The sequence below is a fragment of the Haliscomenobacter sp. genome, assembly GCF_965225875.1.
Classification (GTDB): Bacteria; Bacteroidota; Bacteroidia; order Chitinophagales; family Saprospiraceae; genus Haliscomenobacter.
On sequence record NZ_CBDDBS010000003.1, the window covers coordinates 1,557,134 to 1,614,804 of the forward strand.

Consider the following 57,671-nt stretch of genomic DNA (forward strand, 5'->3'; position numbering starts at 1 on the left):
TTTCGAATGACGAAGGACGAATTGGCTGGCACTTCGGCTCCGCTCAGTGACCAGCCAATTCGTCCTTCGTCATTCGAAAAATTCGTCACTTGTTTAGTTTTCGCACGCAATTTTAGTGATCAACCACTTCCCATTTTCCTTTTTCAATTCAAAGTTCTGGGTTCTTTCGCTGCCGCCTTCATCTCCCGATAGGGTTGCGCTTACCCGATTATTGCCCAGGCCTACAGGATCTACCGGAGCTGTAGTCCAAAATTTAATGTCCCAGTCTTGAGCACAGAAAAAGCGGTCGTAATCCCAGCCTGGCACTGGTCCATCTTCATAGGTTTCTTTGGCCCAGACTGTTGTTTCCAAATTTTTCAAATATGCTTTTTCAGCATCAACATATTCCTTACTGATGAAACCCGTTTTGAGGAACTGATCAAAATAGGTGTCCAATTTGGCCTTGTTTAAAGTCAGGTGTTTGCCACCAAAATTAATGTATTCGATCTTTTGAAGGCTATTGATGGAATCGCCATACCACTTGTAAAAATTGTGAATTGCATCGGTGATGGGCACCAGCTCAGTGTCACCTTCTGGTCCGTCTGAATCGGTGAGTTCTTCGGTAGTTTCCGCCGTTTTATTGGCTGAGTTTTGGCAAGCTGTAAAGCTGAATACTGCCAGAGAGAAGAGCAATAGGTATTTCATACTGAAAGGTTTAAAAGGTTATTGTTATTTCGATTTTAAAAGTAAAAATTAAGCTTTATACGAGCAGTAAAATCAAAGTTAAAATAATTCCACCCAAAGTAAAATACAAGCCCCGCTTAAATATAGTGGTTTTGGGCATGAACATCCAAAATGCGGAAATCACAAAAAACAGCAAGGAAAGCCCAAAAAAGATGTTGAAGTAATACAAAGGGTCTTCGGTTTTTGCCTTGTGCAAATGGGTCATTTTTTCCAGAATGGTCGGCAGTTGTTTTACTTTAAATTCAGCTTTTCCAGTGCTTTTGTTGTAGGTTCCATCCCGGAAATAAAGCAGATCGCCTTCGGTTTTATCCACTTTGAATTGCCGCATTTTCAGCATTTCCCCAATCTCCTTCTCGCTGGCATTGGGCTTGATCATTTGAACAATCTGCTTCTCTCTTTTTAAAAAGTCGGTATCGCGAAAAATGAGGACCATCCCACTTAAGGCATATACAGCCATGATACCAGCGAGGAAAAAGCCTAAATAGCGGTGAATCACCCGCATGTTGTTGCTAAAGGAATTTGAGGTAGACATAACAAGCTACTTTGGTTGAATAAATGGATTTTGCTCAGGGTATGAGCGATTAATTGAGGCAAGAAGGTTGCAAACCCTTGCTTTGGAGTAACAATATAGGAGAATTTAGAATAAGGTCACCTTATTTCTAAATTTCTGGCAAATAAATTTGGCCGCACATATCCGCCCAAACAAGTCCCAATTCTGCACAGAATTTCCCGCCCTTTAATTTGTAGCCTAGCGGAACAAAGCAGACATTTGCAGAGCCAAGCTAATTTGTTTAGCTTGGAATCTTTTTCAACCTATTTTACCGAAATGAACACAAATAAAACCTTAAAAGAAGAAGCGCTACATTACCACGCCAAAGGACGCCCGGGAAAAATCGAAGTGATTCCCACCAAGGAAACCGCTACCCAGCGTGACTTGACCCTGGCCTATTCCCCAGGGGTAGCCGAACCTTGCCTGGAAATTGAGGCCGACCCCGAAGCCGTTTACAAATACACCGCCAAAGGCAACCTGGTCGCCGTGATTTCCAATGGAACAGCAGTTCTGGGTCTGGGCGACATTGGCCCGGCAGCAGGCAAACCTGTAATGGAAGGCAAGGGCTTGTTGTTTAAAATTTACGCCGACATCGATGTATTCGACCTGGAGTTGAACACCAAGGATGTCGACGAATTTGTACGGACGGTGAAGATTCTTGAGCCCACTTTTGGTGGCGTAAACCTGGAAGATATCTCCGCTCCCGAGTGTTTTGAAATCGAAGAGCGCCTTAAAGCCGAGTTGAATATCCCAGTGATGCACGACGACCAGCACGGCACTGCCATCATCAGCGCAGCAGCCTTGTTGAATGCATTGGAAATTGTGGGAAAAGACATTGACAAAGTCAAAATCGTGGTCAATGGCGCGGGGGCTTCGGCCATTTCCTGCTCCAAACTCTACCATAGCCTGGGTGCCAAAAAAGCGAACATGTTCATGTTTGACTCTAAAGGTTTGATCCACCCCAGCCGCACCAATCTGGATGGCAAAAAAAGTGAATTTGCCAACGACCACGCTCCTGCCGAAACAACGCTGGCTGATGCCCTCGTAGGTGCTGACGTATTCATCGGCCTTTCCAAAGGCAATGTATTGAACCAGGAAATGGTTAAGGTTATGGCCAAAGACTGCATCGTTTTTGCAATGGCCAACCCCACCCCTGAAATCAGTTACGAGGAAGCCACTGCTGCCCGGGAAGACATCATCATCGCCACTGGCCGCAGCGATTATCCCAATCAGGTCAACAACGTATTGGGTTTTCCCTACATCTTCCGTGGAGCCTTGGACGTTCGTTCCAAAGAAATCAACGAGGAAATGAAGCTTGCCGCAGTTCGCGCACTGGCAGCACTGGCCAAAAAGCCCGTTCCCGATATCGTCAACATGGCTTACGGTAAGGAAAATATGGCTTTTGGCCGCGAGTACATCATCCCCAAACCCACCGACCCCCGTTTGCTCACTGCAGTGGCACCAGCAGTGGCCAAAGCAGCGATGGATTCGGGCGTAGCCAAATTCCCAATCAAAGACTGGGACGCCTACGAAACCCAATTGTCCAAACGCCTGGGGCTGGACAATACCCTCACCAAAGCCATCATCAGTCAGGCCAAGCGCAACCCCAAACGGGTGGTGCTGGCCGATGCCGAAAACCTGGCCGTACTCAAAGCCGCCCAACAAGTCAAGGACGATCGGATCGCCACGCCAATTTTGCTGGGCAACGTTCAAAAAATCCAGGCGCTGATTCAGGAAAACCAACTGAATTTGCAAGATGTCAGCATCATCGACCCAATGCGGCCACAAAACGAGGCGGAACAAGCCAGGGTCCAGAAATATGGTGACCTGTTTTTTGAAAAACGTAAACGCAAAGGTTTTAATAAATCCGAAGCCCACGATATCCTGCGTCGACGCAATTATTTTGGCGCAATGATGGTAGAAATTGGCGAAGCGGATGCGCTGATTGGAGGGATGACCCGCAATTACCCCGATACCGTGCGACCTTCCTTACAAATTATTGGTCGCCAGCCAGGAGTTAAAAAAGTGGCGGGTATGTATATTTTGATGAGTCGTTTCGGCCCACTTTTCTTGGCTGATACCACCGTCAACTTCAATCCAAGTGCGGAAGAGATTGTAGAAATCGCCGAATTGGCCGCCAAAGAAATTGAAAAATTCAACATCAAACCTCGCATTGCTCTACTAACCTATTCCAATTTTGGCAGTGCCGATGGTGAAGACGCGGTCAAAATGCGTTTGGCCACCGAGTTGTTGAAAGCCAAACACCCTGAGATGGTTGTAGATGGTGAAATGCAAGCACACTTGCCATTTGATCAAGAATTGCTGCGTGAAAATCACCCCTTCTGCGACCTGGTCGGTGGGGGTGCGAACCTGCTGATTTTCCCCAATCTTTCGGCCTCAAATATTGCCTATAACCTGGTCAAGGAAGTGGCCGACATTGAGAAGATTGGTCCGGTTTTGCTGGGGCTCAAAAAACCAGCACACGTCCTGCAATTGGGCAGTACGACGCGGGAAATTGTGAACATGATCGCCATTGCGGTGGTGGATGCACAAACCATCAAATAATTGAGCGGAAAGATGACGCTGCACCATCCCTCCTCAGGGGCCACTGAGCTGCGGCCACGCAGCGTCATCATCCTGCTTGGTAGTTTGAATGGCTTGATGCCTTTCACTACCGACTTGTACTTGCCTGCTTTTCCGGCCATAGCCCGGCATTTCCAAACCGACATCGGATCGGTCACTCTTTCCATGAGTAGTTTTTTTATTGGTTCCTGTGTTGGGCAAATCATCAATGGGCCCGTATTGGATCGTTTTGGGCGCAAACATCCAATGTTGCTGGGTTTGAGTTTGTTTTTGCTGGCCTCCCTTGGCTGTGCCTTGGCTCCCAGTATTGAATTGTTGATCAGTTTGCGTTTTTTTCAAGCCCTGGGCATCAGCATGTGTGCGGTGGGCAGCCGGGCAGTAGTTCGCGATATTTTCCCAGTCGACCAAACGGCCAGTATTTTCTCTACTTTGGCCCTGATTATGGGTGTTGCCCCTATCATTGCGCCTAGTGTGGGTTCCTGGGTCTTGTATTATTTTGACTGGCGCAGTATCTTTTTCCTTTTGGCCATCATGGCTGCGGTGTTGTTTTTTGCCTTGTACCGGTGGTTGCCCCATGTTAAACGTTCGGATGCCAATTATTCGTTACACCCCAAAGCGGTGTTGAGTAATTATTGGTCGGTTTTGCGTACGCCCAATTTCTTGGCCTATAGCCTTGTGGCGGCCATGGCGAGTGCGGCTTTGTTCGCCTGGATTTCCAGCTCTTCTTTCATTTTTATCCGGCTACTGGGTTTGAGCGAACAACAATTTGGCTGGGTATTCGCTACTACTGCTTCATGCCTCATTTTAAGCAATCAGTTGAACCGGGTATTGTTGAAAAAATTCCGGAGTGAGCAGATTGCACTGGCGGCGGCAATTGTACAGTTGTTGGTATGCGGGGGGCTTTTTCTGATTGTGCAATACGCTTTTTCGGTGCCTGCTTTACTCCCGGGTTTATGCGCATTCATGTTGTGTTTGGGTTTGATCACCCCTAATGGCATGGCACTGGCGCTGCGGCCTTTCACTCAGAACGTGGGTAGTGCCACCGCCATGATGGGCAGCATTCAAATGGCTTGCAGTGCTTTGACTACCGCAGGATTGAGTAATTTCCAAAACGATTCTGCCTTACCAATGGTCGTCGCCATGATGGGTATCATTAGCGTGAGCATTGGAGTGCAATTCTGGGTGAGGAGCAAAAATAAAGCGCTGGAAAGCTAAAGGCAGGTAAGTTCAGGTAGGTAAATAGGTAGAATAATGCAATTTTAGGGTTTTAATACAATCAGATCAAACAACAAGTCGATGAAAAAAATCCTGATTCAAACTGCCTGCCTGCTTGGTTTGGTTTTTCACAGTGGTTTCATTTCCAGCCAAAACATTGCGCCTGCCATTTTACAAAAGAACTGGTCCGCTTCCTGGATTGCGGTTCCTGGTGCGCCACCCAATGGTTATGGCGTGTATTTGTTTCGAAAAACAATTGAACTGGCTAGTCAACCCGCCACCTTTGTCATCCATGTCTCTGCCGACAATCGCTATAAATTGTTTGTCAATGAAAAAATGGTCTCCTTGGGCCCGGTTCGGGGCGACCTGCAACACTGGCACTACGAAACCCTTGACATAGCGCCTTATCTAAAATCTGGCAAAAATGTCATTGCCGCTCAAGTTTGGAACGAAGCCGAATGGCGGCCCGAAGCCCAAATCAGCCTACAAACTGCCTTCATAGTACAAGGTGCGACCGAGGCATTGAACCTCATCAACACCAATAGCAGCTGGAAATGCCAGCGCGACAGCAGTTATACGCCCATCAGGGTCTCTCTGGCAACCTATTATGTAACCGGCCCCGGCGAATTGGTGCAGTTGTCTAAACAAGCCAAAAATTGGCAAAGTCTCGATTATGCGGATGCGGACTGGAAAAGTGCCAAAACGATTTTCGCAGGTAACCCCAAAAACATCCAGGGGCAATACGGCACACCCAGTGGTTGGATGTTGATCCCTTCCACCCTACCACAGATGGAGTTCAAGGCTGAACGATTTGCCAAAGTCGCTAAAGTACAAGGAATTGAAATCCCTGATGGATTCCCTTCCAACAAAATGGATTTGAACATTCCCGCCAATACCAAAGCCACCATCTTGCTGGATCAAGGCCACTTGACCAATGCCTACCCTGCCCTGCAATTCAGTGGAGGCAAAGGAGGAAGTATTTCATTACAATATGCCGAGGCTTTGTTCAGCAAAAACCCGAACAAAGGCAATCGGAATGAGGTCGAAGGCAAACAGATGCTGGGTAGAAAGGACAGTTTACTCACCGATGGCAGTGTCAATCAAACTTTCACCACCCTCAATTTCAGGACTTACCGCTACGTGCAAGTACGCATCATCACCAAGGACGAAGCGCTAATTCTGCACGACATTTCTGGCCATTTCACCGGATATCCCTTCCAATTGAATTCAAGCCTGAATACCGATAATGCCGAAATACAAAAAATGCTGGAGATCGGTTGGCGTACCGCCCGGCTTTGTGCGGTGGAAACGTACATGGATTGCCCTTATTATGAACAGTTGCAGTACATCGGAGATGCCCGCATTCAAGCCATGGTGTCCTTGTACAACAGTGGGGACGAGCGGCTGTTGCGCCAGGCCCTCGATCAGATGGACCAGTCCCGGCAACCGGAAGGAGTTACCCTGAGTCGGCATCCTTCCTATACGCCGCAGTACATCCCCACCTTTTCGCTCTGGTACATTGGCATGTTGCACGACTACAGCCGCTATGGCAAAGACATTGCTTTTGTCAAAAACAAGTTGCCCGGGATGCGCCAGATTTTAGACTACTTCCGGGGCTTCCAGGCCGCGGACGGTTCCCTGCACGATGTTCCTTACTGGATGTTTACCGATTGGGTAACGGCCAAAGAGTGGGTTGCAGGTCGGGGGCCACTGAGCAAGGATGGCAGCTCGGCTATGCTGGATTTGCAATTGTTGTGGGCCTATCAATTGGCCGGTGATTTAGAAAACAAACTGGGCATCAAAGAATCCGCCGGGATTTACCAGGCGCGGGCTGCTCAACTCAAAAAAACCATTCAAAGCAAATATTGGGATACCAGCAAAGGCATGTATGCGGATCGAATGGAAAAAGACCTGTTTTCTCAACATACCAATTCACTGGCCATCCTGACCGGGACAGTTCCACCTGAACAGCTTGTGGCTCTGGGGAAAAAGCTGCTGAGTGACAACAACCTGGCACCAGCTTCCATTTATTTCAAATACTACTTGCATCAGGCTTTGGTTAAAGCCGGAATGGGCAATGATTACCTGAAATGGTTGGACAAATGGCGGGAAAACATCCAGATGGGACTGAGTACCTGGGCGGAAACTTCGGAAGTGAATACCTCTCGTTCCGATTGCCACGCCTGGGGCTCGAGTCCAAACGTTGAGTTTTTTCGCACCCTTTTGGGCATTGAAAGTGATGGTTTGAATTTTTCCAGGGTAAAAATCCAGCCTCATCTTGGTGAGATCAAAAAAATCAGTGGCAGCATTCCCCATCCCAATGGAATGCTTGCCGTGAGTTATGAATGGGTGCAAAACAAGTGGAACATTCAGGTTGATTTGCCGGGGAAGACCACGGGGAATTTGCTGTGGAAGGGGCAGGTTTTGGTGTTGAAAAGTGGGGTAAATAAGTTTGTACTGTAAACCTGCTTTAGTGATTTCTTGAGTGCCTTAGGTTTCTTAGGTGGTGAAGAAAAAAGCCTGCGGAGCAGGCAGCGTATTTTTCACCACCTAAGAAACCTAAGGCACCATAGATTCACCTCAGGGTTAATTACTTCGCAGGCTTCGCGAAAATCTGCTCATCCACTGGCCCATTGATCACCGTTTTATTCGTGATCATGGTAAATGCACCCATCGGACTAGTAATATCAATGGTATTCGCCATTTTGATGCCATCAATTACCTCATAACTTGAAAAAACCAATTCTCCTTCCTGACCACCAACGTTACTGGTTACTTTGTAAACGAGGTAAGTACTGGCATCCAGGTACTCATCCATAACTACTCCATTGGAGGTGATTTTAAAATGGAACATGTCTTTTTTATCCACTTTTTCTTTCCCTACCAACTCTACTTTATTGCCTTTTTCCTGGTAGTTATACAATGCCCCAAATGGATCGAGTTGTCCGAGCAGTGGCCTGATTTCCTCAGCAGTCATGTCTTCTGGTTCGCCCGTTCCACCCATCATGGCAGGCATGATTTTCCAACCTTTTTCTCCTTGTACCACTTGCACCATTGAGCTACCCATTACGCTCGATTCTGAACGCATGGATTTTCCGACCACAATGACACTTTTGCTGGGGATTTCCATACCCTGCACCGCGATGACTCTTTCAGTCGATATGGTGTTTACTGTTTTTAACTTCTCGGCTCCACCCATTGCTTCCAAGTGTTTGGCTACAATTTCATCTACCGTTTGGCCATTAATGGAAGCAAGTGATAAAGTGGCGATAGCCAGCATACACAACAGTTTGATTTTCATGATTGCTCTTGATTTTTGAGTTAAAAAAGAAGAAAGTTGAGTTATTGTCGATTTTGTTGTCCTCCTCCAGGCACGCTCCCGCCAGTACTTTGGCCATCGGTTTTAATGTCGTCGTTGTTCACCGATTTGCCCTTTTTTCGAGGCATTTCCATGGCGCTCATTTTGCCAATTTTGTAGGTAAAGGTTAGTCGGAAGCCACGATTGTATAGGAAAACGTCGCTAACCTGGCTGAATTGAGGCGAATTAAGCACAGTGTGGATGTTGAAGCGATTGCCCAGGAAGTTTTCCGCAGCCAATCCCAAACTCGCTTTTTTGTCTTTGAAGTCCTTTTTGACACCCAAAGTATACCAGGTAAAACCACCTTGGCGACCTTGCAACTGCACTTGTGAGCCCTGCAAGAATCCAAAGGCCTGTACCCCCCAGCCCTTTTTAAACTGAGCCTGGCCAAACATCCCTCCACTGACGTTGAAGCCGGAGTTATTGTTGGTTTCCAATACCCCTCCAGCATTGGCGATCTGCCCTTCCAAATTGGAATACAGCACATTCAGGAATATCCCGATGTTGATTTTGGAAGTCAGTGCCACATTGGAAAAAATATTGGAGCCATAGGTTTGTTGGTGTCCGATGTTTTCGTAGGTCGTGATCACCGCGCCAGCTAGCGTATCCGAAGGTTTGGTCACCTGCAGAATGGCGTTGTTGGTGGTACGGGCAAAAAACGAACTGGTTACAAAGGTCTTTTTGATGGTTTTGCTCAGGGTCAATTCATAGTTATTGGTCAATTCGGGCCGCAATGAAGGGTTACCTACGGTGATGTTTTGCTGATTGGCGCTGTTGAAGTTCGGGTTTAGCTGTTGCAAACCTGGGCGTTGAATTCGGCGGTTGTAGGCCAGTTTCACTGTAGTCCCTTTGAAAGTTTTGGAAGCATTGAAACTGGGCACCAGAACTCCGTAATCCCCAATCCCGATCACTCCACCTTCGCGGGTGCTCGCATCGATCATGGTGTGTTCGTAGCGCAAGCCACCTTTAAAAGTGTAGCGCTTTTTAGTGGTATAGGTGTAAGAAGTATAGCCAGCTGCGATGTTTTGGTGGTAAGTCAAGGCACCCGCAGGTTGGTTAAAATCCGTGTTGTATTCACCAGAAGGGTTGGCGATCAAAAAGCGGTAATCGCTGTCAACCTGGCGAAAAATCCCTTTGCCCCCAAATTCTAACATTTGATTGCGTTTGATTGGGGTCTGGTAATCGGTTTGTACCGTAAATTCCTGGTTCAGGTTGTCGTTGTCGTTGCGCTGGCGGCTAAGCAGGGAGCCATTGTTGTCCAGCAGATCGGCATCGAAGTTGTTGGTCAGGTCATTGCGGCTGTAGAGCGTGGAGATGCTCCATTCTTTCTGCGGTTTGTAAGTGTGGACGTAATCCAGGTTTACGTCTAAAGTACCCGAAAGATTTTTGCTGTCTACATTCCGACCAGAAGCCCCCGTCTCCAGGCCATTGCTGAACAATTTGGTGAGGAAATCCTGCTGAAAGCTCATGTTGCGTACCCCGTATCTGGCCCCGGCAGTGATGCTTTGGTTTTTGGCCAAATCATAATCAAAGCCCAGGTTGTATTGGCCAAAAAGACCCTGGCTGTAGCCGTCGCCAGTTTGCCGCACGGTGGTGGTCAGGCCTTGAGCGGTACTACTTTGCTCCAAACTGGATTTGGTAACTGTATTGTAATTGGCCCGGCCAAAACCGCCCAAGGTGAAACCAGCCTTGCCTTTGCGGTAATTGCCATTGAGGGAGAGGATGGAGCCCCGGTTGCCTATGCCACCGTCGACATTGAGGTTCACCCCTTGCAAGCTGTTCTTTTTGGTGATGATGTTGATGATGCCCGCCGAACCTTCCGCGTCGTACTTGGCCGATGGGCTGGTGATGACTTCAACCGTTTTGATTTGATCTGCTGGAATTTGTTTCATGGCATCTGCGACACTGCTGGCCATGATGGTGCTGGGCTTGTTGTTGATCAGCACCTTGACGTTTTGGCTACCGCGCAGGCTGACGTTGCCGTCCAAGTCTACAGTAAGCATGGGCACTTTGCGCAGTACATCGGTGGCATCGCCGCCTTTGGCCGCGATGTCTTTTTCAGCGTTGTACACCAGGCGATCCACCTTTTCTTCAATCAAGTCGGTCGTGCCGGTGATGGTGACCTCGTCCAGGTTTTTCACCACGGGGTTGAGTTTGATGGTCCCCAGATCAAATTCCTGGCCCTTGGTCCAATTCAGCTTATCGATGGTTTTTGTTTGGTAGCCCAGGAAAGAAATCAGCAATTTGTACTCCCCAGCTTCTATTTTGCTGAAGCTGAATTTGCCTTTTTCATCCGAAACAGTTCCATCTACTGCTTGACCGTTGGACAATTTATAAAGGGCAATGCTGGCGTATTCCACTGCTTTGAGCGAGCTGGAATCCATGAGGGTACCAGTAATTTTTACATTCCCTTTTGGGCCTTGGATGGCTGTGGTCGGAATACCCATCGGAAATTGTGCAAATGCTGGTGTGAGGGTGAGAAAAAAGAGGGTGATTAAAAAAACAGTCGGGTAAATTTTCTTCATGGCTTAAGTTTGATGGCTCAAAGTTGCCATCTAAGCCCTCAGCTTCAAAAAAAAGTAGATGAACACGAATATCGATGAGATGGAGATAGGGAAAATGAGCGATGGAGGGTAGTTTTCCTCTTTGCGACAATCACATCCTAATTTTGTTTATTTTGCCAGATCATTCACTAACACCAAAAGATGTCTTCATGGCATCTCCAAACCCTGTTCCGCCTCATGAAAGCATTTTTTTACCTTGCCGTTTTTTTGATGATTGCCTTTGAAATCGCCAATGTGTATTTCATCATGCCCATGCCCGGCAGTCAACAGATTAATAGCATTGATCTGGCTTATTTTTTGTATTCCTGGCGTTGGTTCATTCGCATTGGATTGGGATTACTAACCCTTTATAGCTTCTGGCGGGCCCGCTTCAAACGGGTATGGATTCCCCTACTCGCCCTACTGCCCTGGGCTTTCGTGGCCTACCAGTTCAACTACAAAATGACCGCTGAACGGATGTTTATCCAGCCCAAATTGGTGATGAACAGTAGTCAGTACAACACCGTTTCGCTCAATCGGGTAGTCCTTGGGGTAACAGTAAACGGGGAAGCCAGCGCTTACCCCATTCAGTACCTGGCCTACCACCATCAAGTGCGCGATGTGGTAGGTGGTCAACCCATTATGGTCACTTACTGCAATGTGTGCCGCACGGGCAGGGTGTTCGATCCAAAGGTGGAAGATCAAAGTGAAACTTTCCGACTGGTGGGGATGGATCATTTCAATGCCATGTTTGAGGATTCCCGCACCCATTCCTGGTGGCGACAAGAAAATGGAGAAGCCATCGCTGGACCCCTCAAGGGTAAGTTTTTGCCTGAATTGCCTAGCTCCCAAATGGCCTTGAAACAATGGCTAAAATTCCATCCCAACAGCAAGGTTATGCAACCTGATTCAGCCTACACCAAAGAATACGCCCATCAAAAAAACTATGAAAATGGCAATAAAAAAGGCAAACTCACCCGTACCGATAGTTTGTCCTGGAAAGATAAATCCTGGGTAGTCGGCGTCAAGGTAGGGCAATACAGCAAAGCTTTTGACTGGAACGAGTTGAAAGAAAAACGAATTCTCAATGGGACGGTAGGGAATACCCCCATTGCGATTGTTCTGGCAAAGGACAACAAAAGTTTTGTGGCCTTTGAACGCCCCAATCTGGAAAAAATCAGCCTGAAGGGCGACACCTTGTATAGCCAGATTTTTCGTTACAATTGGTACGGAGTGGCGCTGGATACAGGTATGACCAATTTGAAAAAGATCAATGCTTATCAGGAGTTTTGGCACAGTTGGCGGACATTTCATGGAGATGCGCGGTAAGATTTTTAGCCGATTTTGTAGTTTAGCCTGGCATTTTATCACCAATCTGACTGTATATGAAAAATCTATTCTTCCTGCTCTTGCTTTTGGGCGGCTTGCAAAGCCTGTACGCCCAAAACAACTTACCCCAAAAAAGTGCCAAAGCCAGTGTGTCCTATCGACTGGGGCTCACCGACATCAACATTCAATACTTTTCTCCTGGCGTGCGTGGGCGTCAAATCTGGGGAGGCATCGTGCCTTTCGACAAAATCTGGCGCGCCGGGGCCAACAATGCCACCACCATCAGCTTCAGCACACCCGTTAAAATGGAAGGCAAAATCCTGCCAGCGGGTACTTACGCTTTTTTCCTCATCCCGCGTCAAAATCAAGGCTGGACTGCGATTTTTAATACCGATTCAAAACAATGGGGCGCATTTATTTACAATGAGACCAAAGATGCCTTACGAGTGGGTGCACGAACTGAAACCTTGGAGAGGCCATTAGAGCGCCTGGCTTACCAGATTGAAGAACTCAGTCTGGAAGAAGGGCTAATCAGCTTGTTGTGGGACAACAAAAAAGTCAATGTCCGCTTTAAAGTTGATTTTATCCCCGCCGCAATTGCCCAATACGATAGCCTGATCGCCAAAGCCGATGCTGCGCAAAAATGGTACCTGCAAGCCGAAGCTGCTGATTTGCTCACCGAAGCTGGCAAACTCAATGAAGCACAAAAATACCTCGATGAAAGCCTGAAAGCTGGTGAACACGTTTGGAACCTCTGGAAAAAAGCCCTTTGGCAAGCACAAAAAGAGGATTACAAAGGCGCTTTTGCCAGCACTGAAAAAATTCGGGCGATAGCCAAAGGGGGCAACAAAGAAGAAAAAGGTGTTTTCGGAGCCCTCGAAATGGATGTGATTGAAACCGAAAAACGCTGGAAAAACAAACAAGCAGAAGCCCTGGCCGCCAAAAATGCCCTGCGCGACATCAACCGCGACATCTGGACGCCCTTCTCCGAAGCATATGCCAGCAATGACGTGGCCAAATACATCAGCTTGCATTCCAAGGAATTTGTGCGAGCCAGTGGGGGCGACAAAAGCAGTCTAGACTTAGCTGGCTACGCCGCTCAATCTGAACGGAGTTTCGCCTGGGCCCTTAACAACGGTAATCGTACCAGCATCGAGTTTCGTTTTTTTGAACGAATTGCCTCCGCCACAACCGCCTCCGAACGGGGTTATTTCAAATACACCAGTTATCCCAAAGAGGGCGCACCCTGGATTGGCTATGGGAAATTCCATGTTTTCCTGCGCAAAGAAAATGGAGTTTGGAAAATCCTGACCGATTACGACTCGGATGAAGGTGGAAAAGTGGGCGAAGCAGATTACAAAGCAGCCGCAGCAGTGGATGATTTTTCCAAGTTCTAACCTCTGATTTAAGCATGTATCAACTTTAGGTCTATTTTTGCGAAAAAAACATGGCGTTCAAAATATACACCAAAACGGGTGACAAAGGGGAAACCGGGCTTTTTGGCGGCAAACGTTTGCCCAAATACCACCTACGAATTGAAGCCTACGGCACCGTGGATGAACTAAACGCACACCTGGGTCTAGTGCGCGATAGTTTGGTTGATGAGGCCACCCGTGATGTTCTGAAGGAAATCCAGGATCGCCTGTTCACCATTGGCGCCAACCTGGCCAGTGACCCGGATAAGTCCATGAGCACCCCCGACTTGCTCGACTCGGATATCGAGGCACTGGAGCAACAAATGGATCAGATGGATGCGCATTTGCCGCCGTTGAAAAACTTCATTTTGCCGGGTGGGCATCCTAGCGTTTCTTTTTGCCACATCGCGCGTACGGTTTGCCGCAGGGCGGAGCGTCAGGTGGTGGCTTTGGCGGCGAATGAGCCGGTGGAGGAGATTCTGTTGCGTTACCTCAATCGCTTGTCGGACTATCTGTTTGTGTTGTCGCGGAAAATGGCGCAGGATTTGGGGGTGGAGGAAGTGAGTTGGTTTGCGCGGAAATAAAATTTCTAAGTCGACATTTTTATTTTCACCACCGAAGGAACCTAAGGCACCAAATGGACACCTAAGAGATGACGCTTATTTTCCTCAGGTGCCCCTTTGGTGCCTTAGGTTCCTTTGGTGGTGAAAAAACAAGCGGCATAGCCGCACAAAAAAATCTCTTTTTTCACCAATCTGGCTTTCAATTCTTCTCCACCACCAAATGCGCGGTAGCTCCATTCGTCTGCTCCACCAAAACCTTCCGCGTACTGCGCAACTGGCCTAACAATTCAGGAGTAGCGTGCCGAATGTTGATCAACTCCAAGCCACTTACAACTTCAGTTCCCAAGGTTTCCTGAATGCGTTCAGCCAGTTGAGCCACTTTTTCACCCTGATTGAACACCGAGATGTACAGCGTCAGCGGTGTATTTTGGATAAAAGTCACCTGCATGCGCAAATCCGAAATGGCCGCAAAGATTTCGCTAAAATGCTGTTCGGTCACAAAGGAAAAATCCTTGTTGGTGATTTTTAACAAGGCTTGATTGACCTCTACGGCCAACAGTGGCGGATACGCAGTCACTTCCTTTTCAGAAATCAAGGTGCCGCTGGTTTCTGGTTCCAGAAAAGAGCGGACGTGCAGCGGGATGTGTTTACGTTTGAGCGGCCCTACCGTTTTTAAGTGGATGATTTTAGCCCCGTAATAAGTCATCGCAATCGCCTCATCGTAAGACATTTCGCTCAGCATTTTCGCTTCCGCAAAAAATCTTGGGTCGGCACTGAACACCCCTTGGGCATCCTTCCAGATGGTCATACTTTCGGCATTCGCGCAAAACGAAAAGATAGCCGCCGAATAATCCGATCCGTCCCTGCCCAAAGTGGTGGTGAAGTTTTCCTGAGTGGCCCCAATGAAGCCTTGGGTAACCACAAAACCACCTTTATCCAGCAGTGGCTGCGCATTTTTCAAAAAACGTTCTTCCGTTTCCTGCCACTGCACCCAGGCTTCGCGGTACAATTCATTGGTTTGCACTACATCCCGGGCATCCAGCCATTGGGTCGGCAATCCAACTTTATTCAGGTAAGCACACAATATTTTGGTGGACAACAACTCCCCTACCGATACGATTTGATCGTACATGTAATCGTAATTGTCGTGGGGTTCGTCGTCCAAGACCCATTCAATTTCTACAAAGGTATCGTTCACCAGGGCGTAGACTTCATCGTTTGACTCAAACAACTCGGCCATGATGCGGTAGTGCTGGAGTTTGAGGTCTTCCAGCAATTCCAGGGCTTTCCCGTCTTGTTGGGAATGGGACTCGACTATCTTTTCCAGGGCGTTGGTTGTTTTACCCATTGCCGACACGACAATCATGAGTGTCTCTTGTCGATATTTTTGCAGGATATCGGCTACGTTTCTGATCGCTTCGGCATCTTTTACGGATGCACCCCCAAACTTGAACACTTTGCTGCGTTGATTCATTGTATGTTTGTTAGGGAACGATTTTAAAAGCCAGTGATTTTTCAATCGTTCCTAATTCTTCGGGAGCATCCCCGAAATAAAGCTGCAAATATATGGATAGGATGAAAAAAACATTCAGACTCTTTTTACTCTTGGGCATCATTTTTGTCCTGGGCGCCTTTACCGGGCGTTTTTTTAGCGATAAAATCAGCAGTGAAGACGTGGTTGGGGCAGCAAAAATTGCCGGACTTGAACTGACGCAAAGTGAAATTGATTCCTTGTTGCCCGGTTTAGAAGATGCGCGCAACAGCTATGTAGCCAACCGAAAAAGCAACTTGCCCAATGATTTAGGGCCCGCCATCTGGTTCAACCCTTTGCTTCCCGGCATGAAAATCCCTAGCGGGCCGGATAAAGTCAATTTTGGAAAAGCGCCACTGGTGCGTTTGCCCCAAAACCGCGATGAACTGGCCTGGTATACCGTCCGGGAATTGGCCGAATTGTTGCGCAGCCGTCAAATCAGCTCCGAAGAGCTCACCCGTTTTTTCCTGGATCGCCTCAAAAAATACGATCCTCAGTTGCATTGTGTGATCACGCTGACCGAAGAATTGGCCATTGCCCAAGCCAAGCGGGCCGATGCCGAAATCAAAGCGGGCAAGTACCGCGGTCTGCTGCACGGCATTCCCTACGGTGCCAAAGACCTGCTGGCTGCCCGCAACTACAAAACCACCTGGGGTTCGGTGCCTTATCAGGATCAGGTGCTGGATTACGATGCTACGGTGATCAAAAAATTGGAGGCTGCCGGGGCGGTGCTTTGTGCCAAACTCACCATGGGCGAATTGGCCTGGGGCGACGTATGGTTTGGCGAAATGACGCGTAACCCCTGGGATACCAAAGCGGGGTCGAGTGGTTCTTCGGCGGGGTCGGCATCTTCGGTTTCGGCGGGTTTGTTGCCTTTTGCAATTGGGACGGAAACCTTGGGGTCCATTGTTTCACCCTCTACCGTTTGTGGTACTTCGGGACTACGGCCCACGTATGGGCGGGTAAGCCGCCATGGGGCGATGGCCTTGAGTTGGTCGATGGATAAAATTGGCCCGATTTGTCGCTCCGTAGAAGATTGTGCGATTGTGTTCAACGCCATCCAGGGGCCAGACCCGCAGGATGTATCACTCATTCCGGCCGCTTTCCATTACGATGCCAGCGCTGATCCACGGCAATTGAAGATTGGATACTTGAAAAAAGACTTTGACCGGCGTTATGCCTTTCACGATCAGGATAGTGTGGCCTTGGAAAAACTGAAGGCAATGGGCTTCAAATTGATCCCCATCGAATTGCCGGAATCACCCGATTTGAGCATCATTCTTTCTGCGGAAGCCGCTGCTGCCTTTGATGAATTGACGCTGAGTGGTCGGGATGATTTGATGCGCCGCCAAATCAAAAATGCCTGGCCCAACTCTTTCCGGGAGTCGCGCTTCATTCCGGCAGTGGAGTACATCAAGGCCAATCGTTTGCGCACCAAACTGATGCAGGACATGCAAAAGGTGTTCGAGCAGGTGGACGTGTACGTGCATCCTTCCTGGGGTGGCCGCAGTTTGAACATCACCAACCATACGGGGCATCCTTGTGTGGTGATTCCGAATGGTTTCCGGAATGGGCGGCCTACGAGTTTGAGTTTTACGGGGAACTTGTTTGAGGAAGGGAAAATATTGAATTTGGCGAAGGTGTACCAGGAGGCGACGACGCATCATAAGCAGCATCCGGTGTTGTAGGGATGGGTGCGTGAAATAACGTGTGCTCGCGAAGGGCTTGTACAGCTTTGGATGCAAATTCGTCATCCTTATGGGTGCACTATTCATACCAAAGCGACAACAATAGCAACGCGGATTTTGCTTTGCCTGCGGCAAAGTTTTTTGACACAAAGGCACAAAGACACAAAGGCACAAAGTCCTTCAAATCGAAAATGGGTTCTGGTATGGCTTTGTGCCTTTGTGCCTTTGTGCCTTTGTGGCTATTTTGATTTCATCACGCCGAAGGCGGGACCAAAATCCGCGTAGATCCACGTAGATCCGTGGCATCGTACGTTGCTATTATTGTCGCTTTGGTGTGGAGATGGATGGGAGGTATAAACCCCACTTCTCACTATCATTAAGCTGACTTGTTGAAAACCAGCTGATTTTTTACCCGTTTGTATTCCACCGCCCGTTTTTTTGTTCATCCAACCTCTCTTTCAATCTTTCAAAGCGAAGCTTACGAAATTCCTCGTCTGCTTGTTTTCGTTCTTCAGCCGTCATCGTACTTCTGAAAACAAAACTTTCGACAATTTCTTCATCGGATAATTCCTTTCGCAAATCCTCGTATGTTGGTTCCTTTGTTTTAGTCATCGCCAAGATATTTGTTGATTAAGGTTTGTGAAAAAGGGCTTTCAATAGCTAGATACCTTCCATGTCTAGGCATTGGCACTAACGACATTTAACATTTTGTAACCGCCCGTTTCAACGGGTGGATCCAGGCACCACCACTCATCACATCTAACATCCTTCCAGAGGCTTGCATCATGAAAATGTGACAAATGCGGGCCTCTGGAAGGATGTTAGATGTGATGAGTGGGCGGGCTGGAGCCCCCGACTAAAGGCGGGGGTTACAGGATGATAGATGGGTTGGGGGGTAAATCCCCAAACTCAGGCTTCTTTTTTTCATTACTTTATTTTATTACTTTGCTCGTATTTAAACTTCAACTGGCTTTCGTATCCAAGAATGTAATCACACAAAGCGCCAATTTTGTCATACTTTGGAGAACCTCGACCAACTAATTTGTAGATCTTTTTATTACACTTTTTTGCTTCAGGTCTATTGCCCTCTAAAATATATGCATATCCATCCAACACATCCTTGCTTGTCTTAAAATCCTCTTCTGTCCAAAAGTTGAATTCATAAATCATTCTCTCCAATTCATTCCATTCTTCTTTGTCTATCCTGATTGCATATTCTTTACAATCAGGGTACAATTCTTCTTTAGTTATGCATTTTACAGCGATTGAATATACACCATTTTTATTCACAAATTTCACCGATTTTCCATATCCAAACGAAGAATAAAATTGCAGGTGATATGCTCCGTAATTGATTCCTTTTACTGATTTTTCGCCAAATTTTTCAAGCAGGTATTTTTGAAAATCGAATGCTTCTTTTGCCAATGAAGTATCTGAAACTTCTTGGTATATTTCGTTTTCGAACTTTGAACAATCTTTATTTTTTTGGACATTCCCCTGGCATCTAAACAGAATTATTGAAATAAAAACCAGACAAAAGCATTTTAATTTCATATTCATTTTTTTCTTCATTTCAAATGATTTATGCATGCCGCATTACAATTATTTCAAATGACAATATAACAAATTACAACTTATCCAACAACAAACAACCTTTTGAATCTTCCAATCAATTGAACTTTAGATCAAATTCCCGGCATAATATCTGTTTCTCAGCCCCCCAAAAAAATCCCCCTCAAAAAATTCCCCCCTACACCTTAACTTTGGCCAACTCATTTTTCCACCCTCAACCAAAACAACCATGACCCGATTGATTCTCTTCCTCCTGCTCATGAGCTCCTTGAGTGCAAGCCTATTCGCCCAAGATGAGCCCCAAGACCTGCTCCCCGCCGACTTCCACCTCGGTCGTCGCGAAGCCTTGCGCAAATTGTTGCCGCCCAAAGGTGTTGCCGTATTTTTCGCCAACCCGGTGCGCAACCGTTCCAACGATGTAGACTATCTCTACCACCAGGATCCCGATTTTTACTACCTCACTGGGTATCAGGAGCCCAATGCCATGCTGATCCTATTTGCCGACGAACAAACCGATGACAAAGGCAACAAGTACACCGAGTTGTTTTTTGCCCAAAGCCGCGACCCACTCCGCGAGCGTTGGGATGGCAAACGCCTCGGACCGGAGGGTGTCAAATCAAAATTGGGCATCGCCAATACCTTCGACCACAAAGAATTTAAGGATAAAAAAATCGATTTTGCCGCCTTTGACAAAGTGCTCTTTTTTGACTTCAAAAACGATGTACGCGACGCTGGCGGAGAGGCCGATTTGTACGACTTGATCCAGCAATTCCGGGACAAAGCGGGCATCCCTAGCAATTACAATGGGGCCAGAGAGACCATGTACGCCCAATTGCGCGAAGTTACCGAGGAGAATTACAAGCAGGTGGCGGAAAGTGTCTTTGCCCGCTACGGCCGCAACCCGGGCATGCGCAATGACGAACACCTGCAAGCCTTCATCAAAGCGGGTTCGGGTAAAGAAGCCAAAAAGATTGTCGCCAAAATCCCGGCACTGCCCAAAAACCTGGATGCCAGTTCCTTGGGTGGCAAAATGGGGCAATTGCGCATGGTCAAATCCGATGCCGAGCTAAAGTTGCTGCGCAAAGCCGTAGATGTATCCTGCCAAGGGCAGGTGGAAGTGATGAAAGCCATGCACCCTGCTATGTCTGAAATGGAAATCCGAGGCATTCACGAGTTTGTTTTCCGCCGGTACGGTTCGGAATATGAGGGCTACCCTTCGATCGTAGGTTCGGGGCACAACTCCTGCGTGTTGCACTACGTGGAAAACAACCGCCAAAGGGTCTCCACCGATTTGGTGCTCATGGACCTGGGCGCGGAATACCACGGCTACACCGCCGACATTACCCGCACCATTCCCGCAGATGGCACTTTTTCGGAGGAACAAAAGGCCATTTACAACATTGTCCTGGAAGCACAAGAGGCTGCTTTTAAAGTGTGCAAACCAGGCACAGCCATGCGTGAAACCACCCGCATTTGCCGGGAAATTGCCGACAAACGTTTGGCGGAACTAGGTTTAATCAAACCCGGTGCCCAGCATGAGTATTTCCCTCACGGGGTTTCCCACCACATTGGCCTGGATGTACACGACCGCAGCACAGGCGCGCCGATGGCGGAAGGCATGGTCATCACTGTGGAGCCGGGCATTTACATTCCGCCAAATAGCCCTTGTGATCCCAAGTGGTGGGGCATTGGGGTACGCATTGAGGATGATGTGCTGATTACCAAGGATGGGTATGAGTTGCTGTCAAAATCTGCGCCACGGACAGTGGAGGAGATTGAAAAAATGATGGCGCAGCCGAGTCCGCTGGATGCGTTTTTGTTGCCGAATTTGGACAAGAAGAATTAATAATAAACTTGGATCGCTCTGTATCTTTGAGAAAAGGACCAAAGCGGCATTTTTTAGCACAAAGGACACAATGGCAGCACAAAGGACACAAAGTTAGACGTTGACGAAGTCTACTGCCCAAAACGAGGTAAACAGAAATACAAGCTCAAGAATAAGGCATTGTCAACGTCATATCTTTGTGTCCTTTGTGCTGCCATTGTGTCCTTTGTGTTCATTGATTATTTGTGATACTTATCTGATACTTTCACCCAAATTTGTCCTCGTATGAGAAATCTACTCAGTTTACTTTTTCTACTCGGTGTCTACTTGTTGAATGCCCAAAATGTACCCGTGGACTACTACCCTCCCACCCCGGTACCCGATCGCATCATCACCAGTTGGAAAACCGATCCCAGTACTTCCTTTTCCGTCAATTGGCGTACATCGGTAAGTGTCAGCAAGGGAGCAGGGCAGATTGCCTTAGCCAGCCCCAGCCCCGATTTTGACAGCATCAAAGTGACCGAGGCAGTGAGTGAAATGCTGGTCAGTGATATGAGTGCAGCACATTACCACTCGCTCAATTTCACCGGCTTAAAACCCAATACGCTGTATGCCTACCGCGTTGGCGATGGTATGAACATATGGAGTGAATGGGTACATTTTCGCACCGCAGAAGCCAAAGAAGCCCCATTTTCCTTCATTTATTTTGGCGATGCCCAAAATGACCTGAAATCAAAATGGTCGCGCACCATTCGCCAAGCCTATAGCAATTTGCCCAAAGCCGATTTTATGCTGCACGCCGGGGATTTGATCAATGTGGCCCAACGCGATCAGGAATGGGGGGAATGGTTTTATGCCGGAGGTTGGATTTATCAAAACATCCCCAGTATCGTTACTCCTGGCAACCACGAGTATCCACGCATCAATAACCAAACCGCACTGAGCAAACATTGGCGGCCTTCCTTCACTTTGCCAGAAAATGGCCCGGCTGGATTGGAAGAAAGTGCTTATTACGTCGACTATCAAGGGACCAGAGTGATTTCACTTAACTCTACCGCCTACCTCTATTTTGATAAAGACAGCGTCAGTCAGATGATATGGTTGGATCAGGTGCTGAAAAACAACCCCAACAAATGGACCGTCGTGACCATGCACCACCCGGTGTTTTCGCCGGCTGGTGACCGAGACTCTCCGGCTTTGCGCAGCGGCTTCAAAACCTTGTTTGACAAATACAATGTGGATGTGGTGCTCCAGGGACACGACCATACTTATGCGCGGGGTGGCAACAACTTGCCCAGCGGTGCAACGGTGATTGACTCTACCGGGCCAGTTTATGCCGTATCGGTAAGTGGGCCGAAGATGTACTTGTCCAACTTGTTGACCTGGATTGATCGGGCGGCGGTGGAAACACAATTGTACCAATTGGTGCATGTCAACAAAGACACCATGACCTATGAGGCCTACACCACAGTCGGCGAGTTATACGATAAATTTCAATTGATCAAAACGGGGAATGGGCGGAAGAAATTCATCGATATGACGCCTCCTGGGGTGAAAGAAAGGATTGAATTGACGACGGCTCGTTTGGAAAAACTCAATGCAACGGAACGGGCCAAATGGACGGAGCGCTTCAATGCTTACAAGGCTCGAAAGCTGGCGCACGAGGAGGCGATAAAGGCGCAGGCAGCGAAAACTAAACAACCAAGCAAACCAAAAAAGAAAAAATAACTACTGAGGTGTCCTTAGGTGCCTTAGGTGGTGAGAAAAAACATACTCTTCGCGCTTGCGCGCAAGGGTTTTTAATTGAACCACCTAAGACATCTAAGGGCACCTCAGTTGTTATTACTTGGTCAAGTCCTTGATACGGATGTTCCGGAATTTAAGGATCGAGCCATGGCCCAAAAAGCCAATATGTCCCGAGTTACGGTTCAATCCCGGGTGATCCTTGTGATCCAGGGTGCCATTTTTAGAAGCTTCCTTCATGTCACCTTCCACAATCACGGTACCATTCAAGGTTACCCGAATAAAGTTGCCTTTGACGTATACTTCTTCCTGGTTCCACTCCCCTACTGGCTTGAGGAAATCACGCTTGGCGGGCATTACACCGTAAACCGAACCATGGTACTGGTACTGTTCCAATTTGGCGTAAATCGGAGCGGTATTGTCCAGAATCTGGATTTCCTTGCCCACGTAGGCAGCATCCCCTTCCAGTGGCGCGTGAATACCCAGACCATTGTTGGCACCAGGAGTCAATTGGAACTCAAAGCGGAAAATGAAGTCTGAATATTCCTTTGCCGTGTACAGATTGCCCCGGTTCTGGGTAGCAGTTGGGTAAATGGCCAGGGTGTAATTGTCCACCACGTAATCCGTTTTGTTGCCTACCCAGTTGTTCAGGTCTTTCCCGTTGAATAAGATGTCAAAATTCTCCTTCTTTTCATCTGCTGTCAGTTCATAAGCTTGGTTGGTTTCGGTACCAGAGGCCGGCAAAGTGGCCAGATAAGTATCGATATCGATTAGTTCGTATTGGCTATCGGGGCCATCCAAAACCTTGCGGGCACGCTCCAGCGCGCTGCGCACGGAAGGGCCAGTGAGGCCAGGTTTGGCATCGGCGGTAGGCAGGGCGATCTGCATGACCGAGCGACTAGCCGTAGCGGCCAAATCGGCATCGTCAAAATACCGGCTAGCCGACATCAAAGCAGCCAATCCACGCAAGCGACCAATCGCACGAATAATGTTAAGCTTGTCGTTTTTGGTCTCCACTACCAACATACTTTCGTGCAGAATCGACAACTTTTGCTCATCCGACCAGTCGGAGCGGTTGAGTTGATTGATCATGGCATTAAAAGCCCGGCTGTGGTAGCTGCTCAAGGCTGGAGTTTGGCGAATTTTCAACAAGCTGCGAATGGCATCGCTGTTGTTCCAGTTGCACAAGGCTGTAAAGGCCGCTTCTTTTTCCGCCGCAGTGCCTTGTTCAAAACTGGCATTGACTTTTTCCAGCGCAGGTTTATCCGCTACGTAAGCCAAAAGTGGAATGGCTTTACTTTTGTTGCTGGTGTAGGCTTCATTAACCGCAGCCGTGCCGCTGGCATCCAAAGCTGGAACAATGGCCGCTTGTACTGCCTTGACTTGTGATTCTTTATTGGTTTTTTCCAGCAGTCCCAACAAACTTTTCAGGTTGGCAGGAGTGGCCAAACGCGCCAAAGCCTGATACGCTCCATTTTGCACCATCGTGTCCGCAGCCTGAGTAAGCGCTACAACATTGTCAAAGTAAGCACTAGCGCGGCGTTCAGCAATGATTTGCACCAAAGCCACCTGGGCAGCGGGCGAAGCGGCACCTAGTTTATCCACCAGGAGTTTGCAATTGTCCTTGTCTAACACTTGCAGCAGAGCTTGTTGCGCAGGCATTACTTCCTCTTTGGAGGTGGCCTTCAACAAATAATCCAGCAGGTTTGGGGCGAACTTTTTGTTACCGGTCAAGGCCAAGGCATTGGCAGATACACTACGCACCGCAGCGTTGGCGGAGCTCAAGCCAGGCAACAAACGTTTTTCCAAAAAAACGGGATCTGACTTGGAAACCGCTGCCAGCATAGCCAAGATTTCACCTTGAGTATCGGCCGTAGCTTTGCTGTAAATCGCTTCCCATAGTGGTTTCACCGTTGGCTTCTTGAGGGAGCTAGCGGCAATTTTCAGCACTTCCCGGCGATATTCAGCATCAAAACGGTTGAGTTCAGCATTCAAGGTTTTGACGGCCAGTTCGGCATTGGCCCAATTCAAAGCTTTGAGGGCAGCCAGGCGATAGTGCTGCTGCTCTGTTTTGATTGTGATTGCCAGGATGTCGTTAGCCAACTTGCTGACCAGAGCGATGTTTTTGGGGTGCTGCAATTGTTTCAGGTATTCCATCAATGCACTCGCAGCTTCGGTTGGATCATTTTTAAAATCCACCGCTTTGGCTTTGTTCAACAAAAGGGAATAGGTTGACCCTTCGCCCATCAAAGCCAGGCTCCAAAGTGCTTGTTTTTGAAGGGCCGCATCCGTACTGGAGGCAAAAGCCAGAATGGAAGGAATAGCAGTCTTTGCCTTCAACTCGCCCAGGGCCTCAATGATGCGGTTTTGCACGGCTGGTTTGGCCGCTTTTAGGGCAGCGACCAGGGCAGGCTGTACATCAGGGGTACGAATGGTCACCAAAGCGGCGATGGCTGGCGCATACAATGCATCGTTGGAAAAATAGGCACTCAAAGGTTTTACACTGGCCGTAGTGCCCACCAACTGGATATTGCTGATGAAATAGGCTTTAACTTCGTTGTCTGTCGCCTTGGTCAATGCTTGTAAAAAGGCCTTTTCAATGATGGCTTTATCCACCGGTGTTTTGGCATAGTGGGTCAACAAGGAAACGGCATAGCGAGGGGCAACCCCGGCAGCCTGGCCATTAGGCACTACCTGAGTGCAAACCAGATCGAGTCCTGTGGCACCAGTGGCCAGCAATTCGGCGTAGGTTTTTTCAGCGGCCTGGTTGCTTTTGGCAGGCAGGGTGGCGAGGATGTCGGCGATTTTGGTGGGGGTGTTGGGCTGGGCGAAGAGGAGGAAAGGACTCAGGAGCAGAAAGAGGCTCAGGAGTTTTCCCCAGGGCTGAGATCGGGGGCTTCGCCGCGACTGGTTCTCCCACGATGAACTTCCCCACGACTGAAGTCGTGGGTTGGGGCCGTGGTGGTGCCTCCCACGGTTGAAACCGTGGGTTGGCGGCGGGGTGGATGTTTGATGGTTATGGTTAGGCATCGAAGATATGGATGGATGTGGTTTCATAGTTGGTTTTTGCAGTGATGATCAGATTTTCCAGGGGCCACGCATGGGCTGGTTGATGAGGCGGTTGGCGGCTTCATCGTTGATGAATTCCTGCTTGAGGGGGTCAAACTGGAGGGTACGCCCCAATTGCAGGGCTATTTTACCCATGTTGACTACCGTACAGGAGTTGTGGCCATTGATTTCATTGAGGGCAAATTTTTGACGGGTTTTCACCGATTCACTGAAGCTGGTCACCTGGGGCGCCGGATCGGGGAAGCTGTCAATCATTTGCAACAAGTTGGGAATGGTAGATTTAAAGCCTTTGTAGATTTTCCCTTTGGGCCCTTCGATGTAGGCTGCATCCGGGTTTTTGTTTTCCCCATCCAGAATGATTTTGCAACCATCGGCATAAGTGAAGGTGATTTTGCGCCAGGTGCCTACGGCATCGTCGTGCTGTTGGGGGCAATCAACTTCTACTTTGACTGGACTGGTGTTGTCCTTGCCCAGGATGTATTGGACGGGGTCGATGTAGTGTTGTCCCATATCCCCGAGGCCGCCACCGTCGTAGTCCCAGTAGCCCCGGAAAGTGGTGTGCACGCGGTGAGGGTTATAGGGTTTGTAAGGAGCTGGGCCCAGCCACATGTCGTAATCCAACTCGGAGGGTACGGGCATGGGTTCCAGGTTGCTTTTGCCCACCCAGTAAAATTTCCAGTTGAAGCCGGTAACCCCGCTGATGTTCACCGTCAATGGCCAGCCTAAAACACCACTTTCAACTACTTTTTTCAGTGGTTTAACGGTGGTATTCAGTCCATAAAATTGGTCGGTAAAACGGAACCAGGTATTGAGGCGAAACATCCGGCCGTATTGCTCCATGGCTTCCACCACCCTTTTGCCTTCGCCGATGGTGCGGGTCATCGGTTTTTCACACCAGACGTCCTTGCCAGCCTGGGCTGCCATAACCGACATTACGCCGTGCCAATGCGGCGGGGTAGCAATGTGAACGATGTCGATATCGGGTTGAGCAATCAAATCGCGGAAATCGGAATAAGCCCGAGCCTGGCCATTTGATTGGTCAACGGCCATTTTGAGGTGCTTTTTATCGACATCACAAACGGCAACGAGTTTGGTGCCTTCATAACCAAAATGGCCACGCCCCATACCGCCTACACCAATGATCCCTTTGGTGAGGGTGTCACTCGGAGCTAAAAAACCCTTGCCCAACACGTGACGGGGGACAATGCTAAACGCGCCCAGGGCCAAGGCGGAATTCTTGATGAAATTGCGACGAGATCGCAAGTGATTCGTTTTGTTTTGGTCTGCTGACATACACTGTATTTTGATAGAGTAAGATAGGCAGGTTTTGGAAAAAGTAGGGATGGAAGTTTAGCCAAATATTTTCCCTGAAATTTTGAACGTTTCCCTCATTGCCGTGTAAACCCCAAAAAATCCATTATTTATGTCAAAAAGCAACCTTTTGATAGTCTGTCTTTTTTTGTGCGCTTTATTCAGTGTGAACTCTTTTGCCGCCAGTGGTGATTTTGAAAACCGCCTACGGCAAGCCGAAATAATTGGTGACAAAAGCCAGGTCGAGTCCATTTGTAAAGAGTGGTATGCCAGTGGCCAGTACTCACCCGGCGTATTGAACTGGAATTACAATGCCCTGATGTCGGTCGAAAAAGACGCGATTATTTTTACCCAGCAAGAAAGTGACACCTATCCCGCGCTGTTGTTGCAGCATGCCCTGAAAGTTCGGCCCGATGTCAAGGTTTTGGGTATGCAATTATTGGAAAACCCCGAGTACCGGAAATTAGTCATCCAGGATCAGCAGCTGCACTGGATCGCGGTGGAGGGAAGTTTGAGTGATTTTTGGAAACAGTTTTTGGATACCCGCAATCAGGTTTTTTTGCAAAAAACGCCCATTTATTTTGGGGTCATGACCAATAAAAACCTCTTGTTTGCTGACAAAGCGCGTTTGTACCTTACCGGCCTGGCGCTTAAATACAGCCTCCAAAACATTGACAATGTGGCGATGTTGCGCGAGAATTTTGAACAACGTTTTCGCCTGGATTACCTGGATTTTTCGCTGCAACCCGAAAAAGATCCCGCTTTGATCGCGCGTTTGAACCTCAATTATGTGCCTGCGTTGGTGCTCTTGCATCGGTATTATGCCGCCAAGGGAGCTTTGCCACAAGCCAATCGGATGCAATCTTTGGCTTTGCAGGTGGCCAGGGCTGCCGAGCGGGAAACTGAGGTCAGCGCCTTGTTTTTGCCTGAAAAAACCGCAACACCAATTGTGTCCGCTATTTCCGTAAAAAACCTGGATAAAGCGGTGCGCGTGGTAGCGCCCAAACTGTATGCCTTTGAAACTGAAGTGACCAATGGCCAATACGAACTTTTTTTGCAAGATTTGTTGAAAAACAAAGACTTCGATCAAATTGCCCAGTGCCGCATTCATCCAGTGGATTGGCAAGCTTTGTTACCAGAAAACCTGAGCAAAATGCCCCTGGAACAAGTTTTCAAAAATGGCAACCCTGCCGGTCCCGAAACCCCGGTACAGAACATCAGCCACGAGGCAGCCCAACGCTATTGTGCCTGGATCACCCAGGTGTACAATGCCTCAGCAGAAAAGAAAAAATTCAAAAAAGTGCTGTTCCGTTTGCCTACCGAAGCAGAGTGGGAAATGGCCGCAGCCGGGGGGCGCAAGGATGTACAATTCCCCTGGGGAGGGCCTTTCTTTCGAAATACGAAGGGCTGTTATCTGGGGAATTTCAAATCGGTTGAGCGTTGTAAGGATTGCCCCAACCAAGATGGAGACAATATTGATGGAGGCATTTTCAGCGTCACGGCCACTTCCTATTTCCCCAATGATTTTGGATTATACTGTGTATCCGGAAATGTAGCAGAAATGATTCAGGAATACGGTATTAGCAAAGGTGGCAGCTGGAAGGATCATCCAGAAATGGCGCACATCACCGCTAAAAACACCTATACGCAGCCAAGTCCCAGCCTCGGTTTTAGGGTCTTTATGGAAGTCATCGAAGAATAGTGGCGGATGTTTAAAAAAGCGCTGGAACAATACAGTGATGAAGCCCTCATGCGCGAATTGGCAAAGGGCAAACCACAGGCATTCGGGGTCTTGTACGATCGGTACGGACCCCGAATGTACCGTTATTTCTACCGGATGTTGTGGCAGGATGCGGCCAAAGCCGAAGATTTTACCCAGGAATTATTCCTGAAAATCATTGAAAAGCCACAGTCTTTTGACCCATCCCGCAATTTTTGTACCTGGCTGTACACCCTTGCGGCCAATTTGTGCAAAAATGAATACCGCCGCAAAAAGCCCGGCGAATTAGGGGAGGTGGATCAGGGAATTTTATTCGAAAATTTCTCTGAAAAAATGGACCAGCGATTATTCGATCAACAACTGCGTCGGGCCATTGATCAATTGAGCGCAAACCACCGGCAATGTTTCATTTTACGGTACCAGGAAGAACGATCCGTGGCTGAAATTGCCGCAATCATTGGTTGCCCGGAAGGGACCATCAAATCACGCCTGCATTACGCTTTGCAGCAAGTTAGTCAACATTTAGAAGCCTGGAAAACCCACTGAAGTATGGACATGAAGATTGAAGATTGGGCGATGAAGCGAGACTGGGTGGCATTAACCCACGCAGAACAAACACAGGTGCTGGCCAAAATGAGCCGTGAAGAGTACCAACACTTGCATCAGCGCATGCAAGGCATCAAGGCATTGGATGTGGAGGTACAACCACCTGCACAGTTGCGGGCTCGATTGATGGATCAGTTGGCCGTTCAGGAAAAAATGGGGAGCCCCAAGGTTTGGTGGAAACGGCAGATTCCACTCTGGCAAGCCGCAGCGGCCATTCTGCTAGGGGTGCTAAGTACGTTTTGGATAAGTAGGTCGGAGCCAAAGGTAATTGAGCCCAGGGTGGTGCAGGTCCGTGATACTTTGCTACAAGAAAAACTAGTGTGGAAAGAAAAAATAGTGCAAAAGACCGTCGTGGTTTACCGCGATCGGGATAGTGTTCAGGTGGCGCCTAATGGGCCGAAAGGTGTTTCATTGGAAGATGCGCCGGAATTGCTAGGGTTATTTACACAAGCCGAGAAATGATCAAGGCAGCGCGCTGTGTAGACGCACAGCCGTGCGTCTACACGCTGGTTCCAAACACCAAGAGACGCACAGCCGTGCGTCTCTACAGTGCGGCATACATTATTTTCACAAAATGTCCGACTCCTGTTCGTGAACATCCGCCATGCGGCTCACATAGAAATAGAACATCACCAGGCCAGCACCCACAAATAGCAGTACTCCTGCAAAATAGGCTACGTCATCGTCCATCCCTATGGCATCAAAAAAACCTCCAAACAGAAGTCCGATCCCAGCCATCAGGGCCACTATCCCGTGCTTGAGGGAACGCAGTTTGTCAACCGCATTGCGGCGAAAAATGCTGGCATCGCGCCCTGACTCAATCAATGCCAAACGAATTTTGGTCCGGTGGCTAAAATACATGTAGAAAAAAACGATGGCGGCGATAAATGGCCACACGATCGCGTTAATGGCAATGGCAACTTCGGGTCCGTGCATATTTTTCTTTTTAATACTTTTTTAAATGTTGAACACTTTTTTTGACGGAGTCACCATCATCCCTGGTTACAAAAAAGTCGATTTTTTTTCGAGCTTTGTGCCCTAAATTTATTTCTGACATGCGCATCATTGGCAATATAGACCACCCTGTCCTTAAAATCACGGTTTTTAAAATGGAGAACCGCATTTCTGTCAAGTTTGAATCGGGTTTGTACGAGCAGACTTACAAGTTCAGGATTGGGGAGGGGATTGAGAGTTTTGAAGATGTACAAAAAGTAGTGGATCCACCTTTTCAGGCACAGGTGTTGCAATTGCTCACCAACATGCACGAATTGAAAAATCAGGCCATTGCACGGAATATCGTTCAGGAGGAAGAAGAAGAATTTGATCGGATTATTTAGTGCTACCCGGTGATTTTCCGAGAAACTTCACTTTTTGATAGATTTTTCCCAGCGCAAGTTCATGTCCTCCGATCTGAATCATTTGATCCAGTTGATTGTATTCTTGACTTTTCCAAAAATCCTGTTCCCGCTGGTACAAGGTTACAAAGGGTTTGTGCTGGTGCACCAGTAAAATGTAATTCAGGGTAGGACAAAGTTTGTAGTTGGGTAATTTTTCGGTGTAATCATAATCCATGGTGCCATCTGAAAACACCTCAGCAACCAAAAATGGATTGATCACAGATTTGTAGGTTTTCTTTTTGGCCCGATGAGAGACAAATTCAGGGTCAGTCTCTAAGACAGTAACATCTGGTTTATAGTGATGGCCGCTCTCCTGAATCAGGACGCTGAGGTTGCTTCCGTATACCCTCGCTGTTTCTTTTTCTTGAAAAATCACGTTGAGAAACCAGATCAAATTGCCACAAATCAACTCATGTGCATCAGTAGGGGAACCCATATGAACCAAATTACCTTGTGAATATTCTACTTTAAAAGGTGCTATATCTGCAAAAGCAAGGTATTCTTCAAAAGATGCAGGAACGCGGAAAGGATCTCCCTCTTCGTCCAGGTAAGGCAGCAAGCGTGAGTGAATATTGGATTCTTGCGCAGTAAGCATAATTTCTTTTTTTCAAAAATACATCAAAAAAAATGTTTGCGCAAGCGCTAACGGGGATACTCCTGCAAGAAGTTCTTGATGAACCCCTGCACCACTTTTAACCCCATATTGAAGTCCTTGTTGTTATTGACCACCAAGTCAGCATGTTCAACGTGTGGTTGCACGTACTTCTCAAAACTGGGCATAACGTGGTTTTCGTAGCGGTACAACACATCATCGATGGGATAATTGCGCTCCATTTGATCTCGGCGGATCCGGCGAATGACTTTGAGGTTTTCTTTGGCGTGTAAGAAGACCCGCAAATCAAGTAAGGCATTGATTTTGCGGTAATGAAATACAAACAAGCCTTCTACGATGATCACCGGGGCAGGTTTAAAAACCAGGGTTTTGGGGTTGGCTTGTTCGTTGTTAAAGGTATACTCTACCCGCTCAACTACCTGTCCCGCCAGCAGTTTTTCAATGTCCAGCAAAAAGGATTTTTTGTCAATTGAGTTAGGTAAGTCAAAATTGACTACTCCTTGCTCATCCTTTTTTTGGACCGACCTGGGTTTATAATAGTCATCTTGCGAAATCACACAGACATCGTTATCCTGGAAGGGCTCCCGCAACAGTTTAATAAACGTAGTTTTTCCGGAACCACTGCCGCCAGTAATTCCAATGACCAAAGGTGAGTTCATTTGTTGTTGTTTTTATTGTTTTGGAGCGCCTACTATTCCGACCAGTTCCAGCATGTTTTTTGAAGGATAAGTATTGGCTACGATGGTGATCGGCTTCGCCTGGGGTCCTGCTTTCCCAAAAGTGTCAAATTTCACCTTGATTGTGCCCTTACCACCAGGTTTGATGGCTTCTTTAGGCCATTCTGGCACGGTACAGCCACAAGTAGAATGTCCATTGGTGATTACCAGGGGCACTTTTCCGGTGTTGGTAAACTCGTATTCGTGGGTGACTACTTCACCTTCGGGGATTTCGCCAAAATCAAAATGGTGTTCTTTAAAAGTCATTTTGGCAACATTCACCGTGTCGATCGGTTCAGGTCTTGCGGATACCGGGTTGCGGATAATCTCTGAGTTAAAAACGAGTTCTGGATCGGTAATTTCTTCCACAGCACGTTGATCCTCCTTGGAATTGTTCTGACAAGCGGACAAAAAGAACAGAAAAATGAACAGTGAAATGTAACGCATGGAACTGTTTTTTTAAGAGCTTTACAGCGCAAAATTAACAAACACTGGCTGTAAATAAAGCAAAGCGCCAATGAATATTTACCTGATTGGTTTTATGGGTTCTGGCAAATCTTATACGGGGCAACAACTGGCAACTGCCCTGGATTTGCCTTTTGTAGATTTGGACGAACGGATAGAACAAGCTGAAAAACGCAGCATCGGGCAGATTTTTGAATCGGAAGGAGAAAGCTATTTTCGCAATCTGGAAGCACAGTTGCTCAGGGCAACCGCAGCCGAGGGGCCAGCAGTAATTTCTTGTGGAGGAGGGACACCTTGTTTTCACCAAAACATGGACTGGATCAATACCAATGGCCTGAGCATTTACCTCAAAGCCAGTGTGCAACTCCTGGCCAAACGCCTGAAAAAAGGCCAGGAACATCGACCTTTGATTCGGGGGTTCAACACGACTGAATTGGAGGGGTTCATTGCGGAGAGGCTGGAACAAAGGGAGTTTTACTACAACCAGGCGGAGATCGTCATTGTGCAGGATGACAACCAGTCTTTAGTCCCACAATTGCTTACTTTGTGCGAAAATAGATTGAAAATTTAGAACCAATCAACCTTGGTACTCCGGAGTCAGGGCTTCTCAAGCGCTACCACAACAATGAAAAATCATCACCCTATGCGTAGTGGTCGGTCAAAAATGCACTGGATTTAGGTAAAAGCCATTAGCATTGCCTATCTTTGCCCTTTCAAACCATAAATGACATGACACTCAAGCACTCGCCATACGTGCTATACGCGGATACAGAAGGGAACGTTTTTGAGGACAAGAGCTTATACGCCGTTGGCCGTGCTGGCTGGTACTGTTATCCTGTGCCAGATGAAGACTGGATTGAACTGCCCGATGGTGGCTCTTTATACAATTTGCCCAACCGCATTCCCCTGGGCATTGACGTCAAAACCGGAGAGATGCGCCTCTGCGATCTGGGTTTTGCCGTAGCCGCCTTTGTACCGCCCGCACATACGGGCTTGTTCCTTGCGGCCTACGAAAACCAGCCCGAAGCCCCGACCCTTTCGCTGTTTTGTTATACTGCGGTGGGTTGGTACCGGGGCAAGTTTTATGTACCTGCGGTACGGGTCGAAGCCGACATTCGCCAGGAATGTGCGGGGTTTGACCACAATGTAGTGCAACAGGGGGTTAAAGAACTGCGCAAAGCTTATCCGCACAACCGCCTGGTGGAACACCTCGCCGAAAACTGTGCCCTGACCTATACCTGCCCCGCTGCCCGTAACTATTTCATGGGCCGTTGGGAGTGCCCGGTTCCGGTTTCTCCGGCTTGTAATGCCAATTGTATCGGGTGTATTTCGGAGCAACCTGAGGATGAAACGGTAGTTTCGAATCAGGATCGTTTGCAGTTCAAACCCACGCCTCAAGAAATCATCGAATTCACGGTGCCGCACCTCGAATCCGCCCCTTATCCGCTAATTAGCTTCGGGCAGGGCTGCGAAGGTGAACCCCTGCTGATGTGGGAAACCATCCGTGATGCCATCATCGAAATCCGCAAGTTCACCGATAAAGGTTCGATCAACATCAACACCAACGGCAGCAAACCCGATGCAGTAGAAGCCTTGTGTAAAGTGGGACTGAACAGCATCCGGGTCAGCACCAACTCCCTGCAGCGCCACATTTACACGCCATATTACCGCCCCAACAACTACGATTTTGATGCCCTCGCGGAATCAATCAAAATTGTAAATCGTTACGGCGGTTGGACCAGCATCAACTACTTTGCTTTCCCTGGCCAAACCGACTCGGTGGAAGAATACGAAGCCCTGCGCGCTTTCATCAAGGACACCGGCCTGAAAATGATCCAGTGGCGCAACTTCAACATCGACCCCGACTGGTACTTGGGCCGCATCAATTTGCCGGATTCCGGTGATATTCTGGGCATCAAACAGGTGATGGAATTGATCAAGGAAGAATTCCCAGACATCAAATACGGCTATTACAATCCACCAATGGAGCGAATCAAAGGGAATTTCGAGGTGGATTTTGCCCATTGACAGTATTTAACCTGCAACGGTTTAAGGTCGGGATTGTCTTTCTTTAAAACCACCTCATCATGCGCAAGATATTCACTTTGTGTTCATTGGCTTTTTTAAGCATCAGTATTTCAATGCAGGCGCAAACCAAAGCCAGGCCCAAAGTTGGCGGCCCCTGTGAAGGCTGCAATCTGCTGTTTATGGGCATTCCCAAAGCCATGAACAGTGTGGATACCAGTACAGGTTGGGAGGAAAAAGGGGCCAATAAAATCCTCATCAAAGGGACAGTTTACCAGCAGGATGGCAAAACACCTGCTCCAAACGTAGTGGTTTATTATTACCACACTGATACCAAAGGAAATTATACCCCGAATACATCTGTGCCCAAGGGTGCCGAGCGGCATGGGTACTTGCGCGGTTGGGTCAAAAGTGACAAAGATGGACATTACGCCATTTATACCATTCGGCCAGCATCTTACCCTGGCACGGATATCCTGGCACATATCCACGTGACCATCAAAGAGCCTAAGTTGAAAGAACCTTATTACATTGATGAATTTTTGTTCGACGACGACCCTTTCATGACACCTGAGCGGCGCAAGGGCCATGCAAACCGGGGCGGGAACGGCATCTTAAAATTGGTGAAAAACGGGAATGGATTGTGGGTGGCCAACCACGATATTATTCTAGGTTTGAACATTCCGAATTATCCAAAGTGATGGCTTAACTTAGGTTTTAGCTTTAATCGGTATCCAAATCTCCTCCTCCGACTCCGGGTCGTTGTTCTTGTATTTTTCTCCCAACAGTTCAAAATGTTCGCGATGATCAAGAAGGTACCCAAAATTTGGCAGCCATTCTTGAAAAATGTAGTGAAAAGTTTTTTGAAAGGCACTGGCAGGCCCAATGTGCTGAAAAACCGCATACAAACCCCCAGCCAGTTCATACGTCTCCATTCCTTCCGGGATTGCCTCCAAATCGCTCACCTCCACGGCTGCCCATTTTACAAATTCGATATCCTCCTTAAAACTCGGCGGTGAGTTAAAGATTTGCATGGAGTATAAATTGTTGTCTACCTTGTTTTGGATTTTCATGCGATGGGGCATAAAGCTGCCCCACAACATCCCGGTGCGATCCTGACTAAAACTCATTAGCATTTGCTTCCCCACCAGTTTTTTACTGGGGAGTGTTTCAATTCTTAAAAACATGGGCTTATTTGATTTTAAGTGCTTGATATATTTCGGTTTGGCTGTATTCCTGATGGGCCCCCAGCGGTAATTCCCCGAGGGCAAGGTTTTCAATTTTTACGCGCAACAAACGCAATACCGGAAAGCCCACTTTGGCGCACATGCGCCGCACTTGGCGGTTTTTTCCCTCCTGCAAGGACAACTCCAGCCAGGTTTCCGGGATATTGGCCCGGTAGCGGATGGGCGGATTGCGCTCAGCAACCATGGGTTGAGGTTCCAGTACCTTTGCCTTGGCGGGTATGGTATGGTGTGTTTTTTTGTTGATGCGGATGTCGATACCATTGCGCAGTTGTTGGAGTGCTTCGGCACCTGGACTTCCTTCTACTTGCACCCAGTAAGTCCGCCAATGGGCATGGCGGGGGTCAAGTAATTTGGCATTGAGTTTGGCATCATTGCTCAGCAACAAAAGCCCTTCGCTGTCCTGATCCAGGCGGCCGATGGGATAAACATCTGGAGGAAAGGGGCCCAAATCAGCGAGGGTCAATTGCCCGGCTTCTTCTGGGGTGAATTGACTCAAATAACCATATGGTTTGTGGAGGATGAAGTAGCGAAATTGGCTCAAAGGGCGGATTGTTTTGCCCTCAAAAATAGCAAGACTAAACGGATTTGAAGCAAATTCTATTGAACTGTTGTAACTAAGGTGTTCTAAGGTGCCTAAGGTGGTTCATATAAAACATGTTCTTTTTGAACCACCTTAGGCACCTTAGAACACCTCAGTTACAACACCCTAGCCGTTTTGACATCCGCCCAGTTCCAACCCCGCCAATCCAACTTGGCCTGCCGCTGTTCAAAACGTTTAATTTTCGCCTGTAATTTCCGGTCTACCAAACGAGGATCAAGGTCACTTCTCCGCTGCAACAAAACATGCTCATTCAACAACAAAGGCAAATTTTTATCCGAGACTTCCCGCAACAAAAACGAACAATCAATCGTGTCATGCCGCGCCTGGTGCAGGTTGTAGCGCGTGATGAGCACATCCCAATTGACCATACTCGTCAGCAACAAACTGGCGTATAAAAACCAGGCGTTGACTACCCAAAGGTAATACAAGGAACGCCGTTCCTGAATCATCACATACAAGGAATACAGTCCTAAAATGACCAATACCAAAAACCACAAAACGCCCAAACGCTTGTAAGCCAGACCATATTCCGCAATGTAATGGTAATTGCGCCAGGCCACCGACAAAGCCAAAATCGTATTTTGCACAATCCAGGTGTATGCCAGGGTTTTCAGGCTTTGGTTTTTTTGCAAAAAATGCAGATTGCCCCGAAAAAAAAAGGCGATTACCCCCATTGCCAAAGCCAGAGCAGCAATCAGCAAATAAGTACCTTGGTGCACAAACTCGCTCAATTCGGCTGCGCTGTGCTGGTATTGATTGAGCCAGACACCCTTGATGTCGGTGATGTTCACGACCAACAACAAGGCATTCAACAACCCAAAACTCAATACCCCTGAATAATAATGCCGCTTCAAAGCCAGGGTCGGAATGAATATTTTTAGGCCAGGCCTCTTGTGCACCTTTTGGAGAGAATATACTTGCTCTTGTTCGAGCATTTCCGGTGTCCACACCGAAGACCAGATCAAAACACTAATCAGCAACAAACCTTGTAAAAATAAAGCCAGGCTTTTCCAGGGACTGATTTTCGGTAGCCAACTCAACATCAAATCCACCAAGCCCGCAAACTCCGCGTTGGCAAAATAATAAATGGTAAAAAACAAGCCCAACAAACACAGCGGGAGGATGGCCAAATACGTCCAGGTGCTAAGGCTGCGAAAAGCAGCTTCGTATTGCCTTTCCCAACGTCGCCACCAGGTGAGCGGAATGGTCAACAAACTGCTGATGGCCAGCATCAAGGCAAAGCCCAAAAACCGCAACTCGCGTGCCTGAGCAAAACCCAATAGGAGGAAAATCGACACTACATGCGTCAACTGAGCCAAGAGCGAATGCTGCCAAACCACGGCGATGGCACTCAGCAATACCCCGGCCATGGCCAGCCAAATCCGGCGGGCCGACCGCATTTCCGGATACAACAACCACACCACCAGCAACAAAAAGCCGGAGAACAACAGGGCGTTAAGCCCCAACTGTGCCTTCCAAAACAACACAGTATACCAAGTGGCTCCACCGCCCAGCAGCAGGGTAATCCACAATTGGCCATTGAGGCTCCGTACTGGCCAGCTCAGGTTTTCATTGATCATTAGGTTCTTCATATTTATAAAGTACTTTGAATTTCAAAGTTTAGGTCAAAAAAAAAGTTGAAGCTCTTGCTATTCCTTTTTTTCGCCTGCGCTAGACCCATTGGGGTTGCGCAGATTGAGCAATTTTTCCAGCGCATCCAGATGGTCATTAAAAGCCTTGCGGCCCAGCGCCGTTGCCCGGTAAGAAGTATTGGGCTTGCGCCCGATGAATTGTTTTTGCACTTCAATATAAGCTTCCGCCTCCAACACTTTGAGGTGACTGGCCAAACGCCCATCGGTCAAATCCAGCATGGTTTTGAAGGTTGTAAACTCCACCCAATCGTTGACCATCAGCATGGACATAACCCCCAGCCGCACCCGATTGTCAAATGTATCGCTCAAACCTTCGATGAGTACTTTCATGCTTTTGTTGTTAAGGGGCGATGAAAAAATAAGTGTTCATTTTGCCAAAGGATTAGCTAGGCGCTTAAAGTGAATCGTTTACTTGGCAAAATGAACACTTATTTTTTGCCCCACTACTAAGTACGTTCGTATTTGTAGTACATAAATAGGCCATAGGCGATGTGCAAGCCCCCAAATCCGAGGGCCCAGCTCTCCAACCCATAGCCTACGTTAAAACAAGTAATCAGTCCCAGGACGATTTCCGCATAACCCAGTTGCCGAACATCATCCAGGGTATATTTGCTGGCATTGATTAAGCCAAGGCCATAAAACACCAGGGTGCTAGGAGCCACCAAAGCCACGAAACCATGGTACAACAAGGCCAGGACAAATATTCCACCTACCACCACCGGGACAGCCAAACTCAGGATCAAACGCCGGGTTAAGGAATCCCAGATTTTTTGGCCTTTTTTCTTGGCCTCACGGGTCGTGAAATAAATGGCCGACAAAATAGCGAAAACCAAAACAAAAGCAGCATCCAATGCAAAAAACAGCCCCGCTTTGAGTCCCCAACGCTCCAGTTCGGCCAGGTGTTCATAACTCAATTCATGACGGTCAAAACGCCCCAAATACATGGCTGCCAAAGCTGCACCGATCAGTGCACAAATCCCTGCGCTAACCCCGGACAACCCGCTAAGGGAAATAAATCGGGAAGAGCGCTCCATCAGGGAACGAATCTCTTTGAGGGTATCCAAAGATTGTTGGTGCTGCGGTTGGGTCATTTTGAAGTACTTTGAAACACAAAGTTAGTTTATTTTTTGAAAGGATCAACCCTTTTTAGCTCAAGCCAGTAATTTTTCCATCCACAATATCAATGTGCAAAGCTTGAGGGTCCTTGGGTAACCCGGGCATTCGCATCATTTCCCCTGCCACAGCTACGATGAACCCCGCGCCGCGATTGATGATCAGGTTTTCAATGTGCAAGGTAAAATCGGTCGCCAGGCCAATTTGATTGGGATCATCGCTGAAGGAATATTGGGTTTTGGCGATGCAGACTGGCAAATGAGACAAGCCTAACGATTCAATTTTTTTCAAAGCCGTCTGGGCATTTTTTCCAAGCTCCACTCCCCTGCCCCGGTATATTTGGGTGACAATTTTATGCAGTTTTTCTGGGATTTTGTCCTCCAGTGCATAGGTATGTTTCAAAGCTTGCGATGGTCGCTTTTCCACTACCTCAATCAGTTTTTGAGCCAATGGTTTGGCCCCTTCCCCACCCTCGGCAAAACCATTATTCGGTGCAAAATCAGCCCCGCGCGCCCGGCACCACTCGGCCGTAAAATCCATTTCTTCATTTGTGTCAAAATGGTATTGGTTAAAAGTGACCACCACACTTTGCCCAAAGCTTTGCAAGTTTTCCAGGTGCCGCTCCAGGTTTTTTAATCCTTCCTGTAAGCCTTTTAAATTGGGTGCTTTGATGGCCTCTAATGGGACACCGCCATGCAATTTGAGCGCTTGGGAAGTGGCAATCAAGACCGTAGCACTGGGTTGTAATCCCGCCTTGCGGCACTTGATGTTCAAAAATTTCTCAGCACCAAGATCAGCCCCAAAACCAGCTTCGGTGATCACATACTCGCCGTAAGTCATGGCCATTTTGGTGGCCAAAACCGAGTTGCAACCATGAGCAATGTTGGCAAAGGGGCCACCGTGGATAAAAGCGGCGCCGCCTTCAAGGGTTTGTACCAAATTTGGATCCAGAGCATCTTTCAACAATACGGTAATGGCTCCTCCCACCCCCAAATCAGCAACTGTAAAGGGTTTGTTTTGAAAGGTATAACCCAAAATAATCTGATCGATGCGCTGGCGCAAATCTTCCAAACTGGTCGCCAAACAAAACACAGCCATGATCTCTGAAGCGGCGGTAATGTCAAAACCAGCCTCCTGTGGAATGCCATTGTTCGTACCATTCAAGCCCGTAACAATGTAGCGCAAGGAACGGTCATTGACATCCAATACCCGTCGCCAGGTGATTTGTTTCAGGGCTTTATCGGTTCCCCGGTTTTGGTACTGATAATTGTCCAACAAAGCCGCAATCATGTTATTCGCGCTGGTGATGGCGTGAAAATCGCCGGTAAAGTGCAGGTTGATGTCTTCCATCGGCAATACCTGGGCGTAACCGCCGCCGCAAGCGCCCCCTTTCATGCCAAAGCAAGGACCAAGGGAGGGTTCGCGTAGGGCCAGAATGGCGTTTTTGCCCAGTTTGTGCAAGCCCTGGGCGAGAGCAATGCCGACTGTGGTTTTGCCAATTCCCGCTTTGGTGGGTGTGATCGCAGTGACCAGAATAAGTTTGCTTTGGGCTACTTTGGCCTCGTCAATATTTTCATAGGGTATTTTGGCTTTAAAGCGGCCATAAGGAATGACTTGTTCTTCATTGATGCCTAGTTCAGTGGCCAATTGGGCAATCGGGCGCAGGGTGGCGGATTGGGCGATCTCGATGTCGGTTTTCATATATGAGTAGGGCTTGCAATTTGGTTTGTTTGCAAGGTTAAAAAAAAGGCCGGAATTTGAGATAGGAAAAGAGGTATTACAGGCAAGGGGATGATTTTGGTCAACAAAAACCAAGGATAAAATTTTACAACTTTTGGTTAAAGTAGCTTAAGTGCCCCTTTGGTACCTCAGGATTCTTAGATGGTGAAAAAATAAACACCTGCGAAGCAGGTAAATAATTCACCACCTAAGAATCCTGAGGTACCAAAGGGGCACCTAAGTAGCTTCGGGTCAACCAGATCATTCCACCTTTTCCACCCGGATGATTCGCGCCGGACAATGTTTTGCCGCCAGCACATTCTCCGCCCACTCCTCTTCATCCACCAGCACCAGGTACATGCCCTTTTTTTCTTTTGCCCCAATCAAAGTGCATTTGCCATCCTTGCGTGAAATGCGCCAGCGTTGGGGGGCCGCTTCCACACAAGCGTTGCAGCCAATACACTTGGCCCTTTGTTGAAAAATGCGGATCATTCTGAGTCAACAATTTTATACAACTTATCCGAAGGACGGATTTTTTCAGGTAGAATGAATGTACAGTTCTCTCCACGTTTGACCTGTTCTGCTTTCAATCCATTGACTCTAAGTTCCTGAATTTTTTGTTGAATCACTCCTGTAGTTGGTCCAGTGACGAGGATTTCGTCGCCCACTTTCAGAGTTTGTGCTTCCAGGTTGAACTCCGCCACTTTGGCTTCTTCAAAGTACTTCACCCCTTTGCCGAGGTAAATTTTACGTTTGCTGGATTTGGAGCCATATTCATTGTTCCATTCCCCCATGGTACGCCCCAGGTAGTAACCTTCCCAAAACCCACGATTGTACACCGTCGCCAGTCGGGTTTTCCATTCCTCAAAGCGGTCTGGCGAGTAAGTGCCTGCCTCCAGCGCATCCAAAGCCTCCCGGTAACATTTGGTGGTGGTGTATACATAATCCGCACTGCGCCCACGGCCTTCAATTTTGAGCACTGCTACTCCAGCTTCGGCGACTTTGTCCAAAAAATCAATGGTGCACAAGTCTTTGGCCGACATGATGTATTCATTGTCCACCTCAAATTCTGTCCCACTTTCTTTGTCGGTCACAATGTAAGATCGGCGGCAATTCTGGATACAAGCCCCGCGGTTAGCGGATGAAAAATTGCTGTGCAAACTCAGGTAACACTTGCCGGATACCGCCATACACAAGGCCCCGTGCCCAAACACTTCAATCCGCACCAGTTTGCCCGAAGGGCCGGTGATGTTTTGACGGACAATCTCCCGCGTGAGCGCGGCAACCTGCATCAAGGTCAATTCACGCGAAAGCACCATCACATCGGCATAGGCGGCATAAAACTCGATTGTGTCGATGTTGGTGATGTTGGATTGGGTAGAAATGTGGATCGGCATGCCCGTTTTACGCGCATAGTTCATCACCGCGATGTCTGAAGCGATTAGGGCAGTAATGCCATTTTCGCGGGCGGCGTCCACAATTTTTTTCATCAAAGCCAGGTCGTGATCGTAAATGATCGTATTCAGGGTAAGGTAAGTTTTTACCTCTTGGGCCTCACAACGTTGGGCAATCTCTGGGAGGTCTTCCACCAAAAAATTGTTCGAGGAGCGCGTCCGCATGTTGAGTTGTTCCACCCCAAAATACACCGAGTTCGCCCCGGCCTGCATCGCAGCCATGAGCGCTTCAAAAGAACCGGCGGGTGCCAGTAATTCCATCTTTTTTTGTTTTAGCCTTCGGGTGGCTAAGGGAAATGTGCGGCAAAGTTAAGGAAAAGCCGAGGATTTAGTAATGGTTAAATAATAAGTTCATCTTTTATAATTGTCGCTTTTACAATTATCAAAGTTTTCTAACTTAGCCCCATCGATATCCATAAACCGTATCGCTGCTAACCATGAAAACCTTATACACCCTCCTATTCAGCATTGTTGCAAGTGCTCTGATCGCCCAACAGCAACACGACCATGCCCACCACTACCCCATTCAAGCCATTCCATTCCAGCAGGTAAAACTTCAGGACAAACTTTGGGCGCCTCGCATCGAAGTGGTTCGCAACTCGACAATTCCCCACGTTTTCCGCAAAAATCAGGAGACGGGACGGGTGAAAAATTTCGAAATGGCTGCCTCTACCAATCCCGATCGGGTTTGCTCGGTGTTCCCATTTGACGATACGGATTTGTACAAATTGATCGAGGGAGTTGCTTATGCCCTAAGAACCAAGGCGGATCCCAAGCTACAAGCCAAGGTAGACAGCCTCATAACGATCATTGGAGCAGCCCAGGAGCCCGATGGCTACCTCTACACCTTCCGCACCATCGTGGAACGCCGCAACAACCCCAACCTGGTTGCCAATGTAGATGCGCGTGGAGCCAACCTGAGCTGGCTGACTGGTCCCCGCTGGGCCAAGGAAGACGATCTCAGCCACGAGTTGTACAACGCAGGTCACTTGTATGAAGCTGCTGTTGCCTGGTACGAGGCCACTGGAAAACGGAACCTGTTGGACATTGCGCTCAAAAATGCGAATCTGGTTGACCAGTCTTTCGGTCCCGGCAAATTACAAAAAGCTCCAGGGCATCAGGAAATTGAATTGGGTTTGGTCAAATTGTACCAAACTACTGGCGAAAAACGCTGGCTGGATTTAGCCAAGTTTTTCATCGATGTACGCGGATATGGCGAGCCATACAGTCAAAACCACCTCAAAGTCAAGGACCAACGCGACGCTCAGGGGCACGCCGTACGCCTGGCTTATATGTATGCCGCTGTAACGGATATCAGCGCCCTGACAGGTACGGACGAATACAGTACCGCCCTAAAAGCGGTATGGGAAGACATCGTAAACAAACAAATCTACATCACGGGCGGTGTAGGTGCTACGGGGAGCAACGAAGGTTTTGGGGGAGCATACGACTTGCCCAATTACAGTGCCTATTGTGAAACTTGTTCCTCAATCGCTTTTGTCAACTGGAGCCATAAACTCTTTCAGCTTACTGGCGACGCTCGCTATTTGGACGTAGTCGAATTGACGCTATACAATGCCCTGAATGCGGGCATGTCCTTGTCAGGCGACCATTTCTTTTACCCCAATCCGCTGGAAAGCCGCAAAAATGTGGCGCGTACCGAATGGTTCAGCTGTGCCTGCTGCCCACCCAACCTGGTGCGTTTTTACAGCTCGCTTGCTGGTTTGTTTTACGCTCAAAAAGAGAATGAGTTGTACCTAAATCTATTTGCTGCCAGTCAAACCAGCTTTGAAACCAACAAAGGCAAGAAAAAAATCAAGGTAGACATTCAACTAGAAAGTGAATACCCCAGCAATGGCCTGATCAAAGTGCGGGTCAATCCGGCCCAGCCGAATGCTTTCACACTCAAAGTTCGTATTCCTGGTTGGGCGCGTGGCGAGGCCATTCCACTGGGCTTGTACAATTTTGTGGATGCAAAAACTCAAAACATAGTCTTCAAGGTGAATGGTGTGGTTTTCCCAGTCAGTGTAAGTGGGGGTTATGCCACAATCAAGCGCAACTGGAAAAAAGGCGACGTGTTGGAATTTGAACTACCCATGGATGTGCAGCGGGTAGCCGCCCACCCGCTGGTAAAAGCGGACGAAAAACGTTACGCCTTAAAAAGTGGCCCTTTTGTGTATTGCATCGAAGGACGTGATCAGGCTGATGATCGGGTTTTGAATATGCTGGTGAGCAAAGATGCCAAAATCAGCCGCCAGTTTGAGCCCAACCTCTTGGGTGGCCAGGCTACTTTACAATTTGAAGGCCAACTGGTGACCAAAAAGCTCAGCGAAACCAGCGCCGAACTAAAACCTATGTCACTCAAGGCCATTCCCTACTATGCCTGGGCCAATCGCGGTCGTGACAACATGCTGGTTTGGTTGCCTTACGATGTCAGCGTGGCTAAAGCCATCGCGCAACCAACCTTGGCGACCAAGAGCAAATTGACTGCGTCTCCTGAGCTGAAAGGTGCATTGACCGCCGCGAGCGACCAATCTGCCCCAAAATCTTCGGGGGATGGAGAAAGTACCTTTGTGCATTGGTGGCCGCATTTTGGCACCCAGGAGTGGTTGCAATACACCTTCCCGGATGCCCAACAAGTCAGTAAAGTAAGGGTCTATTGGTTCGACGATGGTGCTACGGGCGGTGGTTGCCGGGTGCCCCAATCCTGGCGAGTACTGTACCTCGACAACGGGGAATGGAAACCCGTTACAACGAGTCAAGCTTATACCACCAACAAAGACGCCTGGAACGAGGTGAAATTTGATGCGGTAAAAACGACGGCCTTGAAAATCGAGTTGCAGTTGAAGGAAAAGGTTTCAGCTGGGGTGCATGAATGGGAGGTGGAATAAAAGAATCATTCCTAATTTTCAAACCAGCATCACAAACAAAAAAATTAGCACAAAGGACACCAAGGAAAGCACAAAGGACCCAAAGACGAGACTTTGACGAGGTTTTCTGCCCAAAATGAGGGACTATAGCAATAAAAACTCGAGCATATCGCTTTGTCAAAGTCTCGTCTTTGTGTCCTTTGTGCTTTCCTTGGTGTCCTTTGTGCTAAAAAATTGTGTAGTTCCTTGCTTCGGTATGTTTCAATCCCCAAATCACCCAATCTCCACCACCCTGCGTACCTTCTCTTCTTGCAAAAACAGCGGCAAATTCCTCAAAACCGACTCCTTCAAAGCGCCCAAAATCCGTCGCTTGCTAAAATGTGGATGTGTCAATAAACTGATCTCTCGCACTGGGGCAGGTGCCTGAAAAAACCGGACATACTGCATCTGATCCTCATCCAGGTCCAACACTGCCAATTGAGGCAAAATGGTGATGCCCGAATGATTCTCCACCAAACGGCGCAAGGTTTCCAGGCTACCAGCTTCATAAGCAATGTTGCTCCAGCCACTTTGCGCTTTTTGTAAGGCACAAAGATTCACCACCTGGTTGCGCAGGCAGTGCCCTTCTTCCAAAAGCACCAAACGGTTGGGATCAATATCATCGGTGATCAAATACCGTTTTTCCAAAATAGAAGCTTCTTTGGGTGCATAGGCCACAAACTCCTCGTAAAACAGGCAGTCTTTGACAAACATTTCCTCTTCCGTAGGTGTAGCCAACAGTACCGCATCCAATTGTTCCCGTTTGAGCAAGGCCAATAAATTTTCCGTGGTTCTTTCGTGCACGTGTAATTTGATGTCGGGATACTTATCGGAAAAATCCTTTAAAAACAGGGGTAAAAGGTAAGGAGCCAGGGTAGGAATAATGCCCAGGCGGAACTCCCCGCTCAAGGTTTCACAATGATCGCTTACCAATAAGCGCAATGCCTCCGCTTCGCGCAGAACCCGACGGGCTTGTTGAATGAACGGAATGCCCAATTCGGTCGGCAAGATGGGTTGCCGACTGCGGTCGAACAATTTCACCCCCAATTCATCTTCCAGTTTTTGCAGGGCTGCACTCAGCGATGGTTGCGCCACATGGCATTCTTCGGCGGCACTTGAAAACCTACGATGGTTATCCAGGGCTACGACGTATTCTAGTTGTTGAAGTGTCACTTAGTAATAGTTTAAATCTATGTAAAGATAAGAATTATTGTTATTTCAAATAGGATCAATCATAATCATTGGAAGTCAGCTAAAAATCTGGGCTTCCTTTTTGTAAAAAATACAACCGATTTCATTTTTTCTAATCAAAAAAACCCAGCATTGTTTGGCAGCACAGCAAAAATCCGCTAATTAATTGGCATACCGCTAAAAAAAAGAGCAAAATATTTTATGCAATCGATTTCGTAAATTAAAATCCTTTTACGACATTTACCCCGTGATCCAGTGTTTTTCATCACCTGCATACCTACATCGCCATGTTTACCCAAAACCTGTTTCGAATAGCTTTGATGCTTGGATTACTTGGCTCAAGCTTAGTAAACGCACAAATAGCAGGCGGGGCGCAGTATGTAAGTGAAGCGGCGATACAGGATGGTTTTGCACTGTTTAGCAAGGGGCAGGTGGCTCCAATTGTAGCCAGCAAACAAGACTATTCAGGAGTGGATCGAGCCATTCACAATTTGCAGATAGATTTATCGAAAGTAACCCAGGCAAATGCCGATATAGTTTATGACCAAATTCCCAAGGGTAAAAAATCCATTGTGCTCATCGGCACCCTGGGTAAACACCCTCTGATTGATCAATTGGTCAAAAACAAAAAACTTAACCTTTCCTACTTGCCCGGCAAGTGGGAAACCTTTTCTATTCAAACTATAAACAAACCATTTTCCAACATCGACAAGGCACTGGTGATCGTAGGCAGCGACAAACGCGGCACGATCTTCGGTGCCTATGATGTTTGCGCCCAAATCGGGGTCTCCCCCTGGAATTGGTGGGCTGACGTACCCGTTAAAACCAAGTCAGGACTTTACATCAAGCCCGGTGTTTATTCTCAAGGTGAGCCCAAAGTCAAATACCGCGGAATTTTCATCAACGATGAGGCTCCAGCGCTTTCGGGTTGGACCAAAGAAAAGTTTGGCGGTTTCAACCACCAGTTTTACGAAAAAGTATTCGAACTCATCCTACGCCTGAAGGGCAATTTCCTTTGGCCAGCCATGTGGGGCAACGCCTTTTATGACGATGATCCCTTAAATGCGCCATTGGCCGACGAATATGGTGTGGTCATCAGTACTTCTCACCACGAGCCGCTCATGCGTGCGCACGACGAATGGCGTCGCCACGGAAAAGGACAATGGAACTACGCCACCAATGATTCTACCTTGCGCGAATTTTGGCGGGAAGGCATCAAACGAATGGGAAAAAATGAAAGTGTGGTCACCCTGGCCATGCGCGGCGACGGTGATGCGCCTATGGCCCAGGGTACTGCCATTGAACTCCTCGAACGCATTGTAAAGGATCAACGCCAAATCATCGCGGAAACAACTGGAAAACCCATCGAACAAACCCCGCAGGTCTGGGCCTTGTACAAAGAAGTCCAGGACTACTACGACAAAGGGATGCGGGTTCCCGACGATGTAACCCTACTGCTCTGTGATGACAACTGGGGCAACATCCGCAAACTGCCCAAACTCGATGCCAAACCCCGTACTGGCGGTTACGGCATTTATTACCATTTCGACTATGTAGGTGGGCCACGCAATTACAAATGGCTCAATACCAATCCACTGCCACGCATTCACGAGCAAATGAGTTTGGCCTACACTTACGGCGCCCGCCAAATCTGGGTGGTCAATGTAGGCGACATCAAACCCATGGAATTTCCTATTTCTTTCTTTTTGGATCTGGCCTGGGATCCTACCCGGATTAAGTCCAATCAAATCGATCAATACAGCGAGCAATGGGCGACCCAGCAATTTGGTTCAACTTATGCCAAAGACATTGCCACACTTTTGGCCACATACGCGAAATACAATGCCCGGCGCAAACCCGAATTGTTGAGCCCGGAGACCTATAGTTTGTTGCACTACCGAGAAGCGGAAACCGTGGTCAAGGATTACAACGCCCTTTTGATCCAAGCTGAAAAAATCAATACCAGTCTGCCCCCGCAATACCGCGATGCTTTTTTCCAATTGGTCTTGCACCCGATTCAGGCCTGTGCCAATTTGAATGAGTTGTATTACAGCGTGGCGCTCAATCGCCTATATGCCAAACAAGGGCGTAGTGCAACCAATAACCTGGCCGAAAAAGCCCGGGCCTTGTACCAGCGCGACAGTGAGATAAGCGACTATTACAACAAAACCCTGGCCAATGGAAAATGGAGCCACATGATGGACCAAACCCACATTGGTTATACCTATTGGCAACAACCAGCCCAGAACAAAATTCCCGATTTGAGCAGTTACGAAGCGCCAACTGCAGCTAAAATGGGAGTCGCAGTCGAAGGAAATGCGCTGGCGCGCACGGATGCTTCAGATCCACTGGTTTTGCCAACCTTTTATGCTCAAACACCAGAAATTGGCCATTACCTGGATGTTTATAACCAGGGCAAAACTCCTTTTACTTACCAAATCAGCACCACTACCAATTGCCTGCAAATTGAGTCACAACAAGGAAAAATTGAAACCGAACAACGGATTGAAATTCGGGTAGACTGGAGTAAAGCTCCTCGTGGTTTCTCCCGCTTTCCACTTTTGATCAAGGCATCCACCGGCCAGGAGATCAACGTTTATGTCGATGTACAGAATAACCTCAGCCCTGAACTCAGCAATTTTAAAGGGTTTATTGAAAGCGATGGCTATGTTTCGATGCTGGCGGAACATTATACCCGCGCTGTTGAAAGCCCGGAATTAAAATGGCAAAATTTGCCCGACATTGGCCTCCAGGCAGGAGGCATGACCAGTAGTCCAAATACGGCAGGCATCAAAACACCTGGGCATGGAAGCCCTTGTCTGGAATATTCTTTTTACAGCGGTAAAATTGGGGAAATCAAGGTCAATGCCCTCTTCTCTCCTACCCTGGAATTCAACGAATCCAATGGTTTACGTTATGGCATTTCTATCGATGACGGACCAATTCAAAGCATCAACCTGCACCAGGACAAGTCCAATCAAGCCTGGGAGCGTAGTGTAGCCAATAATATCCGCAGCCTGTTTTCTACCCATGTTTTGAACCAGGCTGGAGCCCATACCTTGAAATACTGGGTCATCGATCCAGGGGTGGTTTTGCAAAAAATCATTATCGATTTGGGTGGGGTAAAACAGACTTACCTCGGTCCGCCGGAAAGCCCATATAGAGAATAAAATCATACTCATCTACAATAGATATTAGAATTTATGTGGTTATTTCTACAAAAACAGGCTTTTACTGTTTAAATTTACTTTCGGTCACCTGATCGTCCTCCGCGGTGTAAGGGGCGATAAAAAAATAAGTGCTCATTTTGTCAAAGGATCAGATAAGTAAATGGTTCATTTCAAGTGTCTTATCCGGTCCTTTGACTCAAGAAAAATGAGCACTTATTTTTGCCCCCTACTAAGTGCCCAACCCATGTTTTTCAAAAGAAAGGCCATGACCACACTTTATTTCTGTTTTGCTAACCAAGACACCAACCCGCTCCCCAGTTTGCGTGATGAACAACGTGACATCAAACAAGCATTGCTCAAAGGTGCTAGTTCTGGTCATTTTTACGTACTTGAAGAAGCCTTTGCAAGCCCCACCACAATGGTCAATGCCTTACAACAAATCCGCCCTAACCTCGCCATATTTCATTTTAGCGGCCATGCAGACAGAGATCGATTGGAATTGAGTAGTGCAACGGCCTTCTCTGAAGGGCTGGCCCAATTGCTCAGCAAATGCCCCCAATTGAAACTCGTTTTGCTCAATGGCTGCTCAACCCTAGGGCAGGTTGAAGCGCTCCATGAAGCCGGTGTCCCCCTCGTAATCGCAACCAGTGCGCCCGTTGACGATCGTAAAGCTGGTACTTTTGGGGCCCGCTTTTACCAGGCTTTGAGTGATAATCAGTCTATCCGGCAGGCGTATGAATTGGCAAAAGCCGAGATCATGACCATCGACAACAGGGTGGCATTTATGGAAAGTCGTGGCATCATCAAGAGGCAGGAACATAAAGAAGAAGCAACCTGGGGCCTATTCACCAAAGCAGGCTGTGAAGCCACCGAAGATTGGCATCTGCCCAGCACCAGGCCCAGCCAAGGAGAAGTACCTAAACCCAATCAACGCCTCTATGCCACCTTTATACCGGCTCTTGCCCCTTTTAATGCTGAGGCAAAAAAAATAGTAGATGACGAGGAAATGGGCGTAGAGACTGACGAGGTGACCCGTAGGGAGGTCATTTTAAAAAGTTTACCCCATCCGGTGAGTGAGCAAATCCGCAAATTGATTGCTCCGGATGTCGGCAATACTACTGATGTTTTTTTTGACCGCTACAACACCAAACGATTGGAGCAAAGTGTAGTGGTGTATACCACCCTTTTGGAACTGCTGATGTACACCATGTTGGCCCAATTGTGGGACGAAATGGCCAACAAAAAAATACCTGCCTTGCAGGAGGCGGAGGCCGCGGAATTGCGGAATTATTTCGTCATGTCCAAAGCCAATCGGGCCAAATACAGTTTGCGGAACGTCTTGCGCACGGTCCGAAAGGTATTTGATCAAAACAACATCACTTATTTTCTGGAGGAACTTAGGCCTCTGGCTGAATTGGCTGCCGACGATGCGCAGCCTTTTACCAGAGCCTGTGTTTTTTTTGAAAGTGTAAAACTCAAGCTGGCTTCAGGTGCTGTGGAAGAGCAGGAAGGTGAAATCCTGGCCATTGATGCGGAAACCGAATTGTGTGCTTTTCTCCACCCTTTTGGCTTTTTGGCAAAATATGGCATGAATTCCATCAAAGACATCAGCATTTATAAAAACCGCTTTTACCTGACGCCCAAATACCAACACAAAATGACCAAGCTGGAGCAACGCTTTGTAGGTTTGGCCAATACAGTGGAACGGTACGATCAATTTATCGAAAATGCATCGGTCATCATCACCAATGGCCAGTTGCACCTCAACCTTTCTCCTTTCGTGATCGATGAAAACGCTTACAATGACAAGGCTGCCATCGACAAAATTCTTTACTTCGACAATTTCGACAAAGCGAATAAAAAGCTAACCTTCAAACATGTATACAAACCGATGGTCATGCCATTGGAGCTGCAGGAGGGGGAAACCGAATTGAGCAGAAAGGTCATGCATCGCGAAATACTCGGACAATTGAATGCTTTCACCCAGTTGTTGTTTCAGCAAAACCTTGAAAATTTATGATCCGTAGCCCCTTCAAATTTCTTGACCCTTTCGGCCCTTTGGACAGCAAGGTTTTTTTTGGCCGTAGCGCAGAGATAGATGAGCTGTACGCTCAGATTTTTCGTACACCTTTGCTCTTGGTCTATGGACTTACGGGTACTGGAAAAACCAGTCTGATCGATTGTGGCTTGCGGAATCGTTTTGATGGCACCGACTGGTTGCCCTTTTATGTGCGGCGCAAAGACGACCTCAATGAAGCCCTTCACGAGCTGCTGCGCAAGGCCTTACCCGACGATAAACCCCGCGATTTGACTGAAACGGTGGGCTACCTTTACCGTTATTTTTTGCGCCCGGTCTACCTGATTTTTGACCAATTTGAAGAGTTGTTCATTCTGGGCTCCAAGGAAGAACAGGAAGCATTTAAACGAAACCTCAAAAACCTGCTGGAAGCCAACCTCACCTGCAAGGTCATACTGATCATGCGCGAGGAATACATCGGATGGTTGTACGATTTTGAACGCGACATTCCCAGCATTTTTGATTTCCGACTACGGGTAGAAACCATGAAGCGCAAAAATGTGGAGGAGGTGATCCAAAAAAGCTGCTCTTGCTTCAATATCACGCTGGAAAATCCTGAGAAAAACATCGAGCAAATTTACGACAATGTGAGCGAAGGTAAAGCCGTTGTGCAATTGCCTTACCTGCAAGTATACCTCGATACCTTGTACCGCAATGATCTTCAGCGCAGCTATCCAACTGGTGCTCCACATTCTGATGAGCAACCCTTTCCACCCTTGGTTTTTACCAGCGAAGAAATTGCGCAATGTGGCCATATCAGTGGCGTTCTTGAGCAATTTTTGCGGGATAAAGTGTCAGAGTTGCAAGCAGGTATGCTCCATAAATACCCTACCCTTCCTGCAGATGCTGTAAAAACCATCCTCAATAGTTTTGTAACCGAACAAGGAACAAAAAGACCTCTGCCCTATCAATTGGTTGACAATCAGGTTCAGTTTTTATTTCCACCTGAAGTTTTACAGGATTTTGAGTCGGGTTTTATCAACGACACGGTGCGCTTGCTGGAGCAAAACCGCATCCTGCGCGACAGCGGCGAAACCTTCGAATTGGCCCACGATACTTTAGCCCACAAAATCCACGAAAACCGCAGTGAGGAGGAGAAACGCCGTGGTGAGATAAGGGCTCGATTACTTACAGCTTTGAAGGAATACCAGGATAGTGGCACGCTCCTCAATGCCGTCCAAATTGCCCGCCTGGAAGAATGGCTGCCAGTATTGCGTGTGTCAAAAGCAGAAGAGGATTTTATCGCCGCCAGCCGCGAGGAAGTAGAAGCCCAACGCATAAAAGAACGGCAGGAAGCTGAAAAAGAACGGCTAAGACTGGAGGCAGAGCGGGCCCATAAGCGGGCGCGATTGTTCAGCTACATCACCTCAGCAGTGGCTATTGTGGCGATAGGTATTGGCGTTTTCGCCTGGGAACAACAACAAAAAGCTGTTGCAGCGGAAGCCAATGCCATCAAAGAAAAGAGTAGAGCGGAAGCAGTAAGGGACAAAATTTATTTCTATCGGGATCGCTTCGGTTTGGCGTATGATAAAGCCAAGCAAAAATATGGCTTCATCGACAAGAATCTCCATACAAAAATACCGTTCAAGTACAATGAGGCCTATCGATTTGAGGATCTAGGTTACGCCCAGGTAAGCATTCATGACCAAAATGCGGAAGAGGAACTTACCTATTATTTGATCGATACCTTTGGGCACGAGTACAAATTGGCCACCGAACTTGTACAATTGGATAGTACGATTACTGCACTGGATTTGAGTTCAAAAAAACTGAATGAAATACCAGCCGAAGTATTCAACTATCCAGGGCTAAAAATTTTATTCCTTACTAAAAATCGCCTGACCAAACTGCCTGGGGAAATTGGAAAGTTATCTCAATTGATTTACCTGGATTTGGGAGAAAACCACATGAAGCGTTTCCAGCCAGAACTTGGAACATTGAAACAATTGCAAATCCTTGATCTTCGCGATAATTCTATTCCTACATCTCAAATATCCTGGTTACAACAACAACTACCTCAATGTAAAATCGTGGTTAAAAAAGATCCATCATGATACAAACCATGCGTTGGTTTGGGCCAAAAGACCCGGTGGCCCTAGCGCACATTCGCCAGGCTGGCTGCACCGGAGTGGTCACCGCCTTGCATCAAATTCCGGTAGGAGAAATCTGGTCGCCAGAAGCCATCGCTGAACGGATTGCCCTCATTGAAAAAGCTGGAGGCTTGTATTGGTCAGTAGTGGAAAGTTTACCCGTTCACGAGGCCATCAAAAAGGGTTTGCCCAGTCGCGACCAATACATTGCCAATTACCAAAACTCCTTGCGCAATCTTGCCGCAGCTGGAATCAAAACGGTGTGTTACAATTTTATGCCCGTGTTGGATTGGTCACGCACCGATTTGGTGTACGAATTGCCCAATGGCGCCAAAACCCTACGCTTTGTCTGGCAGGATTTTGCGGTGTTTGATTTGTGCATTTTGAAACGGCCAGGGGCCGAACAGGATTATACCCCCGAGGTGCAAAAGACAGCTGTTGAAAAGTTTGCAAGCATGAGCGAGCAGGAGAAGGGCAAGTTGCAAAATACCGTTTTATTGGGTTTACCTGGCTCCGAAGAAGCATTTACGCTGGAGACTTTTCAGGGTTTACTGGACAATTACGCCCAGATTGGCGATGCGGAATTGCGCCAAAATTTGTATTACTTCATCCAACAAGTTGCGCCAGTAGCCGCCGAATGTGGCATCAATTTGTGCATCCACCCCGATGATCCCCCCCGGCCACTGCTGGGTTTGCCCCGGGTAGTCAGCACTGCAGCCGATTTGCAACAATTGCTGGAGGCTTGTCCGGTTCGTGCCAATGGGATCACCTTTTGCACGGGTTCTTTGGGCGTTCGTGCCGACAATGACCTACCCAGCATGTTTTCCCGTTTTGCCGACCGCATTCATTTTATCCACTTGCGGGCCACCAAACGGGAAGACAATCCCCTGAATTTTCACGAAGCCGATCACCTTACCGGCGATGTAGACATGTTCGCCGTGGTGAAAGCCATTGTGCTGGAAGAAAAACGCCGCGCTGCCGCTGGTTACAAAGATGCTCAGATTCCCTTCCGCCCCGATCATGGCCATCAGATGTTGGATGATTTGGATAAAAAAACCTATCCAGGTTATTCGGCCATTGGAAGATTGAAAGGTTTGGCAGAGATTCGGGGTTTGGAATTGGGCATTCGAAACTCGTTTGCCTGAGTGATTTTTATGATTTTTAGGCCCCTTACTCTATAATTACATCGAAGCCTTTTAAACAAACAAACAAAAACATGAGACACAAAATTTGCCTTTTCCTGCTCTTGCTGGCCAGCATAGTAGCCAAAGCCGACGATGGCTACCGACTTTGGTTGAAATACGACCTGCTCAAAAACACCACTGTTCGAGCTCAATACCTGTCGTACGCACAATACATCGCGTACAATTCTTCAGACCCCGTTGCCCAAACAGCAGCTCGGGAATTACAGGCAGGTTTGCAAGGTCTTTTAGGCAAAAGTATCCGGCTGCAAAATACCGCCAGTACTGCACCAGGGGGTATCGGTTTAATCCTCAATACCACACCCATCGCCAGTTTGGGTACCGAAGGCTATAACCTCGCCCTCCAAAATGGGCGCATCAACATCAGCGCCAATACGCCCTCCGGGCTTTTGTATGGAGCGTTTGATTTGCTGCGCAAAGTACAAACCTCAACGCCTGTAAGTAAAATTCCCGGCAGCAGCAGCCCTCGTGTACAATTGCGCATGCTCAACCACTGGGACAACACCAATGGCACCATCGAACGCGGCTATGCCGGTGCATCGCTCTGGAAGTGGTACGAGTTGCCCGAAAACATCGACCCTCGGTATCGCGACTACGCCCGGGCCAACGCCTCCATTGGCATCAATGCAGTAGTGGTGAACAACGTCAATGCCAGTGCCCGTTTTATGAGCCGCGAGTATTTGCTAAAGGTTAAAGCCCTGGCCGATGTGTTTAAACCCTATGGCATCAAGGTCTTCCTTTCGGTCAATTTTGCCGCGCCGCGCATCTTGGGCAAGTTGAAAAATTCCGACCCTCTCGAGCCTGCTGTGCGCCAGTGGTGGGTGGAAAAAGCCCGGGAAATTTATGGCATCATCCCGGATTTTGGTGGCTTTTTGGTGAAAGCGAACTCCGAAGGTGAACCGGGCCCTCAAGACTTTGGCCGCACCCACGTGGATGGCGCCAATATGCTGGCCGAGGCAGTAGCTCCTTTTAAAGGCATCGTCATTTGGCGGGCTTTTGTGTACAAAGCCGATCCCAAAGGAGACCGTTTCAAGGCAGCTTACGAAGAATTCAAACCCTTTGACGGCAATTTTTTGCCCAACGTGGTGGTGCAAGTAAAAAATGGCCCAATTGATTTTCAACCCCGTGAGCCCTTCTCCCCGCTTTTCGGAGCCATGCCCAAAACACCCCTGGCCATGGAGTTCCAAATCACTCAAGAATACCTTGGCTTTTCCACCAATCTGGTTTACCTCGCCCCCTTGTTCAAGGAATGCCTGGACACCGATACTTATGCCAAAGGACCTGGTTCCAGTGTAGCCAAGGTCATTGATGGCAGTTTGCACCAATATCCCATCAGCATAATGGCCGGAGTGGCGAATACCGGTTCGGATCGGAATTGGTGCGGCCACCTGATGTCGCAGGCCAACTGGTACGCCTTTGGGCGCCTGGCCTGGGATCATCAATTGAGTAGTGCCAGCATTGCCGAGGAGTGGATCAAAATGAGTTTAACGCAGGACGCCGCGGCGCTTAGCACCATCCGCAACATCATGGAGCGTTCCCGGGAGGTCTATGTCGATTTTACCACTCCCTTGGGCCTGCACCACATCATGGGGCAAGGCATCCATTTTGGGCCAGAGCCCTGGTTGGAGCGCAGCGCCCGCCCGGATTGGACTTCGATTTATTACCACCGAGCCGATTCCATTGGACTGGGTTTTGACCGGGGCGTGAATGGCAGCAATGCCCTGAGTTTGTACCACCCCGATGCAGCCAAAGCCTGGAGCCAGGTAGATAACTGCCCCCTGCCTTACCTATTGTGGTACCACCACGTGCCCTGGGGCAAAAAACTCAGCACGGGCCGTAGCCTCTGGGATGAATTGTGTACCCGTTATTATACTGGAGCTGAAGCAGTGGCCACCATGCAAAAGGAATGGGCTGCCCTCAAGGGTAAAATGGATGCGGAAATACATGCCGATGTGGCCGGAAGGTTGGCCGCGCAATACCGCGAAGCCTTGTGGTGGCGCGATGCCTGTGTTTTGTATTTCCAGACCTATTCCAAAATGCCGATTCCGGCACCCTTTACACCGCCAAGTCGAACCCTAGATGAGATCAAGCTGCTGGTGCAGATTTACCAGTATCGATAATAGACCTTATAAACATAAACTTTTGGTAACTATTTAGCAGCCGCCTGCGGCGGAATTTTTTACCACAAAGGCACAAAGACATTAAGCTCTAAAATGTTGTGTCTTTGTGTCTTTGTGTCTTTGTGGTAAAAAAAATTGAATATAAAATCCACCGCAGGTGGATGGGTGCTAAATGGTTACAACTTTTGTTACAACAAAGTTAAATACCAATCAGGGGTTGTAGTTTTTTTGACAAAACTGCAACCCCATTTTTTGCTATGCTGTCCAGTTGGGGTACCCCATTGTATTTCATTATTTTAACCCGACTGACATGAAAAAGTTATTTTTTACAACACTCGTTACTCTCCTGACGGGTGGCCTCATTTTTGCCCAATCCTTATCCAGGTCAGAACACTACCAACAGTTGCCCAAGCAGGCACTTACCTTGCTGCGAAAGGTGAATTTTGGTAGCCCTTCTGAATCAAAAGAGCCCACCTTGCGCGTGGAGCCTTTAAGATTGGATTCTACCCGTAGCTTCTTTGGTTATACTATAACTGCAAAGGATAGTGTCCCCAACGTACGTTCCC

45 protein-coding genes (1 of these 45 cut by a window edge) are annotated in these 57,671 nt (G+C 48.0%); 23 read left to right on the forward strand and 22 right to left on the reverse strand.

What is annotated here, in order from left to right; all coding sequences use genetic code 11:
* Positions 1-93: 93 nt before the first annotated feature.
* Positions 94-684: a DUF3828 domain-containing protein gene (locus ACO08K_RS26585; RefSeq protein WP_421799524.1), complete on the reverse strand. Its 591-nt coding sequence runs from the start codon at positions 682-684 to the stop codon at positions 94-96.
* A gap of 55 nt (positions 685-739) precedes the next feature.
* Complete coding sequence (locus tag ACO08K_RS26590) at positions 740-1,255, reverse strand: hypothetical protein (protein WP_421799525.1); 516 nt, start codon at positions 1,253-1,255, stop codon at positions 740-742.
* A 294-nt stretch (positions 1,256-1,549) separates the two neighbouring features.
* On the opposite strand from ACO08K_RS26590, the gene ACO08K_RS26595 reads away from it, so the two are divergent.
* The 3 genes from ACO08K_RS26595 (at position 1,550) to ACO08K_RS26605 (ending at position 7,534) form a co-directional block, all read left to right on the forward strand.
* Positions 1,550-3,838, forward strand: coding sequence for an NADP-dependent malic enzyme (locus ACO08K_RS26595; RefSeq protein ID WP_421799527.1), 2,289 nt, complete (start codon positions 1,550-1,552; stop codon positions 3,836-3,838).
* A 12-nt stretch (positions 3,839-3,850) separates the two neighbouring features.
* Positions 3,851-5,071 (forward strand): multidrug effflux MFS transporter, encoded by a 1,221-nt coding sequence (locus tag ACO08K_RS26600; RefSeq protein WP_421799529.1) that lies wholly within the window; start codon positions 3,851-3,853, stop codon positions 5,069-5,071.
* 81 nt (positions 5,072-5,152) lie between these two features.
* A complete protein-coding gene (locus tag ACO08K_RS26605) occupies positions 5,153-7,534 on the forward strand; it encodes a family 78 glycoside hydrolase catalytic domain (RefSeq protein WP_421799530.1) in 2,382 nt (793 codons plus the stop codon).
* A 127-nt stretch (positions 7,535-7,661) separates the two neighbouring features.
* Here the strand turns inward: ACO08K_RS26605 and ACO08K_RS26610 are convergent, their stop codons facing one another.
* Together ACO08K_RS26610 and ACO08K_RS26615 are read right to left on the reverse strand one after the other, a co-directional pair.
* On the reverse strand, positions 7,662-8,372 hold the full coding sequence (locus tag ACO08K_RS26610; RefSeq protein WP_421799531.1) for an outer membrane lipoprotein-sorting protein: 711 nt from the start codon (positions 8,370-8,372) through the stop codon (positions 7,662-7,664).
* A 41-nt stretch (positions 8,373-8,413) separates the two neighbouring features.
* Entirely contained in the window at positions 8,414-10,954 is a 2,541-nt protein-coding gene (locus ACO08K_RS26615; RefSeq protein ID WP_421799532.1) for a TonB-dependent receptor domain-containing protein, read from the reverse strand.
* Between the two features lie 216 nt (positions 10,955-11,170).
* Here ACO08K_RS26615 and ACO08K_RS26620 point away from each other — a divergent pair, with 216 nt between their 5' ends.
* The 3 genes from ACO08K_RS26620 to ACO08K_RS26630 are packed head-to-tail and all read left to right on the forward strand — an operon-like array spanning position 11,171 to position 14,300.
* Positions 11,171-12,301 (forward strand): DUF3179 domain-containing (seleno)protein, encoded by a 1,131-nt coding sequence (locus tag ACO08K_RS26620; RefSeq protein WP_421799533.1) that lies wholly within the window; start codon positions 11,171-11,173, stop codon positions 12,299-12,301.
* 56 nt (positions 12,302-12,357) lie between these two features.
* The gene (locus ACO08K_RS26625; protein ID WP_421799534.1) at positions 12,358-13,698 is read left to right on the forward strand and encodes a DUF2911 domain-containing protein; all 1,341 of its coding nucleotides are present in this window, start codon (positions 12,358-12,360) and stop codon (positions 13,696-13,698) included.
* A 50-nt stretch (positions 13,699-13,748) separates the two neighbouring features.
* Entirely contained in the window at positions 13,749-14,300 is a 552-nt protein-coding gene (locus tag ACO08K_RS26630) for a cob(I)yrinic acid a,c-diamide adenosyltransferase (protein ID WP_421799535.1), read from the forward strand.
* 178 nt (positions 14,301-14,478) lie between these two features.
* Here ACO08K_RS26630 and ACO08K_RS26635 read toward each other — a convergent pair whose 3' ends face one another.
* Complete coding sequence (locus ACO08K_RS26635) at positions 14,479-15,753, reverse strand: aspartate kinase (RefSeq protein ID WP_421799536.1); 1,275 nt, start codon at positions 15,751-15,753, stop codon at positions 14,479-14,481.
* Between the two features lie 101 nt (positions 15,754-15,854).
* On the opposite strand from ACO08K_RS26635, the gene ACO08K_RS26640 reads away from it, so the two are divergent.
* Entirely contained in the window at positions 15,855-17,498 is a 1,644-nt protein-coding gene (locus ACO08K_RS26640) for an amidase (protein WP_421799537.1), read from the forward strand.
* 408 nt (positions 17,499-17,906) lie between these two features.
* On the opposite strand, the gene ACO08K_RS26645 is transcribed toward ACO08K_RS26640, so the two are convergent.
* Together ACO08K_RS26645 and ACO08K_RS26650 are read right to left on the reverse strand one after the other, a co-directional pair.
* Positions 17,907-18,110 (reverse strand): hypothetical protein, encoded by a 204-nt coding sequence (locus ACO08K_RS26645; RefSeq protein ID WP_421799538.1) that lies wholly within the window; start codon positions 18,108-18,110, stop codon positions 17,907-17,909.
* A gap of 315 nt (positions 18,111-18,425) precedes the next feature.
* Positions 18,426-19,070, reverse strand: coding sequence for a hypothetical protein (locus tag ACO08K_RS26650; protein WP_421799539.1), 645 nt, complete (start codon positions 19,068-19,070; stop codon positions 18,426-18,428).
* 229 nt (positions 19,071-19,299) lie between these two features.
* On the opposite strand from ACO08K_RS26650, the gene ACO08K_RS26655 reads away from it, so the two are divergent.
* Together ACO08K_RS26655 and ACO08K_RS26660 are read left to right on the forward strand one after the other, a co-directional pair.
* On the forward strand, positions 19,300-20,916 hold the full coding sequence (locus tag ACO08K_RS26655; RefSeq protein WP_421799540.1) for an aminopeptidase P N-terminal domain-containing protein: 1,617 nt from the start codon (positions 19,300-19,302) through the stop codon (positions 20,914-20,916).
* A 264-nt stretch (positions 20,917-21,180) separates the two neighbouring features.
* The gene (locus ACO08K_RS26660; protein WP_421799541.1) at positions 21,181-22,623 is read left to right on the forward strand and encodes a fibronectin type III domain-containing protein; all 1,443 of its coding nucleotides are present in this window, start codon (positions 21,181-21,183) and stop codon (positions 22,621-22,623) included.
* A 114-nt stretch (positions 22,624-22,737) separates the two neighbouring features.
* On the opposite strand, the gene ACO08K_RS26665 is transcribed toward ACO08K_RS26660, so the two are convergent.
* Positions 22,738-25,668, reverse strand: coding sequence for a DUF1080 domain-containing protein (locus ACO08K_RS26665; RefSeq protein WP_421799542.1), 2,931 nt, complete (start codon positions 25,666-25,668; stop codon positions 22,738-22,740).
* Positions 25,669-25,716: 48 nt separating this feature from the next.
* A complete protein-coding gene (locus ACO08K_RS26670; RefSeq protein WP_421799543.1) occupies positions 25,717-27,000 on the reverse strand; it encodes a Gfo/Idh/MocA family oxidoreductase in 1,284 nt (427 codons plus the stop codon).
* A gap of 130 nt (positions 27,001-27,130) precedes the next feature.
* Here ACO08K_RS26670 and ACO08K_RS26675 point away from each other — a divergent pair, with 130 nt between their 5' ends.
* Genes ACO08K_RS26675 through ACO08K_RS26685 form a run of 3 tightly spaced genes read left to right on the forward strand, consistent with a single transcriptional unit; the run spans position 27,131 to position 29,806 of the window.
* Positions 27,131-28,720, forward strand: coding sequence for a formylglycine-generating enzyme family protein (locus ACO08K_RS26675; RefSeq protein ID WP_421799544.1), 1,590 nt, complete (start codon positions 27,131-27,133; stop codon positions 28,718-28,720).
* A gap of 6 nt (positions 28,721-28,726) precedes the next feature.
* Positions 28,727-29,284: an RNA polymerase sigma factor gene (locus ACO08K_RS26680; RefSeq protein WP_421799545.1), complete on the forward strand. Its 558-nt coding sequence runs from the start codon at positions 28,727-28,729 to the stop codon at positions 29,282-29,284.
* A gap of 3 nt (positions 29,285-29,287) precedes the next feature.
* Complete coding sequence (locus ACO08K_RS26685) at positions 29,288-29,806, forward strand: hypothetical protein (RefSeq protein WP_421799546.1); 519 nt, start codon at positions 29,288-29,290, stop codon at positions 29,804-29,806.
* 105 nt (positions 29,807-29,911) lie between these two features.
* Here the strand turns inward: ACO08K_RS26685 and ACO08K_RS26690 are convergent, their stop codons facing one another.
* Entirely contained in the window at positions 29,912-30,280 is a 369-nt protein-coding gene (locus ACO08K_RS26690) for a DUF6249 domain-containing protein (protein WP_421799547.1), read from the reverse strand.
* A gap of 119 nt (positions 30,281-30,399) precedes the next feature.
* Here ACO08K_RS26690 and ACO08K_RS26695 point away from each other — a divergent pair, with 119 nt between their 5' ends.
* Positions 30,400-30,681: a hypothetical protein gene (locus tag ACO08K_RS26695; RefSeq protein WP_421799548.1), complete on the forward strand. Its 282-nt coding sequence runs from the start codon at positions 30,400-30,402 to the stop codon at positions 30,679-30,681.
* Here ACO08K_RS26695 and ACO08K_RS26700 read toward each other — a convergent pair.
* Genes ACO08K_RS26700 through ACO08K_RS26710 form a run of 3 tightly spaced genes read right to left on the reverse strand, consistent with a single transcriptional unit; the run spans position 30,674 to position 32,517 of the window.
* Entirely contained in the window at positions 30,674-31,336 is a 663-nt protein-coding gene (locus ACO08K_RS26700) for a Uma2 family endonuclease (RefSeq protein ID WP_421799549.1), read from the reverse strand. The two genes, ACO08K_RS26695 and ACO08K_RS26700, sit on opposite strands and share 8 nt — an antisense overlap.
* Positions 31,337-31,383: 47 nt before the next feature.
* A complete protein-coding gene (locus ACO08K_RS26705; RefSeq protein ID WP_421799550.1) occupies positions 31,384-32,013 on the reverse strand; it encodes a uridine kinase family protein in 630 nt (209 codons plus the stop codon).
* A 12-nt stretch (positions 32,014-32,025) separates the two neighbouring features.
* Positions 32,026-32,517: a DUF1573 domain-containing protein gene (locus ACO08K_RS26710; protein ID WP_421799551.1), complete on the reverse strand. Its 492-nt coding sequence runs from the start codon at positions 32,515-32,517 to the stop codon at positions 32,026-32,028.
* 70 nt (positions 32,518-32,587) lie between these two features.
* On the opposite strand from ACO08K_RS26710, the gene ACO08K_RS26715 reads away from it, so the two are divergent.
* The 3 genes from ACO08K_RS26715 (at position 32,588) to ACO08K_RS26725 (ending at position 35,261) form a co-directional block, all read left to right on the forward strand.
* Positions 32,588-33,106 (forward strand): shikimate kinase, encoded by a 519-nt coding sequence (locus ACO08K_RS26715; protein ID WP_421799552.1) that lies wholly within the window; start codon positions 32,588-32,590, stop codon positions 33,104-33,106.
* A 158-nt stretch (positions 33,107-33,264) separates the two neighbouring features.
* Positions 33,265-34,563 (forward strand): radical SAM protein, encoded by a 1,299-nt coding sequence (locus ACO08K_RS26720; RefSeq protein ID WP_421799553.1) that lies wholly within the window; start codon positions 33,265-33,267, stop codon positions 34,561-34,563.
* A gap of 59 nt (positions 34,564-34,622) precedes the next feature.
* The gene (locus ACO08K_RS26725) at positions 34,623-35,261 is read left to right on the forward strand and encodes an intradiol ring-cleavage dioxygenase (protein ID WP_421799554.1); all 639 of its coding nucleotides are present in this window, start codon (positions 34,623-34,625) and stop codon (positions 35,259-35,261) included.
* Between the two features lie 9 nt (positions 35,262-35,270).
* On the opposite strand, the gene ACO08K_RS26730 is transcribed toward ACO08K_RS26725, so the two are convergent.
* From ACO08K_RS26730 to ACO08K_RS26765, 8 genes are all read right to left on the reverse strand, one after another.
* Complete coding sequence (locus ACO08K_RS26730) at positions 35,271-35,747, reverse strand: GyrI-like domain-containing protein (RefSeq protein ID WP_421799555.1); 477 nt, start codon at positions 35,745-35,747, stop codon at positions 35,271-35,273.
* 4 nt (positions 35,748-35,751) lie between these two features.
* On the reverse strand, positions 35,752-36,348 hold the full coding sequence (locus ACO08K_RS26735; RefSeq protein ID WP_421799556.1) for a pseudouridine synthase: 597 nt from the start codon (positions 36,346-36,348) through the stop codon (positions 35,752-35,754).
* A gap of 155 nt (positions 36,349-36,503) precedes the next feature.
* Positions 36,504-38,000, reverse strand: a complete 1,497-nt coding sequence (locus ACO08K_RS26740) for a DUF4173 domain-containing protein (RefSeq protein ID WP_421799557.1) — start codon at positions 37,998-38,000, stop codon at positions 36,504-36,506.
* Positions 38,001-38,057: 57 nt separating this feature from the next.
* The gene (locus ACO08K_RS26745; protein WP_421799558.1) at positions 38,058-38,390 is read right to left on the reverse strand and encodes a winged helix-turn-helix domain-containing protein; all 333 of its coding nucleotides are present in this window, start codon (positions 38,388-38,390) and stop codon (positions 38,058-38,060) included.
* A 116-nt stretch (positions 38,391-38,506) separates the two neighbouring features.
* On the reverse strand, positions 38,507-39,151 hold the full coding sequence (locus ACO08K_RS26750) for a hypothetical protein (protein ID WP_421799559.1): 645 nt from the start codon (positions 39,149-39,151) through the stop codon (positions 38,507-38,509).
* Between the two features lie 55 nt (positions 39,152-39,206).
* Positions 39,207-40,874, reverse strand: a complete 1,668-nt coding sequence (locus tag ACO08K_RS26755; RefSeq protein WP_421799560.1) for a formate--tetrahydrofolate ligase — start codon at positions 40,872-40,874, stop codon at positions 39,207-39,209.
* A gap of 279 nt (positions 40,875-41,153) precedes the next feature.
* Positions 41,154-41,384, reverse strand: a complete 231-nt coding sequence (locus ACO08K_RS26760; RefSeq protein ID WP_421799561.1) for a ferredoxin — start codon at positions 41,382-41,384, stop codon at positions 41,154-41,156.
* Positions 41,381-42,607 (reverse strand): peptidase U32 family protein, encoded by a 1,227-nt coding sequence (locus ACO08K_RS26765; RefSeq protein WP_421799562.1) that lies wholly within the window; start codon positions 42,605-42,607, stop codon positions 41,381-41,383. Before ACO08K_RS26765 ends, ACO08K_RS26760 begins: the two co-directional genes overlap by 4 nt.
* A 176-nt stretch (positions 42,608-42,783) precedes the next feature.
* On the opposite strand from ACO08K_RS26765, the gene ACO08K_RS26770 reads away from it, so the two are divergent.
* Entirely contained in the window at positions 42,784-45,237 is a 2,454-nt protein-coding gene (locus ACO08K_RS26770; protein ID WP_421799563.1) for a glycoside hydrolase family 127 protein, read from the forward strand.
* A 252-nt stretch (positions 45,238-45,489) separates the two neighbouring features.
* Here the strand turns inward: ACO08K_RS26770 and ACO08K_RS26775 are convergent, their stop codons facing one another.
* Positions 45,490-46,428, reverse strand: a complete 939-nt coding sequence (locus ACO08K_RS26775) for a LysR substrate-binding domain-containing protein (RefSeq protein WP_421799564.1) — start codon at positions 46,426-46,428, stop codon at positions 45,490-45,492.
* Positions 46,429-46,766: 338 nt separating this feature from the next.
* Here ACO08K_RS26775 and ACO08K_RS26780 point away from each other — a divergent pair, with 338 nt between their 5' ends.
* The 6 genes from ACO08K_RS26780 to ACO08K_RS26805 form a co-directional block, all read left to right on the forward strand.
* Positions 46,767-49,616: a glycosyl hydrolase 115 family protein gene (locus tag ACO08K_RS26780; RefSeq protein WP_421799565.1), complete on the forward strand. Its 2,850-nt coding sequence runs from the start codon at positions 46,767-46,769 to the stop codon at positions 49,614-49,616.
* Positions 49,617-49,821: 205 nt separating this feature from the next.
* The gene (locus ACO08K_RS26785) at positions 49,822-51,636 is read left to right on the forward strand and encodes a CHAT domain-containing protein (protein WP_421799566.1); all 1,815 of its coding nucleotides are present in this window, start codon (positions 49,822-49,824) and stop codon (positions 51,634-51,636) included.
* Complete coding sequence (locus ACO08K_RS26790) at positions 51,633-53,747, forward strand: WG repeat-containing protein (protein ID WP_421799567.1); 2,115 nt, start codon at positions 51,633-51,635, stop codon at positions 53,745-53,747. The genes ACO08K_RS26785 and ACO08K_RS26790 overlap by 4 nt, the downstream gene beginning before the upstream one ends.
* A complete protein-coding gene (gene uxuA / locus ACO08K_RS26795; RefSeq protein ID WP_421799568.1) occupies positions 53,744-54,928 on the forward strand; it encodes a mannonate dehydratase in 1,185 nt (394 codons plus the stop codon). The genes ACO08K_RS26790 and uxuA overlap by 4 nt, the downstream gene beginning before the upstream one ends.
* 71 nt (positions 54,929-54,999) lie before the next feature.
* The gene (locus ACO08K_RS26800; protein ID WP_421799569.1) at positions 55,000-57,105 is read left to right on the forward strand and encodes an alpha-glucuronidase family glycosyl hydrolase; all 2,106 of its coding nucleotides are present in this window, start codon (positions 55,000-55,002) and stop codon (positions 57,103-57,105) included.
* Positions 57,106-57,415: 310 nt separating this feature from the next.
* Positions 57,416-57,671, forward strand: the 5' portion of a protein-coding gene (locus ACO08K_RS26805; protein ID WP_421799570.1) for a T9SS type A sorting domain-containing protein. Its footprint extends 1,097 nt past the window's final position; 256 of the gene's 1,353 nt are visible here — the first part of the coding sequence; the start codon lies at positions 57,416-57,418; its stop codon lies off the right edge, out of view.

Coding starts and splice junctions, on each gene's coding strand:
- ACO08K_RS26785 (WP_421799566.1), top strand. CDS start 49,822: ATGAGCACTTATTTTTGCCCCCTACTAAGTGCCCAACCCATGTTTTTC.
- ACO08K_RS26700 (WP_421799549.1), bottom strand. CDS start 31,336: ATGCTTACTGCGCAAGAATCCAATATTCACTCACGCTTGCTGCCTTAC.
- ACO08K_RS26770 (WP_421799563.1), top strand. CDS start 42,784: ATGAAAACCTTATACACCCTCCTATTCAGCATTGTTGCAAGTGCTCTG.
- ACO08K_RS26760 (WP_421799561.1), bottom strand. CDS start 41,384: ATGATCCGCATTTTTCAACAAAGGGCCAAGTGTATTGGCTGCAACGCT.
- ACO08K_RS26610 (WP_421799531.1), bottom strand. CDS start 8,372: ATGAAAATCAAACTGTTGTGTATGCTGGCTATCGCCACTTTATCACTT.
- ACO08K_RS26690 (WP_421799547.1), bottom strand. CDS start 30,280: ATGCACGGACCCGAAGTTGCCATTGCCATTAACGCGATCGTGTGGCCA.
- ACO08K_RS26710 (WP_421799551.1), bottom strand. CDS start 32,517: ATGCGTTACATTTCACTGTTCATTTTTCTGTTCTTTTTGTCCGCTTGT.
- ACO08K_RS26675 (WP_421799544.1), top strand. CDS start 27,131: ATGTCAAAAAGCAACCTTTTGATAGTCTGTCTTTTTTTGTGCGCTTTA.
- ACO08K_RS26600 (WP_421799529.1), top strand. CDS start 3,851: ATGACGCTGCACCATCCCTCCTCAGGGGCCACTGAGCTGCGGCCACGC.
- ACO08K_RS26630 (WP_421799535.1), top strand. CDS start 13,749: ATGGCGTTCAAAATATACACCAAAACGGGTGACAAAGGGGAAACCGGG.
- ACO08K_RS26620 (WP_421799533.1), top strand. CDS start 11,171: ATGAAAGCATTTTTTTACCTTGCCGTTTTTTTGATGATTGCCTTTGAA.
- ACO08K_RS26780 (WP_421799565.1), top strand. CDS start 46,767: ATGCTTGGATTACTTGGCTCAAGCTTAGTAAACGCACAAATAGCAGGC.
- ACO08K_RS26605 (WP_421799530.1), top strand. CDS start 5,153: ATGAAAAAAATCCTGATTCAAACTGCCTGCCTGCTTGGTTTGGTTTTT.
- ACO08K_RS26590 (WP_421799525.1), bottom strand. CDS start 1,255: ATGTCTACCTCAAATTCCTTTAGCAACAACATGCGGGTGATTCACCGC.
- ACO08K_RS26730 (WP_421799555.1), bottom strand. CDS start 35,747: ATGTTTTTAAGAATTGAAACACTCCCCAGTAAAAAACTGGTGGGGAAG.
- ACO08K_RS26715 (WP_421799552.1), top strand. CDS start 32,588: ATGAATATTTACCTGATTGGTTTTATGGGTTCTGGCAAATCTTATACG.
- ACO08K_RS26635 (WP_421799536.1), bottom strand. CDS start 15,753: ATGAATCAACGCAGCAAAGTGTTCAAGTTTGGGGGTGCATCCGTAAAA.
- ACO08K_RS26640 (WP_421799537.1), top strand. CDS start 15,855: ATGAAAAAAACATTCAGACTCTTTTTACTCTTGGGCATCATTTTTGTC.
- ACO08K_RS26585 (WP_421799524.1), bottom strand. CDS start 684: ATGAAATACCTATTGCTCTTCTCTCTGGCAGTATTCAGCTTTACAGCT.
- ACO08K_RS26650 (WP_421799539.1), bottom strand. CDS start 19,070: ATGAAGAAAAAAATGAATATGAAATTAAAATGCTTTTGTCTGGTTTTT.
- ACO08K_RS26695 (WP_421799548.1), top strand. CDS start 30,400: ATGCGCATCATTGGCAATATAGACCACCCTGTCCTTAAAATCACGGTT.
- ACO08K_RS26725 (WP_421799554.1), top strand. CDS start 34,623: ATGCGCAAGATATTCACTTTGTGTTCATTGGCTTTTTTAAGCATCAGT.
- ACO08K_RS26595 (WP_421799527.1), top strand. CDS start 1,550: ATGAACACAAATAAAACCTTAAAAGAAGAAGCGCTACATTACCACGCC.
- ACO08K_RS26750 (WP_421799559.1), bottom strand. CDS start 39,151: ATGACCCAACCGCAGCACCAACAATCTTTGGATACCCTCAAAGAGATT.
- ACO08K_RS26655 (WP_421799540.1), top strand. CDS start 19,300: ATGACCCGATTGATTCTCTTCCTCCTGCTCATGAGCTCCTTGAGTGCA.
- ACO08K_RS26680 (WP_421799545.1), top strand. CDS start 28,727: ATGTTTAAAAAAGCGCTGGAACAATACAGTGATGAAGCCCTCATGCGC.
- ACO08K_RS26660 (WP_421799541.1), top strand. CDS start 21,181: ATGAGAAATCTACTCAGTTTACTTTTTCTACTCGGTGTCTACTTGTTG.
- ACO08K_RS26800 (WP_421799569.1), top strand. CDS start 55,000: ATGAGACACAAAATTTGCCTTTTCCTGCTCTTGCTGGCCAGCATAGTA.
- ACO08K_RS26615 (WP_421799532.1), bottom strand. CDS start 10,954: ATGAAGAAAATTTACCCGACTGTTTTTTTAATCACCCTCTTTTTTCTC.
- ACO08K_RS26765 (WP_421799562.1), bottom strand. CDS start 42,607: ATGGAATTACTGGCACCCGCCGGTTCTTTTGAAGCGCTCATGGCTGCG.
- ACO08K_RS26745 (WP_421799558.1), bottom strand. CDS start 38,390: ATGAAAGTACTCATCGAAGGTTTGAGCGATACATTTGACAATCGGGTG.
- ACO08K_RS26670 (WP_421799543.1), bottom strand. CDS start 27,000: ATGTCAGCAGACCAAAACAAAACGAATCACTTGCGATCTCGTCGCAAT.
- ACO08K_RS26790 (WP_421799567.1), top strand. CDS start 51,633: ATGATCCGTAGCCCCTTCAAATTTCTTGACCCTTTCGGCCCTTTGGAC.
- ACO08K_RS26705 (WP_421799550.1), bottom strand. CDS start 32,013: ATGAACTCACCTTTGGTCATTGGAATTACTGGCGGCAGTGGTTCCGGA.
- ACO08K_RS26685 (WP_421799546.1), top strand. CDS start 29,288: ATGGACATGAAGATTGAAGATTGGGCGATGAAGCGAGACTGGGTGGCA.
- ACO08K_RS26625 (WP_421799534.1), top strand. CDS start 12,358: ATGAAAAATCTATTCTTCCTGCTCTTGCTTTTGGGCGGCTTGCAAAGC.
- ACO08K_RS26755 (WP_421799560.1), bottom strand. CDS start 40,874: ATGAAAACCGACATCGAGATCGCCCAATCCGCCACCCTGCGCCCGATT.
- uxuA (WP_421799568.1), top strand. CDS start 53,744: ATGATACAAACCATGCGTTGGTTTGGGCCAAAAGACCCGGTGGCCCTA.
- ACO08K_RS26645 (WP_421799538.1), bottom strand. CDS start 18,110: ATGACTAAAACAAAGGAACCAACATACGAGGATTTGCGAAAGGAATTA.
- ACO08K_RS26665 (WP_421799542.1), bottom strand. CDS start 25,668: ATGCCTAACCATAACCATCAAACATCCACCCCGCCGCCAACCCACGGT.
- ACO08K_RS26740 (WP_421799557.1), bottom strand. CDS start 38,000: ATGAAGAACCTAATGATCAATGAAAACCTGAGCTGGCCAGTACGGAGC.
- ACO08K_RS26720 (WP_421799553.1), top strand. CDS start 33,265: ATGACACTCAAGCACTCGCCATACGTGCTATACGCGGATACAGAAGGG.